Below are 52,082 nucleotides of genomic sequence, written 5' to 3'. Positions count from 1 at the left end.
CTGAACGGCGGCGGGAGTTATATCCGGATAGATGAAGACGGCATTGAGTCGGCCACGATGGGCGATTATGTCACTAAGGCCGGGTATTACGACAGGAAGAAAAAGGCGCGGCAGGTGGTTGAAACACCGGAATTGCCAACGCTGGAGCCAGACTCTAACTACAGGTTATCTTCTATTAAAAGCACCGATGAAACACGCAGCAATGAACTTATATTTAAACCCTTTTCTGGAGGGGATACACAATGAGCGGTAAGTTATTACCTCTGTTTGAGAAACCACACGACAGGCCCACCGAATATGATGGCCTATTGGGGTGGTCAGCTGAATGGAAATGTTATTTTGACCCTGAAGGTAAACCCGTTCCGCTTGATGAAATTTCCTCACTGGATGCTACAGAAACGCGTGTGGTTGTCCGTAAAGGCGATACCCTGAGCAAAATTGCAAATCATCATCACTGTACCGTCGATGATATTGTAAAAATAAATGGCATCGCTAATCCCTCGCTGATTTATCCCGGTCAGGTTTTACATCTCCCTGCCCCACGCTATGCCTATGACGCGCCTGAACAGGAGCCTGGCAATGGCGCTGAGCCGTGTCAGTTATCTTTTACCTTTTTTGACTTGATAGAGAAACCGCTGGCCGGCCTGAAAGTCAAAATTGTATCCGCGCTCGGTGACGTCTATGAGTCAGTCACGGATGAGATGGGAAAAATTAAAGATTACCTGCTTAACGCGGAGAGCCAGGTACAGGTATTTGTCTCCAGTGCGGCGGGTAAAGTCAAAGAGGTCGCCAGTTTCACCCCGATGCCCGGGAAAACGGACGTTATCCTCACCAGCCCCAAAGTTCGCATACAAGGCAAGAGCGTAGCGTTAGAGGGAGCGCCGGGTTACCTCGATAAGGATAAACATGAGGTCTATACCATCAGTGAAGGGCGGAATAATGAGGGGCAGCCTGTGGTGCAGGTAAATCATGTCTGCCCTAACCGCTACGATTTATCACTGGGCAAGAATTTTATTTACTGGAATGAAATTATTGCTGCTGCAGAGCGAAGCGGCTTTATCCCACAGAGCATTGCTGTCGTCATTAATGCAGAAGCAGCCAAACATAAAGGGGGTATCTGGAACCCGGATTCAGTTTGCCTGAGCTCAGCAAAAATCAAGAAGGAAAAACAAAGAAGAAAGGAGCTTGGGCTCCCCACCGATGACGTCGCCTTTTATAAAAGCTCCGCCGCAGGCATGACCCAGTTTCTAAATGGAACCTGGATGGATGAAACACTGCGTGAAGGTACGTTCCTGTATGAAAAAGCAAAACTCTCTGGTTTGGTTGCCCTTATACCGAAACGCGATAGTTCAGGAAAAGCAGTTGCTGGCCTTGATGGCAGGCCCGTGCTTGAAACAAAATTCCAGGTTTCATTAGACCTGTGGAAAAGCAGCAAAGAATTAAAGCGTGAAGGATATCTGGATGGCTGCACGCCCTACCCACCCAAAGCGACGTACTCGCTCAGTACATGGTTGGATAAACGCTTTGTGGCTGAATACGCCATTATGGCCGCGGTGGATTATGGCGTGCACAATCTGGACGCGCTGGAAAAAGCGGGCTACCGCATCGCGGCGTTAAATGATGCGGAAAAAGCCAAACTGATCTATCTGACGCACCATCTTGGGCTGACAGACACAATCCGGTTTATAAAAGGCACGATTACTGAGGCGGCAGCTAAAAGATTGTTGATTGCGCAGGTTGGAGCGGACGCGGCTGAAAAATACGCAAATAAAAATCAAGAATCTTATATCATAGGGCATAGAACATGGTTAAATTCATTCATTAATGATTACATTGATATTAATATATTCTACTGCGCAGAATCAAAAAAACAAAGAATTGACAATGTAAATCTAGATGAAGTCATAAATAAGACAAGAGGATTTTATGCGTAAGTATATCTTTATTTTTGCAGCTATATTAACAATAAGCTTTAATTGCACTGCCGAAACGAATTGCTCTATAAATAAAGGCGGTTGCAAAACAAGCAAGGGAATATTGGTATCAAAAAAATAGATGATGAAAAATATGGGCTCTATCTAAACGACAAAGTTATTTTAGAGCTAGAAACAAGTAATATTGATGAAGCATTTTCTTATTATGACCTCCCATATCATGAAAATGACAATAATGAAATAGATATCATTTTATTAAAATATAATGGTAATAATTGCGTTATAGACAATATTATTGTTAGGTGCAAAAAACTTTTCGTTATCGACCTTGTTAAAGATATTTTTATTTCCAATCAGTTTTACCCTCCTGTGTTAAATGACAAACTCCTATATATAAAATGGGGGAGTGAGAAATCAAGGTTTATTTTTGAAAACGGATCTGTATTTATTTATAAAAAAGGTAGTGTTGAAATGATTGATAGCGGCTATGTAGCAGAGTAGAAAAGGCTAAGAATATTAAAGTTAAAAATGACCTATGGCGGCTATGTTGAAGAGCAAAAGAAGATAGAAATGGAAAAGAAAAAAAACAAATAACTTCCTAATCTGAGGATAAGGGGACATCCTTTTAAGCTGTTCCCTTACTTAAACTCCCTTTTAAGTAGCTTAGGGGAAATAAAAATGATGCGAGCAATTGATTATGGCGTGCACAATCTGGACGCGTTGGAAAAAGCGGGCTACCGCATCGCGGCGTTAAATGATGCGGAAAAATCCAAACTGATCTATCTGACGCACCATCTTGGGCTGACAGACACGATCCGGTTTATAAAGGGCACAATTACTGAGGCGGCAGCTGAAAGATTGTTGATTGCGCAGGTTGGTGAAAAAAAAGCAAATTGGTATTATGAAAATAACAATAACTCATATTGCTCCGGCCATCGAAAATGGCTGTTTAAATTCATAGATGACTATATAAATATCAACTTATTCGTTTGCCAAGAAAAAATAAATTATATTTCACTTACTCAAAGTAGCATTGAACAAGTAATGATTAAAATAAAGGAGTCAAAATGAAATATATTTTCTTAGCTATGATAATCTTTCCTGTTTTATCATTTTCTAAAAATAATTGCCAAAGTGATGGTTATTCTTGTATAAAAACAAGCGCAGGAGAAATTCAATTTATATCCAGAACCGATTCCGGGGATGAGTACTCATACATTTATTTTAATGGGGATTTAATATATAAAGATAAAACTGATTATTTTATACCTGAACCTATTGGTTTTGAAAATGATAACTTAGATACTGAAATAATTAAATTTGTTGTAAGTTACTATTCTTTTAACAATTGCAAAAAAGGAGTCGATGACTACAATTGCAATGTAAATATATTGCTTGATTTATCTAGTAAAAAGCCAATCATTTCTAATAAATTCAGCCCTCCTAGTGAGGGCTCTCACATAAGTTGGGCTTCAGTCGGAAAGAAAAACTCAATCATTGCCTTTGATGACGACTCCCGTTTTAAATATGAAAATGGAAAAGTGGAAATGATTTATGGCGGTTATGTGGAAGAGCAAAAGAAGATAGAAATGGAAAAGAAAAAAAACAAATAACTTCCTAATCTGAGGATAAGGGGACATCCTTTTGAGCTGTTCCCTTACTTAAACTCCCTTTAAAGTAACCTAGGGGAAATAAAAATAATGCGAGCAATTGATTATGGCGTGCACAATCTGGACGCGCTGGAAAAAGCGGGCTACCGCATCGCGGCGTTAAATGATGCGGAAAAAGCCAAACTGATCTATCTGGCGCACCATCTTGGGCTGACAGACACGATCCGGTTTATAAAGGGCACAATTACTGAGGCGGCAGCTGAAAGATTGTTGATTGCGCAGGTTGGTGCTGATAAGGCTGGAAGCATAGCAGATGATCACCGCGGATCTTATATAGAAGGGCATCGAGGCTGGTTACTAGAGTTTATAGATACTTATATAGATATTGGTGTATTTTACTGTGATGAAAGAAAGAGGGTAAATTTTCAACTTAAAGAAAAAACCGAATCAATTCTGAGAAAAGTTAAAAAACAGGATTAAACATGTCCATCTTTAAATATATTTTTTTATGCTCTTTATAACTCCGTGCTTTGCAGATGAATTATGTGATCCAGATGATTACAGTTGCTACAATATCTCACTAGGGAAAGTGCGTAATTTATCAGCAAGTGAATCAAATGATGGTTATTCATACATTTATCTTAATGATAAAATAATTTATAAAGCAAAAGTTGATTTAATTACTCCTGACCCAGGAGCTTATTACTTGGATAAAAAAAACAAAAAAAGAGACAAAATAATTTTTTACTACTATGCAAGAGGAAATTGCACACAAGGTATCGATGATTATAAATGCCACGCAAATATAATGATAGATTTAACAAAAAGAAAACCTATCGTATCAAACATATTTAGTCCTCCTGTAGATGGATCGCATGTTAGCTGGGTATCCTGGGGTGAAAAAAACTCAATCATCGCTTTCGATGACGACTCCCGTTTTAAATATGAAAATGGAAAAGTTGAAATGACCTATGGCGGCTATGTGGAAGAGCAAGAAAAAATGAAGGCTGATTAAGTAAACTACTGACATGGTTTTGCCTCTAATAAATCGCACCCAATAAAAAAGCCGATGCCCTGGGGCATCGGCTTTTTTCTGCCAACCGGAAAATCAGGCGGTCGGCAATTGTTGCGCGGTGGTTTCCACCAGTGCCAGCAGCGTTTTGATGTCGTCCAGCGTGACCGTTGGGTTGAGCAACGTCATTTTCAGGCAGGTGACGCCGTCAAATTCCGTGACGCCCACGTTGGCACGCCCGGAGTCCAGCAGGGCATCACCGATGCGCTGGTTGAGCAGCGCGATGGCGGCATTGTCCGCACCGGCAAGCGACGCCGGACGGTAGCGGAACAGCACGCTGGCCAATTGCGGCTGCATCACCAGCTCCAGGGCCGGTTGCTCAGCCACATAGGCCGCAACCTGCTGCGCCAGCGTCACACCGTGATCGATGATCTCAGCGTATTGCTTCTGGCCCAGCGCTTCCAGGCCCATCCACAGTTTCAGTGCATCGAAACGGCGGGTGGTCTGCAACGACTTGGAGACCAGGTTCGGCACGCCCTGCGCTTCATCGAACTCAGAGTTCAGGTACGCCGCCTGATAGCGCATCAGCTCATAGTGGCGTGCTTCCTTCAGCAGGAAGGCGCCGCAGCTGATGGTCTGGAAGAACTGCTTGTGGAAGTCCAGGGTGATGGAGTCCACCAGCTCAATGCCGTCCAGGTAGTCGCGGTACTTCTCAGAGAGCAGCAGCGCGCCGCCCCAGGCCGCATCGACGTGCAGCCAGATGTCGTGCTCGGCCGCCACCGCCGCGATGTCACGCAGCGGGTCAATCGCACCGGCATCGGTGGTGCCGGCGGTCGCGACGATCGCCAGGATCTGCTCGCCGTTGGCCTGCGCCTGCGCCACTTTCTCTTTCAGATCATTGAGATCCATACGCGCAAAGCGGTCAGTTTTCACCAGCGTGACGGACTGGTAACCCAGGCCCAGCAGCGCCATGTTTTTCTGCACCGAGAAGTGGGCGTTTTCAGAACAGAAGACTTTGATCTTTCTGAGGTTGCCTACCAGCCCATCCTGCTGGATGGAGTGGCCCTGGCGGGCGAAGAAGGCGTCACGCGCCAGCATCAGGCCCATCAGGTTGCTCTGGGTGCCGCCGCTGGTGAACACCCCGGCATCGCCGGGCTGGTAACCGACCTGGGTACGCAGCCACTCGATCAGCTTCATCTCAATGATGGTGGCTGACGGGCTCTGGTCCCAGGAGTCCATGCTCTGGTTGGTGGCGTTGATCAGCACTTCCGCCGCCTGGCTGACAACCAGGCTCGGGCAGTGCAGGTGCGCCACGCACTGCGGGTGGTGTACCGACAGGCTGTCTTTCAGGAAATACTCAATCGCGCGTTCAATCGCGGCCTGGTTGCCCAGGCCCTGCGGGTTGAAATCCAGCGTGATGCGCTCACGCAGTTCCGCCACGCTTTTCCCCTGATACATCTCAGGCTGTTGCAGCCACTGCACGACGGCCGCGCTGCTCTGGGCGATGGCCTGCTGGTACGCCTCAGTGCTTTGCGCAGAGGCGGCCAGAATCGGGTTTTGCCGGGTCATTCTTTCTCTTCCACTCAAACCGGTTTAACACCGGCAGCCAACAGGGCGTGTTCAAATTTATCCAGGAAAATCTCCAACTCGTCGTTGGTGATAAGCAGGGAAGGCAGCAGACGCAGTACGCTGCCGTGACGCCCGCCACGCTCCAGGATCAGCCCCGCTTCGAAGCATTTTTTCTGCAACAGGGCAGACAGCTCGCCGTCAGCCGGGTAGCAACCCATGTGATCCTGCGCTTCGCCCGGCTTCACAATTTCGATGCCGATCATCAGGCCCAGGCCGCGTACGTGGCCAATCACCGGGTAACGTTTTTGCAGGTCAGCCAGTTTGCCTTTCAGCCACTCACCCTGGGCGGCGACTTTGTCAGCCACCTGGTTGTCTTTCAGGTACTTCAGGGTGGTCAGGCCGGTGGCCATCGCCAGCTGGTTGCCGCGGAAGGTGCCGGTGTGGTGGCCCGGTGCCCAGGCGTCGAACTGTTTCTTGATGCCCAGCACGGCCAGCGGCAGGCCGCCGCCGACCGCTTTGGACATCACGATGATGTCCGGCTCAATGCCTGCGTGCTCGAAGGCAAACAGTTTGCCGGTACGCGCAAAGCCAGCCTGCACTTCGTCGATGATCAGCAGGATGCCGTGCTCCTGGGTCACTTTACGGATGCGTTGCAGCCACTCGACCGGGGCCGGGTTCACGCCGCCTTCGCCCTGCACGGCTTCCAGGATCACGGCTGCCGGTTTGCGCACGCCGCTCTCGACATCGTTGATCAGGTTTTCGAAGTAGTAGGTCAGCGCTTTCACACCGGCTTCACCGCCGATACCCAACGGGCAGCGGTACTGGTGCGGGTAAGGCATGAACTGGACTTCCGGCATCATGCCGTTGACGGCCTCTTTCGGAGACAGGTTACCGGTCACCGCCAGGGCGCCGTGGGTCATGCCGTGGTAGCCGCCGGAGAAGCTGATCACGCCGCTGCGGCCGGTGTGTTTCTTGGCCAGTTTCAGGGCGGCTTCTACCGCGTCCGCGCCGGACGGGCCGCAGAATTGCAGGCAGTACTCGCTGCCCGCGCCCGGCAATAAGGAGAGCAGGTATTCGGAGAACTGATCTTTCAGCGGAGTAGTCAGATCCAGTGTATGTAACGGCAAGCCGCTGGTAATGACATTTTGGATGCTTTGCAGTACATCAGGGTGATTATGGCCGAGCGCCAGCGTGCCTGCGCCTGCGAGGCAATCAAGATATTGATTGTTTTCAACATCGGTGATCCAGACGCCCTGGGCTTTTGCGATCGCCAACGGCAATTTACGTGGATAACTCCTGACATTCGATTCGAATTCAGCCTGACGCGCCAAATAAGTTTCATTGTTACTGTTTAATGAATTAGCACCTAAAGTATCAATACGGACTTTATCCGTCATCATATCACTCCTACAACCAGGGTTATTGTTAACGCCCAGGTTGAATAATTGAATTAAAAAAGTCGTTACCGTGGGTAAAGCGCGGCCAATATAGGGTTTTTTACCCCGGTACTCAATACTTAATTTTGTTTAGATTTGTTTACATTTTTTAGCCTAATAATCAACAGGTTGGTGGATTAATCATCACCCCAGTTGTTATCATTATGTTACATGTTTTTTTATAACCAATAAAACGCCGCATTTTATTGCCTGCGGGGCATGAAAGGGCGCGGCAACCTGCCGGACGCATTGCCGGTAAAAACGCAATAAAATCCAATTTATTATTGCCTTTGAACAACGGCTTAATTAAACACCCCGGTTTCCGGCAAGGAAAAGCCCAGGTCTGTTGCCCCTGTTAGCGGCTGGCTGCGGGTACGTGGGAGGCGTGCAGGGGCCGCCTGTTTTTTGCGGCCCCCGGTGGGTTTAGCGGCTTGCGGCCTGCTGCCGGTTTACGGCAATCTGCTCCGCGTCGTGCAACAGCGCCTGCAAATCCTCTTCATCAATATCCAGAAATTGCCCCGCAAGCAGCGCTTCATGCAGATCCTCCCGGGTTATCGGCACCGCAAAAGAGATCGGGGCGGGTTTGCTTTCAGCAGCAGATAAAGGATGGGGATAACGCCGCCCGGCCAGATTGTTGAACACAATCGCCAGCACCGCGAGGCACAGCGAGTTAACCAGAATCGGGCTGAAAACGTAGTAAAAGCCCTCCTGGTGGATCCCTGCCCCGCCCACAATGGCCGTCAGCGCCACTGCCCCACCGGGCGGATGCAGGCAACGCAGCGCATACATCAGGGCAATCGCCAGCCCCACCGCCACCCCACAGGCGATGGCCGGCTGGGGAATGCACATGCCGACGGTAACCCCAATCAGCGCGGAAAAGACGTTGCCGCCGATAATCGACCAGGGTTGTGCCAGCGGGCTGTTGGGCACGCCAAACAGCAATACCGCCGAGGCCCCCATCGGTGCCACAAACCAGGGATTGACGTCGCCCAGTAACCAGCGGCTGAACAGGCTGGTCAGCACCAGGCCAATGGCCGCCCCCAGGCTCGCCAGGATAATCTGTTTTTTGGCAACCACTAACGGCTGGGGCCAGAGGCGGCGCAGCCCCCCTTTTACGCGGGCCGGCCACGTATGTTGACGATGTTCATCCATTTTGCAGGTCACTCATTATTAGTCAGTTCTTTTTAAGTGGCCGCGATTCTCCCTATTCAGTGCCCCGCTATCAACTTTTTATCCCGCCTGCCCAACACGCCACCCCACACCACCGGAACCGCACAAAAAAACGCGATTTAACGTCCTGTTAAATAAATAAAAACATCAGCAGACCCAACTGGTAACAGCTTGTAGTATAAATTGCCGCGCGCAACCGGAAGGCTTCTGGCAGGATACGCGCCACTCAGCGTGCATTGGTACGATCCTTCCATGAAGTGGCTTTCTAAAAACGCAGTTCTGTTCTCTGTAAAAACCTGTCTTGCCGCCTTTCTGGCCCTGTTTATTTCCCTTGAACTTAACCTTGAAAAACCGGCCTGGGCCTTGACCACGGTCTATGTTGCCTCACAGCTCTATTCCGCCTCGACCCTTTCCAAATCGGTGTTCCGCCTGTTGGGTACCCTCCTGGGTGGGCTGTTTATTTTCCTGATTTACCCCATCACGGTGCAAAGCCCGGTGCTGTTCAGCCTGTGCGTCTCGCTGTGGGTGGCGGCCTGCCTCTATCTTTCGCTGCATGACCGCACGCCGAAAAGTTATGTGTTTATGCTGGCGGGTTACAGCGCCGCCATTATGGGCTTTCCCAGTGTGGCGTCGGCCGGCTCCATCACGGACACGGTGATTTCCCGCATTGAAGAGATCACGGTGGCGATTGTCTGTAGCTCACTGGTGCACCGGCTGGTCTTCCCGGTGTCGATGCGCAGCCTGCTGGAACAGAGCGTCAGCGTCTGGTACCAGAACGGGCGCAAACTGTGCAGCGAGCTGATCACCGTGTTGCCGAAAGACAAATCCCTGGCGCGGGAGGACATCCTGATCCAGATGGCGAACTTCCCGCTGAATGTCGAAACGCTGATCACCCATTGCGTGTATGAAGGCGATGCGGCGCGCAAGCTGATCCGCCTCGTCAGCGTGCAGTACCAGCACCTCTCTTACCTGATCCCGACGCTGACCGCCATTGAGGTGCGGCTGAACCTGCTGGGCGAACAGCAGATCCGCTTTCCCGAGCCGGTGGCACAGACATTCCGGCAGTTTCTGCACTGGCTGAACGGGGGTGACATCCTGCATGAGATTGATGCCGTCAAAGAGGCGCTGCACACCTGTCAGGCCGGGCTGCAACAGGCCTGGCAGCGCCGGGCGCTGGGCACGGAAGAGAGCATTTTGCTGATTGGCCTGCTGGAGCGGCTGGCGGATTTTGTGCGCATTGCCGGGGCGTACCAGAGCGTCAGCGTGCTGGTCAGCGATCTCTCCGGGGATACGCGGCTGGCGAAAAAGGCCCGCGCGCACCGCCACATTGATAAAGGCATGTTGCTGCTCTCGGCATTGACGGCTTTTCTCGCCACGTTCGGCTCCTGCCTGTTCTGGATTGGCAGCGGCTGGGCGGACGGGGCCACCGCCCCGATGATGGCGGCGATCCTCAGCTCCTTCTTTGCCGGGGCCGACACCCCGCTGACGCCGATGAAACTGTTTATCAAAGGGGTGCTGTTCGCGCTGGTGGTCAGCGTGCTGTATATCGCGTTGCTGATCCCGCAGGCCGTGACCTTCGAGGCGCTGCTGATTTGCCTGACGCCGGGGCTGATGGCGCTGGGGCTGGTGATCGCCCGGCCTGCCACCAACATGATTGGGCTGAGCGTCGCCACGCAGTTGCCGGGGTTTATCGGCATGAGCCACCACTTTGCGCCCAATCTGCCGGGGGTAATCAACACCGCGATGTCTGCGATGGTGGGGATCCTGTTCGCGGCCACCATCACCGCGGTTATCCGTAACAAGCGCCCGGCCTGGACGGCCAAACGCGCACTGCGCAAAGGGCTGCGTGACCTGCTGCGGTTCATCAAAGAGATTGAGCGCAACGCCTCTTCGCTGCTGGCGCGCCAGCAGTTTATCGCCCGTACGCTGGACAGGGTGAACATTATCCTGCCGCGCAAACGGCTCGACCCGGAGGCGGATCTGGAATCCGGCGGGAACCTGATTGCAGAAGCGTGGATGGGGGCCTACTGCTTTGATTTCTATGCACGTGACCGTGAGGTGCTGGTGCAGTACCACATCGACAGCGGGCAGATGTTTCACGAGCTGGGGTTATACCTCAAGCGGCGTATGAAATCGCTGCACACCGCCCCGCACCCGGCGTTGCTGGAGGAGCTCGATTTACTGCTGTTCCGGCTGGAGATGCTGGCAAGCCGGGATGAGCGGGCGTTTAAGCCGCTGTTCTACTTGTTTAACATCCGGTTATTGCTGTTTCCACAATTGCGTTGGCCGGGCCATGAGCACAACGCCGGTGACCCGGTGTGAAGGTGCTCAGGAAAAGTCATAAATCAGCCTGAAGAAATTCTCTTCATTAAAGGGCGTGACGTGATGCGGTTTCTGATGGTCAATGATCGCCCAGTTTTCAAAGTTCGCCCGGCTGTCCTGCATCCGCAGTTCAAACAGTTTTCTGTCACTGCGGTCATTGCCCACGGAAACCAGGATACAGCCTTTCGCCCCGCCAAAATAATAGAGGCCCTGCGGCACAATAAAGAGGGTCTTTTTGCCGTTGGTCAGGCGCAGTTCCTGAACCTGGTAACGGGCGTAAGGCGCATTCCCGGCAGTCAGAAACGTTTCTGTCCTGTCACAGCGGACGCTGCTGTCCTGGAACCATAACTCGATGTTTTCGAACAGGAAGGCAATTTCCCGTTGAAACATGGAGATATCCTCTTTCACGGCCTCAATCGCGGTTCTCTCTTCTTCCACGTTTTCACGCATCTTTTTGAAAAAGTCATCTTTGGCTGTCATTGGGTGCTCCTTTATTTATCACAATGCCGCAGCAGGTATTTTTTGAGCGTATCACCCGGCTGCACAGGGTGCATTTTTCCTGCCATCATTTTATCTCACCGGCTTATTTCCCCGCGCTTCGCTTTCTCACTTTTCCTTATTGAACAAAGAGAGCACATTCTTATTTCCCGTGGTGCCCGGCCGGGGCATACGGCGGATAAACCGCCCGGTGTCATTTTTCATAAAAAAAATCAGTGATGGCCCTGCACCGCATGGCTGCCGCAGCTGCATGGCGGGCGGAACCCGGCGCGGAAAGGGGTTGCCGGGCCCTGCCGGCGGGGGGTGTGAAAAAAGCTTCACCGTTGCGTGGTGGTTTTCTGTTATTTAACAGGGGGTACGGAAAACAGCCTGAAACCGTTATTTCCGCCTCTCTCATAAATCATCATTTTTTAAAAAAATGGGTTGACATTATAGCAGCGAATACTACATTTAAGGTGACGATGAGATGACAAATGATCAAGGCATCAGGCGAAGGGTGCCGCTGTTTATATCTTGTTGTTGCCATGCAGTTATCTGTATGAAGAGATGTGCGATAAAGGCCACGAAGTGAATGTTGTATGGGAAGGTTACGCCCGGCGTTTATTCCTGGGGTGTATTTACGTAACCACGCTTTCAGGCCACGTAATAGCAGTTGCTCATCGCACGCAGGGGGAACTACCGCGATAATCAGGTTCTTTATTGCCGTGGGTTCTTTAGCGGCGCGGTTATATTACGCAACGGCAGTTATCAGGCCGTGAAATAAAGAATGCCTATCGCAGGGCGGTGTACTGAGCCGGCTGCGCATCCGGGCTGGCGGTATAGCGGAGTATTCCTACGCGTCAGTGTCATCAACGCGTTATACAGGAGGACATAGTTATCGGGTGTCATATATTCCTGTTATTACAGTGCACCTCATCAGATGTGCAAACCGAAGTATCATGTTGTTAAGTCAGTAAATGTTAATGTGTCAATCTGCAGTACCCTAAAGGCTCCCGCTACACAGTGGGAGCCTTTTTTGTTTTTCCTGCCTGCGTTGCTTTCCCTCCAATCCGGTTTTGCTTATCCCTTCAATATTGTGTGCCTTTTGGTTAAAAACTGCATCAGGATATGTGGTGACGGCTGCCGGGCCGGGTGAGGTTATGCCGCACTGCTATAGTGTGAAGGCAATATAGTGTGAAGGCTATAACGCCTGCCGCCGATGCCGGGGCAGCCTCACTGCATTCCTATTTTCAGGAGGAGAAGTCATGAAGACGTTGCATCATGCCATCAAGATCGCGGCCCCCTGCGCCGCGGTGTATCGCGCACTGACCACCCCGGAGGAGATGGCCGTCTGGCATAAAGGCCAGGTGGAAGGCGATATTGCCCCCGGCCGGATCCTGACCCTCACCCCAAAGCCCGGCCTGCGTTTTGGCTGGCGCACTGACCAGCTTGAGCCGGACCGGCTGATCGCCCAGACCTGTGTGGAAGGCCCCGGCAACTCCCGCGACAAAACGCTGACCCTGACCCTCTCGGAACCGGCCCCAGGCGTGACGCAGGTGACCCTGGCGGACGGTGAATGGCAGGAGGATGACCCCCACCTGCCGTTCTGCAACAGCTATTGGGGGGCGGTGCTCTACCGCCTGAAAATCCACGCAGAGAAAAAATAGGGAGTACCGCGCCATGCCTCAGAAACGCCCAGCACATTACCATGTGGTCAATCCCGGCGATGCCCACCCCCAGGGGTGGGACGTGCCACCGGTCAACGATTTACGCTCCGCCATCGCCTTGCTGAAAACCCTGCCGGGCCACTACCTGGAAACAGACCGCGAGACGGACCCCATCGGCGAACTGGCCGGGGTCTACCGCCATATTGGCGCCGGCGGCACCGTGATGCGCCCTACCCGCACCGGCCCGGCGATGCTGTTTAATAACATCAAAGGCTTCCCGGATGCGCGGGTGCTGGTGGGGATGCTGGCCAGCCGTGAACGGGTCAGCGCTTTGCTGGGTGCGCCGGTACGTGAGCTGGGTATCCAGATGGCGGAAGCGCGCAGGAACGTCACGCCGCCGGTGATGGTAAAGCAACAGGATGCGCCCTGTCAGGAAGTGGTGCACCGCGCTGATGAAGCGGGCTTTGACCTGCGCAACCTGTTGCCTGCGCCGACCAATACCGCCGAGGATGCCGGCCCCTATTTCTGCATGGGGCTGGTGCTCGGCAGTGACCCGGATGATCAGGACAACGCGGATGTCACCATCCACCGCCTGTGCGTGCAGGGTAAGGATGAGCTGTCGATTTTCTTTGCGCCGGGGCGGCATATCGATGTGTTCCGCCAGAAAGCAGAGGCAGCGGGCAAGCCGTTGCCGGTCTCCATCAATATGGGGCTGGACCCGGCCATCTATATCGGGGCGGAGTTCGAGGCACCCACCACCCCATTCGGGTTTAATGAACTGTGCGTGGCCGGTGGCCTGCGCGGCCAGCCGGTCGAGCTGGTGGAGTGTTTGACTGTGCGCCAGCGGGCGATTGCCAGGGCGGAAATCGTGATTGAAGGGGAAATCCTGCCGGGTGTCCGCGTGGAGGAAGATCAAAACACCCATACCGGTAAAGCGATGCCGGAATTCCCCGGTTATACCGGTGAGGCGAACCCCTCGTTGCCGGTGATCAAGGTCAAGGCCGTCACCACCCGCAAAAACCCGATTCTGCAAACGTTGGTCGGGCCGGGTGAAGAACACGTCAGCCTGGCCGGTATCCCGACCGAAGCCAGTATCCACATTGAGTGCCAGGATGCGCTGCCGGGGCTGGTGAAAAATGTCTATGCCCACAGTGCAGGCGGCGGCAAGTTCCTGGCCATTCTGCAGGTGCAGAAACGTCATGACGGCGACGACGGCATGACCCGCCAGGCAGCACTGATTGCGCTGGCCGTGTATCGTGAGCTGAAAAACGTCATTCTGGTGGATGAGGATGTCGACTTATTCGATACCGATGATGTGCTCTGGGCGATGCAGACCCGCTTCTCAGGTGACATGGACGCGATCTTTGTGCCGGGTGTCGCCGGGCATGTGCTCGACCCGTCACAAACACCGCAGTATGACCCGCGCGTCACCGCCAAAGGCACCACCACCAAAACAATTTTCGACTGTACGGTGCCGTTCCACTTGAAAGAACACTTTGTCCGCGCGCAGTTCCAGGAGGTTGACCCGAGCCTCTGGGCACCTTCCCTGTTTGGGAAAACCAAACCGTCAGACGCGTAATTCCCTCTGGCCCCTGTTTACTGCGGGGGCCTTGCCGTACGGCCCTACCCTGTTCTCAACTCCTTGAAATCGCAGGGTTATCCTCATCCCCTCCCCTGCTCCGCGATAAGCCTTGGGTGATCTTACTCACAGATTTATATCAAGTTTTTCCTGCCGGTGCCGATTTAGTGAGCCTCGGCGAGCGTAAAAAAAGCCCTGGTGCCTGTGCGCCGGGGCGCTGCCGGTAAGCCAGCGTACTTGGGCGTTATCCGGGCATACCCGGTATTAAGGGATGGCCGCGCTGCCGCATTCTATTTCAAAGGGGAAGAAGTGATGGTTTCTGTGAAAAATATGAGAGTGGGCCTCCGTCTGGGGGCGGCATTCGGGTTAGTCATCCTGCTTTTGATCATCGTCAGCACCACCGCCATCGTCAAAATCGGCAACATCAACTCCGCCGTGGATGGCATCGTCAATGACCGCTACATCAAAGTCCGGCTGGCGTTTGATGTCCGGGACGGCGTGAACGATCAGATCAAATTCCTGCGCGGCATCGTTATTGATACCGCGCGGCCGCAGTTCAATGAGAAACGGTTTAAGCAGCTCGCGGCCGCCACCACCCAGACCAACGAGGCGATTGAGAAAATCGCCCGCTTACAGACCACCGCCGTCGGCCAGAAAAAAATCAGTGGGGTGAAAGCCGCGGCAGAGGCGTTTGAAACCCAGAAACAGGCCCTGATCGCCCTGGTGCGCGCCGGTGATGAGCTTGCCGCCGCCGAATATGTGCTGCTGAAAATCACCCCGGCGCAGAACGCGTTTCTCGACAGCGCAGTGAAGTTCGCCGATTCCCAGTCCGGCCAGTTGCAATCTGAGGGTGCGCAAGCGCTCAAAGACGGCTCCACCGCCATCAATGTCACGCTGATTTTCTCCGCGCTGGCGATCCTGGCTGCGGTGCTGCTGGGCTATCTGCTGACCCGTTCAATCGTCAGCCCGCTGCGTGACGCCGTCAGCGTTGCCGAAAATGTGGCGGCGGGCGATCTGCGCACGGTGATCCGCGTCACCTCGACGGATGAAACCGGCCAGCTGATGCAGGCGCTGAAAAACATGAACGAAAACCTGCTGAAAATCGTCAATGAAGTGCGCAGCGGCACTGACCTGATCGCCAACGCCTCCGGTGAGATTTCCGCCGGGAATATGGACCTGTCAGTCCGCACCGAGCAGCAGGCCAGCTCACTGGAAGAGACCGCCTCCGCCATGGAGCAGATGACCTCTACCGTGCGGCAGAATGCCGACAACGCGCGCCAGGCCAACCAACTGGCGGCGCAGGCCTCCAGGGTGGCGACCGAAAGCGGCGACGCGGTGAAGCAGGTGGTCAGCACCATGAATATGATCAACACCTCGTCGAAGAAAATCGTCGACATCATCAGCGTGATTGACGGCATCGCCTTCCAGACCAACATCCTGGCGCTGAATGCCGCGGTGGAAGCCGCGCGTGCCGGTGAACAGGGGCGCGGGTTTGCCGTGGTGGCGTCTGAAGTGCGTAACCTGGCACAACGTTCCGCCTCCGCTGCCAAAGAGATTGCCCAGCTGATTGAAGACTCGGTATCGAAAGTGGATGAGGGTGAAAAGCAGGTCGCCAAAGCCGGTTCGACGATGGAAGAAGTGCTGGCCAGCGTGAAAAGCGTGACTGACATCATGGGTGAAATCACCCTGGCCAGCGCGGAACAACGCAGCGGTATTGAAGAGATCAACACCGCCATCACCCAGATGGACCAGGTCACCCAGCAGAATGCCGCGCTGGTGAACGAGTCCGCCGCCGCTGCCCAGTCGATGCAGGAACAGGCGCACCAGTTGGCGCGTGCCATCCGCGTGTTTAAGGTTGAGGCGTAAACCCCGGCCGCAGCGTCAGCGTTCACCCAAGCCGGTCAGTTGACCGGCTTTTTTATGCGTAAAAACACCCCGGATTATTTTTAATCTTCCTGGGTGGGGTAAGCCGTTGTTTAGCGGCGGCTCTTGTCACAATCCGCTTTTTTTTGAACCAAAAAGGTACTGTAACAGTGTTTTTTTTACATTTTTTTAGTACTAAAAGAGTGTCATTACGGCACATTGGTTATACGCTTATCAGCAGGCCTTTTCCCGCCGGGCCAGGCAAACAGCCTCTCCTTTCCCGCCTGCCCTGCCCGCCTTTACATGTACATAATTTGACCTACCCACTATCTTAGTAGATGTCACTAAGCATTCCTGCACCATCCATAAACAACAATAGTCACAACACGTTATTACCGTGCGGCGGCGCGTGACCGGACGATCCCCGGACTGCGCCCTATAGCCTCAGCTTTGATGTCGTTTGACGAACACAGCGCCTGGTTTTCCGAACAGGAAAGAAGAGTGGCCCCGGTCACTACGTTATGGGACAGCCTGCCGATTGCCACAGGCTGCATCTGTGAATCACCTAACACGCGAGAGTCGCTATGTTCTATCGACGTTTAGAAAGGTTGATTGATATTTTCCAGGCTGCACCCAGTGAGGCGCCCCCGAATAACGTCTCGTCCTATTACCTCTACTACCTGCGCCAGGTCTGGCCGAGCTTTACCGCATTGATGATTGTCGGCCTGATTGGCGCGCTGATTGAGGTGATCCTGTTCAATTACCTCAGCCGCATTATCAACATCGTCAGCAATACCGCGGCGGTGGACTTGTTTGATGAGTACGGCGGCGAGCTGCTGTGGATGGCGGTGGTGGCGCTGGTGTTGCGGCCGCTGTGCGTAGGGCTGCATGACATGCTGATCCACCAGACCATCAGCCCCGGCATGGGCAGCCTGATTTGCTGGCAGAACCACAACTATGTGATCAAACAGAGCGTGGACTTCTTCCAGAGTGATTTTTCCGGCCGCATCGCCCAGCGCATTATGCAGACCGGCAACGCCCTGCGGGACTCCGCCGTGCAGGCGGTGGACGCCGTCTGGCATGTGATTATCTTTATCGTCAGTTCGATGATTCTCTTCGCCTCTGCTGACTGGCGGCTGATGCTGCCGCTTACCACCTGGCTGCTCTGTTACACCCTGACCCTCTGCTACTTCATCCCGCGGCTGAAACAGCGCGGCGTGAAATCCTCCGCCGCCTATTCGCGGCTGGTGGGCCGCATTGTCGACAGTTACACCAACATCACCACCGTCAAACTCTTTGCGCACACCTCGCTGGAACAGCAATACATCCGCAAAGCCATCAGTGAGCAGACCCAGAAAGCGCAACAGGCCGGGCGGCTTATCACCGGCATTGACCTGCTGATCACCGTGCTGAACGGGCTGCTGATCGTGGCGACCACTGGGCTTGCGCTCTGGCTCTGGACACAGTCTTTAATCAGCGTTGGGGCGATTGCGCTGGCGATCGGGCTGATGCTGCGGATTGTCAGCATGTCCGGCTGGCTGATGTGGGTGGTGAATGGCGTGTTCGGCGGCATCGGCGTGGTGCAGGACGGCGTGAAAATGGTGTCGCAACCGATCAATGTGGTTGACCGCCCGCAGGCACCGCCACTGGCGATCCCACGCGGGGAGATCCGCTTTAACAACGTCAGCTTCCGCTATGACAATTACAATGCGGTGATCCAGAACTTCAACCTGACCATCCGCCCCGGTGAAAAGATTGGCCTGATTGGCCCATCCGGGGCCGGGAAATCCACGCTGGTGAACCTGCTGCTGCGCTTCTATGACGTCGCGGACGGCGCGGTGCTGATTGATGACCAGAACATCGCCGATGTCAGCCAGGAGAGCCTGCGCGCGCAGATCGGCATGATTTCTCAGGATACGTCCCTGCTGAACCGCTCACTGCGCGAGAACCTGATGTACGGTAACCCGTCGGCCACTGAGGAGGCGATCATGCAGGTGTTACGGCAGGTGCATGCCGATGAGTTCATCGAACGGCTGTGTGATGCCGAAGGGCGCACCGGGCTGGCGGCGCACGTCGGCGAACGCGGCACCAAACTTTCCGGCGGCCAGCGCCAGCGCATCGCCATCGCGCGCGTGCTGCTGAAAGACGCGCCAATCCTGATCATGGATGAGGCCACCTCCGCGCTCGATTCCGAAGTCGAGGCCGCGGTGCAGGAGAACCTGGAGCCGATGATGCAGGGGAAAACGGTGATCGCCATTGCGCACCGCCTCTCGACCATCGCCCGTATGGACCGGCTGATTGTGCTGAACCAGGGGCAGATTGTGGAGATGGGCACCCATCAGGAGTTGCTGGCGCAAAACGGCCTCTATACCCGGCTCTGGCAACACCAGATCGCCGGGTTTGTCGGCGGGCCATAGCCCCTTTTTCGGGGTATCATCATGATGCTCTTTTGATATCAAAAAAGTACTATTAAAGCACCTTATTGGTACCAATAAGGTGCTTTTTTTACACCTTTCAGCTCTCTCTTTCTGCCTGCGTCCGGGCTTTGAAAAAGTCGATAAACGCCCGCACTTTTTCCGGTATGTGGCGGGTATTCGGGTAGAGGGCGGAAATCGCTTGCGACGGGAAGCGATGATCGGGCAACAGAACGGTGAGCCGTTGCTCCCTGACCAGCGGCTGTACCAGCCAGTCCGGCAGCAGTGCGACCCCACTCCCCGCCAATACAAAGGTCAGCAGGGCCGCAGCGCTGTCCGCCAGCCAGGCTGCGCCGCCTGCGACGTCAAAGGCCACGGTGTGGCCTTCCGGCGTTTTCACCGGCCAGTTCAGCGGCGACGCCAGGCGTGAATGGGCTATCCAGTGCGCCTGCGCCAGGCCGGCCAGATCCTGCACCGGATGGCGCGCCAGATACGCCTTTGCGGCCACCGGCAAAATGCGGAAACGGCCAATCCGCGCCGCATGGTGGCTGGAGTCCCGCAGGCTGCCAAGACGGATTGCCACATCCACGCGCGCGGCGACAAGATCGGTATGCTGGGAGGAGGAGCTGTGGCGGATGCGTAATTCAGGGTGATGGCGGGCAAAGGCCGCCAGCGCCGGGACTACCGCGTGCGCACCGTACTCCGGCGTGCTGGCAACATGCAAGGTACCCTGATACCCCTGATGCTCTCCGCGCACCTCTTCCAGCGCCGCCTCAGCCGCGCGCAGCAACTGTTGGCTGTGGGCATAAAACCGCTCCCCGGCATCCGTCAGCGCCAGCTGCCGGGTCGTGCGGACCAGTAACGCCACGCCCAGTTCTTTCTCCAGCTGTTTCAGGTTAACGCTGACCACCGCCCTGGTCTGGCCCAATGACTGGGCGGCACCGGTAAAGCTGCCCGCTTCCACCACCGCGACAAACATCGCCAGACGTTGCAAATTCAACATAGAAGGCCATCCCTGCTCAAAAGAGCCGGCAGTATACGCAGTTGCCGGGCAGGGATCCTACCCCTGCCTTCTGCACGGCAGACGCCGGTGCGTGGATTGTCAAAATTCCATTAACACTCTGGTCGCCCGCTGCGGCGTTATCCTGCCCTCGCTCAGCCGCTACACTGGCCCCCTATTACAGGAGGCCCTATGCCCTACCGCATCCGCGTTGCCGTACTCTATCTGCTGGGATTTTTTGTCGATTTAATCAATATGTTCAGTACCGGTGTCGCTTTTCCGGCTATCGGGCGAGCGCTGCATGCTTCCCTGGCTGAGCTTGCCTGGGTCAGCAATGGCTATATCCTTGGCCTGACCGTGGTGCTCCCGCTCAGCGCCTGGCTGATGCAACGGGTAGATGCCCGGCGCATCATGCTGTTATCGCTGGCCCTGTTCCTGCTGGCGACTCTGGCCGCCGGTACTGCCGCCCGCATTGAGACGCTGATTGGCTGGCGGATTGTGCAGGGGCTGGGCGGCGGGCTGCTGATCCCAGTCGGGCAGACGCTGGCATACCGCCTCTATCCCCGCCATGAACGGGCCAGGCTGTCGGCTGCCATTATGCTGGTGGGGTTGCTGGCCCCGGCGCTCTCACCGGCGTTGGGCGGCCTGATTGCTGACCAGTTCAGCTGGCGCGGCATCTTTTTCGCCAGTTTGCCGCCGGCACTGTTGGCCCTGATCCTGGCCGCCTGCTGGTTACGTCCCTCCCCACCCCCGGCGGAACGCACCCCGCTGGACTGGCATGGCCTGCTTACGTTCAGCGCGGCCGTGGCGCTGTTGTTGCTCGGCCTGACCGGGCTGGCTGAACACAGCATGCGCTGGCAACCCTGGGTGCTGGTCGCCGCCGGTGCGCTGCTGCTGATGAACGGGATTCATCACAGCCGCCGCCACCCTCACCCGTTGCTGGCCCCGGTGCTGCTGCATGACCCGCTGTTGCGGATGGCTATGCTGATGTATCAGGCGATCCCTGGGTTGTTTATGGGGGTGAACCTGCTGGCAATGCTGTTTTTGCAGGCGCAGTTGTTGATGACTGCCGCACAGGCCGGCGCCATGATGGTGCCGTGGGCGCTGGCCTCTTTTGTCGCGATCCTCACTACCGGCAAACTGTTTAATACGTTGGGCCCACGCCCCTTGCTGGTTGCAGGCTGTCTGGCGCAGGGCGCAGGTATGCTGCTGCTGGCCCAGATCACCGGCACCGGGCAAGAGACGTGGCTGTTGGCCGCGTTTATGCTGATGGGACTTGGCGGCAGTTTGTGCAGCAGCACGGCCCAGAGCAGCGCCTTTCTGACCATACCTGACAGCCGGCTGGCGGCAGCCAGCGCACTCTGGAACATTAACCGCCAGCTCAGTTTCTGTCTGGGCGTCACGCTGGTCAGTATGCTGTTCGGTGTGTTGCAACAGCATATGGATCTCTTGCGCGCCAGCCACGGCTGTTTTTATCTGGTCGCGGCCAGCACGCTGTTACCGCTGGCGGGCGTATTACGTCTGGATAACCGCGGCATTGTGCGGCGGATTGCCTTGTCTAAGGAGAGCTAATGAACCCCTATTTTCAACACGTGATTGATCTGCACATCGCCATTGAGCAGTGGCTTGGCAAAGGGACGGGCGAACTGCCCGCGCTGCTGAGCTATTTTACGGACGATTTTTCGATGGTGACCCTGGGCGGCGGCACACTGGATAAACCGGCACTGGCCGCGTTTTTCACCGCCCACGGCAACGCGCGGCCGGGGCTGGCGATTGATATCGAAGAGATGGCGCTGATTGCGCAATGGCCGGAGGGTGCCGTGGTCAGTTATCAGGAGCGCCAGCGCCTGCCCGGCCAGCCTACGCATTTGCGCCGATCTACCGTGGTCTTCAGCCACACAGAGGCCGGGTTACAATGGCGGCATCTGCATGAAACGCCGGTCAGTGGGGCCTGACAGGCTGCGTTTCACCCACACTAAAATCACACCTATTTAGTACCAAAAAGGCACCTTGGCGGTGCCTTTTTAATTCCTCTTCAGTACCATATTAGTGTATAGGGCTGAACACAGCGAGCACCTGACAACGGCCATTTGGATCATTGAAATGGCTCTCTGAGCGCATTCTGCCAGGGATAGACAATGTATAAACAACAGGATATTATTTAACCATATCTACTGGGGAGGTAATGATGGGTACGGTCAGAAAATGGGGTAACAGCGATGGTGTCATACTTAACGCCTTCCTGATGCGCGAAGCCGGTATCAGCCGTGGTGATGTGGTTGAACAAAAAGCGGTTGAAGGCGGCATTATGATATTCAAAGCCGCAAAGAAAAAACTCACTCTGGAAGAACGGCTGGCAATGTGTGACCTGGAAGCCCCTGCATTTTCTGAAGAAGAAGCCTGGGGAACAACGCTTGAATTTGTAGGTAAGGAGAAGCTTTAATGGCAGCAGCCGGCAGGATCCCCGACCGCGGTGATATCTATTCTATTGATGTTTCACCAACACGGGGAAAAGAGTTACAGGGAGGCAGCAATGACCGGCGCTATGTCCTGGTACTTAGCCATCAGTCCGTGAATCAGTTGGGGACAACATTATGCGCGCTCATTACCCAGGGCAGTGTTCCCGCCCGTGAAAAAGGGTTTACTGTGACACTGATGGGAAGTGGTTCAGCGACACAGGGTGTCGTCACCCTTTGCCATGTCCACACGTTTGATTTTCAGGTACGGGGTGCCCGTTTTATTGAAGAAGTTGATGACGTGGTGGTTGAGGAATGTCTTGATGTATTGGACGTCATGACGCACTGACCAGTCCGCCCTTTCTCATTGCCCACACTAAAATCACACCTATTTAGTACCAAAAAGGCACCTTTACGGTGCCTTTTTTGCTCTAATTCAGCACCACATTAATGCGAAGTGGTGAACGAGGCGAGCACGAGACGGGTCGCGGTTGCCAGCACGTCGCGGCGGGCTTCGGCATCCGCTTTTGGCTGCGTAAAGTAGATGGCCAGCACCAGCGGTTTGCCGTGCGGCGGCCAGATAACCGCCAGATCGTTGGTGGTGCCGTAGTCGCCCGATCCGGTTTTATCCCCGACGTCCCAGCCTGCCGGCACCCCGGCGCGGATACTCTTCGCACCGGTCTGGCTGTTCTTCAGCCAGCCAATCAGTTGCTGTTGCTGGGCCTGGGGCAAGGCCTCGCCCAGTGCCAGGTGTTGCAGGTTACGCGCCATCGCCCGCGGTGTGGAGGTGTCGCGTTCATCACCGGGAATGGCGGTATTCAATTCCGGCTCCCAGCGGTCAAGGCGGGTTTTGTCATCCCCCAGGCTGCGCGCCAGTTTGGTAATGCTCTGCGGCCCGCCGATCTCGGTTAACAACAGGTTGGCGGCGGTGTTATCACTCCATTCAATCGCCGCTGCGCAGAGTTCTGCGACCGTCATCCCCTCTGCCAGATGTTTGCCGGTGACCGGCGCGTAACTCTGCAAGGCGGCGCGATCGTAACGGATGCGTTTTTCCAGCAACGCCGGTTGCGTGACGCTGCGTTGCAGTACCGCACCCGCCGCCAGCACTTTAAAGGTGCTCGCCATGGCGAAGCGCTCTTCACCGCGGTAGGTGATTTCCCGCTGGCTGCCGGTGTCGATCAGCGCGACCCCAAGCCGCCCATTGGCGTTGCGCTCCAGTTCCGCCAGTTGGGCCGTCAGCGTATCGGTGGCCGCAGCGGCCTGAAAAACAGCGCCGGAGAGCGCCAGCCCGGCAGCGAACAGAAGGGTACGGCGGCAACGTGACAACAGATTCATCTATTAAATTCCTTATTAATAAGTATAAAAACAGCATCAAAAAGGTGTTTTTTTGGTACCACTAAAGCACCTTTCCGATACCGTAACGCGCCTTTATACAGGTTATCTTTCTGGTGCGCCTCTCCCGTTTGGCATTTCAGGATTATCCTTATGAGAGGGTGGTATCACATCATCCCCCCGATTTTTTTTAACGAGTTATCGCTATGAGTAAGAAACCGTCCGATCAGATCCAACTGCTGACCTCACCCGGCGGCGCGCCGGTAAAAATGTGGACGCAGGGTGTGCCCGTCGAGCCGGAAGCCAGGGCGCAATTACAGAACACCGCCAAAATGCCGTTTATCTTTAAACACCTGGCCGTGATGCCGGATGTGCACCTGGGCAAAGGCTCCACCATCGGCAGCGTGATCCCCACCCGCGGGGCAATTATCCCGGCGGCGGTCGGTGTGGACATCGGCTGTGGGATGATTGCTGTGCGCACCTCGCTGACGGCAACGGATTTGCCGGACAACCTCGCCGGGCTGCGCAGCGCCATTGAGCAGGCGGTGCCGCACGGGCGCACCACGGCGCGTTCCAAACGCGATAAAGGCGCGTGGGATCGTACGCCGCAAGAGGTGGACAACCACTGGTCAACGCTCGCCCCGCGCTTTAAACGCCTGACCGACAAATACCCGCAGTTGCTGAAAACCAATAACCACCAGCACCTCGGCACGCTGGGCACCGGCAACCACTTTATTGAGATCTGCCTGGATGAGCAGCAACGGGTATGGGTGATGCTGCACAGCGGCTCGCGCGGGGTTGGGAATGCCATCGGCACGCTGTTTATTGCACTGGCGCAGAAAGATATGCAGCGCCATATCGCCAATTTGCCGGATCGCGATCTCGCCTATTTTGAAGAGGGCAGCCGCCATTTTGAGGACTATATGGCGGCGGTCGGCTGGGCGCAGGATTTCGCCCGCCACAACCGCGAGGTGATGATGTCGCGGGTGCTGGCGGCGCTCTCCCGGGTGGTGCCGAAACCCTTTATGACCCAGCAGGAGGCCGTGAACTGCCACCACAATTATGTGCAGCGGGAGAGACATTTTGGCGAAGAGGTGCTGGTCACGCGTAAGGGCGCGGTGTCAGCCCAGAAGGGCGAGATGGGCATTATTCCCGGTTCAATGGGGGCGAAAAGTTTTATCGTCCGGGGGCTGGGTAATGCAGAAAGTTTCTGTTCGTGCAGCCACGGTGCCGGGCGGACCATGAGCCGCACCGCCGCCAAAAAGCGTTTCAGCGTGGCTGACCAGATCCGTGCGACAGCCCATGTCGAATGCCGCAAAGACAGCGAAGTGATCGATGAAATCCCGATGGCGTATAAAGATATTGATGCGGTGATGGCGGCGCAATCCTCGCTGGTGGAGATTGTGCATACCCTCCGGCAGGTGGTGTGTGTGAAAGGATAAAAAACACCAAAAAGGCACCTTAAGAGTGCCTTTTTGGTACTAATGAGGCGCCTTTTTTACACCAAAAAAACAGCCAGCCTGCACAGGCACATTATAGTGGTGTGATTTCCCCGCTTTGCAGATTAACCCGGAAATTTCGGCTGGGTTGGCCGTGCAGGTACTTATCCAGCACCCGGAAAAGGGTGCCGAACCGCAGGCGAAACACCTCGTCGAATCGGCTTTTGTCGTTAATTTTTTGCGTGGCCGGCGGCAGGGTGGCGGCAAGGCTGCCGGTTAACAGGTGGTACTGCCTCAACCGCGCCGCAGAGATATCCCGTAGCGCCAGTTCATCCGCATTACGCAGGCGATAAAAATCCACGGCCAGGTCAAATCCGTTCCAGCGAGCAAAGTCCTCCAGCGTCAATCCCGCCTGCTGGGCCAGCGCCTGCGCTTTTTGCCGGGCGTTTTCCCAGGCCACCGGGTTTTCCTGTGAATAGCGCCGGGTGATCTCCCCCTTGCGCGGCGTGCTGCCGGATGCGCACTGCGCAGGCGCGACGCCCGGCGGCCCGCCCAGGATATCGCGGTAGGTTATCTGCCCCGCTGACTGGCTCAGGATAAGCATCTCTTTGCCGTTCAGGCTGAACAGCATTTGGCGGATGTCACACGGCCACTCTTCGGGCAGAAAACGCAGGCGTGTCAGCTCGGTGATATGCCAGTCAGTGAAGGCGTAATAGTCCGGCGCAGTGAGAATGGCTTTATTCCAGAGATGCGGCGAATGGCTGGCGTTCAGGTAATCCCACTCTTGTTGATAGTGTTCAAAAAGCTCGTTGAAACGCGGCACACTCCCGAGGATCACCGTCTGAACCTCCATCTCTGTGCGGTTTTTAATACTGAGGATCTTATAGGCCGGGACATAAGCCGCCAGCGACGGTGCCTGAATATTGACCAACACACTGCCGTCCGGGTAGCGACGGACGCCGGTATCATTGAAGTGCATATGCCCGCCGACATGGACGCCAATGCCGGTTTTCGCCAGCGCATAGCTGGTTTCCTGACGGGGCGCCCGCGTAAGTTGCAAGGTGCCTTCACCAAACAGCGCTTCCATATCCTGCATTGCGCCGTTATCAAACTCCACCATCGGGAAATGGCTGAACGTCACCAGCGTTTTATGTTCTGCTTTTGCGCGCTGCGCAACAGAGGCCATCCAGGCCACGGTCTGCTGTTTATGCGTCAGCATTTTGTTGTAGCCTGCCTCACCGGAGCCGGCAAAATTACCCGCCGCCCCAGGTTTTCCGGCATCCGCTTTTTCGTCCGGCACATACACATTCGCATCAACAGCCAGTAACCAGAGGCCGGGAACAGGCTCGACCAGATAGCTGCTGTCCGCCACCATAAAGCACGGGCCATAGCCCGGCTGCTTATAACGCCCACCGGTACCCTGGGTACAAATTTCATACTGCCGGCGACCAAAATCACTGGCCTGCAATGCAGCCTGATAACGGTAAGGTTGCTGGTGGTAATCAGAGTAGGGGGTTTCCCAGTAACGGTCGGCAGGCGAAGGGGTAAGGCCAAACGGCCCCATCGCCTTCATCACATACTCATACCCCCGGCTGGCCATTTCCTCGCTGCACAGGGTAGGTAACCCGGCCCCGGTGTTGATGAGGGCGGTACGGCCCGCATACCCGCTGCACTCTTTTGCGCCCCGGCTGAAAATACGTTGTGTTTGCCCGCCCTGGCCGAGGAAATCCTCTTCGCCGCCTGGGCTGTCAAACGGGCGGTTGGGATCATGGTTGCCCGGCGTGGCAAAGAAACGCATCCCATAACGTTGCCCATACTCCTGCAACAGCGAGACCAGCCCGCGAAGGTGCAGCGACTGCCCGTCATCGCTGAAATCCCCCGGCAGGGCGACCAGTTTAATGCCTTTACGGCCGGCGTCATCCAGGGCGGCCCGCAGCGCGAAGTAATTTTCATTAAACAAACGCGTGGAGGTCAACTGCGCATACATAGTCCGGATCACCGCCGGGCGGCCACTTTTGCTGTTTTTCAGGCCGGCAAAGGCCCCGTCGGCAAATTGCCCGTACACATCATGAAAGTGGATATCCGGCATAAAGGCGATGCGATAGGGAGAGGTGTCGGCGGCAGCCACACTGCCGGTCACGACAGCGAGCAGCGCCAGATAACGCTGAATGATTTTCTTCATTTTATGTTGCTCCATGCAACAACCTGTTCTGTTGCGAAGAGGGCATTTGCCCGGTCAATTACGCCTGCGCTGCCCCGTCCCCATAGCCCAACTCCGTTTCCAGAAAGGCCACCAGCGCCGCTGACGTGGGCACATTCATCAGTTGTTCACGAAAATCGCTGTGCATCAGCTTGCGTGCCAGCGTGGAAAAGATGCGCATATGCTCAGTCTGTGCCTGCGCCTTCAACGCCAGCATGATAACCAGCCGGACATCCACCCCGTCGCCCCAGGGCAGCGGGGTTTTCAGGCGCAACACCGCGAGCGTGTTATGGAGGATGGCGGGGGACTGGCAGTGCGGGATCGCCACGGAAAAGCCCAGCGCGGTGGAGAACACCGCCTCACGCTGCCAGATGGCGCGCTCCGCCTCCACGCCGGACGCGGCACGCTGGTCACTTTCCAGCCTGTCGGTCAGCTGCTTTATCACCTCATATTTATCGGGAAGGGTGTCATCAAGCTGTACCAGCGCAGGTGTGATCAGCGGCCGCGGCGCGGCCGTTTCCTCACGCCACTGAGGCCGCGGTTTATCACGCTCCAGCGTGAACCATCGCCCGGCCACTGCATCCGGGTCAGCAACCAGCACCCCATTGCGCGCGTCCAGCAGCACGCGGGTTGCCTGCTGCATCTGCGGGTGCGCCCCCGGCGGCACGCAAAGCAAAGGTATGGAAAACGCCCGCGCAAGAATGGCGGTATGGGAGGTTTCCGCGCCCGTTTCCATCACAATGCCGTGCAGGTGGGGGCCGCGCAGGGCCAGCAATTGCCCCGGCGTCATCCTGCCCCGGCAGAGCACAATCGCCGCCTGTGTCAGCGCCGGTACTGCCAGTTGCGGATCGCGCGAAAGGCACGCGGCCAACCGGTACCCCAAATCCTGCATATCCAGCTCGCGCTGGCGCAAATAGTCGCTGTCGCTCTGCCGGAACGGCAAACGCAGCGCATCGAGGGCGCAGGCGAGGGCGGCCAGCGCATTGGCCGCGCCCTGTTGGCTGAACAGCGCCTCTTCCACCGCCTCATCCCCCAGCAACTGGCTATGCGCGTCCAGGATCTGTGCGGCCTCGCCCTGGGCAGCGGCGGCGTCGCGTTCAAGTTGCGCACGGGCGCGGTGCCACGCCGCCAGCAGGTGCTGATGCTGCGTGGCGTGGTCGGTGGCAGGCTCACGTTGCGCCAGCCGGTGAAGATCGGCAGGTGTGAAACTCACCGGCACCCCCAGCGCTATCCCCGGGCTGACGCCGTTCCCGCGCAGCACCGGGGAGGCCGTGCGTGCGAGGAAAACCGGCAGTGCACAGTCTGTGCCCGGCGCGTGCGCGGCCGGTGGGGTATCGCACCCGGCCAGCTCATGCAGGATAAAATGGCTCAACGCCTGATGGGCCGCCTGCGCGTCCGGCCCGTCAATCTGTAACCGGCACGCATTTCCCAGGGCGACATCCGCCCCCACCAGCGCCAGCGCACTTTTGGCATTGGCCTGGCGCGCGTTATTGCCGTTCACCAGCGTCACAGACGAGGTAAACCGTGCGGCGCAGCGCGCCAGTGCACCGGCAGGGCGGGCATGGAGGCCATGCGGTAACGGGTAATGGAATGAAAGGGTCAGCATCATATTCTCCTCCTGTGGCATCAGTCGATTAACCAGGAAACCGGCGTACCGGCGGTCACCACGTCATCCGTTACCGCGCTGGGCGTCTCGGCCAGGGTGACCCGGCGGCATGCCCCCTCAGCCACCGGTTGCCCGCAGTGAAGCGGCGTGAGGCCGGGGTTCCAGCCACGCAGCAGCAGCGCATTGCTGTGCTGCGCTTTTTTGAGGGTGCTGAAATGCAGCGCGCAGTCCCATGACAGCAGGCTGTAACGCGCCGGAAAGTGCAGCCCATGTGGGTTGGTGCGAAAGCGTGACCAGCCGCTCTCAAGATAGCCGGCGGCCGGGGTACGCCACTGCTCAACCGCCCGCCAGAAGGCCGCATCTTGCCCCTGCGCCATCGGCAGTACCGCGAAATGGGCGCGATACAGGCCGGGAAGCTGCGAATCGGGCGTCGGCAGGGCCATGCCGGACGCACGGCCCGGCCGCCACAACAGGTCAGGTTTTCCCAGCCAGCCGACACTGCGGAACAGGGTGATCGCCAGCGTCTGTGGCTGTTGGGCCGGGATTTCATACTCCCGCAACCCCTCGGTAACGACGCACACACCGCGCGTCCCGTTATGCAGCATCACCAGGCTTTGCATCGGCCAGAGTGACGCCGGGGCCTCGGCCCAGTTTTCCGCCTGCCAGCGCTGCAACGCGGCAGGCTGGTTTTCCCGTTCAATCAGCCCAAACGGCTGATCGGCGAAGTGAACGGCCTGACTGACCCCGACCGGGATTTCCACCTGCAACCGGTGGTCGCGCAGCGTATTGTTGACCTCAATCTCCACATCCAGCCACGGCCGGTCATGCGGGAGCGACAGGACCAGGGTGACCTCCAGCGCGGCATTACACTGCCTGGCCTCGCGGGCGGCGGCGTCCAGCGGGGCAGGGATGCGCCAGGTGAGCGTCAGGGTATCGTTCAAAGGCCCGCGCACCCCGTGCAGGCCGGTCAGGCAGCCGTCGCTGCTGATTTTCCAGTCTTCCGGCGGGGGCGAATAGTTGTAGTTATCCCCGGCGTCGCCGCCGTCCACCAGCCGCAATACACCGGGATAGCGCTGCCCGCTGCGTTTATCCTCCAGCGTAAGCTGCCCGTGCTCGACCACCAGCCGTAACCAGCGGTTCTCCAGCCCCTCCACCGCGGCCGGGGTGGTGTCAAACCCGGCTGCCCGGCCCTCCTGCAACATCAGGGTCTGGTAACCGCAGGGCGGCAAGGCCTTCACCTCCAGCAGGATGTCGCATTTGCGATACCAGGTGGCCGTGGTGCTGTTTGACAGCTCCTGCACGATGAGCGACATATCCTGCGGGGCTTCATGCAGCAGTTGCCAGCGGCAGGGCGCCCCGGCCTGATCCACAATGCAGAAATCCTGTTCGGGCGTGTAGAGGGTCAGGCGGACATGCGCATCGCGTTCGTGGGGCAGCGGGTTGAACACGATGATTTTCTTGCCCTCGCCGTTCAGCGTGATGCCTGCCGCCAGCATGGCCATGTTCAGTTCATAAAGCTGCCGGGCGCTTTCCAGCCCATCGCACAGGCGCGCGTTGACCATGCTGTTTACGCGGTCGGCATTGCAACCGCCGATGCTGTCATGCGCCTGCGATTTCATCGCCCCACGCCAGATCTGTTCCAGCACCGGTTGCGGGTAGGGCAGCCCCAGCCGGGCATTCATCGCCAAAAGCGGCTCCAGCGTCTGGCTGACAAACTGCTCCAGCCGGGCGTTCCGCTGTTTTATGTCCATGCGGGTGGAATAAATCCCGCGATGGACACGCATATATTTTGCGCTGAGCAACTCGCCGCGCCATACCGGCAGCGCGCAGCCGGTGGCCTGCAACGCGCTGAAAAAGGCAGTAAAACTGCTGCGCTTAAAACGGTAAGCCTGCTGGCGCAGGTTCAGCGTATCCAGCATCGCAGGCACTGCATATTCGAAGGGGGACTGGTCGTTGCCGTTAGGCAGCAACAGGTGATCGGTCAGGGAAAAACGCGCCTGTTTGTCGAGGATGGCAGGCAGGCGTTGCGCCGCCTGCGTTGCCTCCCCCGGCAACCCTTTGGCACAGCCGTAGCCCCAGGGCAGCACCGCGGTGGTCACGCGGCTGCCGTTCTGGGCGCACCAGGTAAATTCGCTGGCAGGGACATCATGCTCGCACCAGCCGCGCCAGATCACCGCGCAGCCGATGCCGAACTCGCGCAGAAACAGCGGAAGCTGGGCGCTCTGCCCAAAAGAGTCCGGGACATAGCCGACCGGCATGTAACCGCCCCACGCCTCGCAGTCCGCTTTTCCCAACAGCAGGTTGCGGGTGATCGACTCCGCCCCCACCACCAAAAAATCGGTCTGGGTATACCAGGGGCCAATCAGGATCCGCCCCTGGCGGATCAGCGTTTGCAGGCGTTCACGGTGTTCCGGGGCGACCTGCACATCATCCTCCAGCATCACCGTTTGCCCATCCAGCACAAAAGGCCCGAGGCCAGGATCCTGTTCCAGGCGACAGAGCAGATCCTGCATAAAATAATAGAGCAGCGTTTTTGACTCATTCTCAGTGAAATACCACTCGCGATCCCAATGCGTATGCTGAATGACATGCACGGTTTTCATGATTATCCCTTTTCCTGTGTCAGGGGTTATTCAGGGCGGGCGGCATCCCAGAAAATGGGCTTTCTGCTGACGCCTCTCGTCTGAAATAAATAAACCGGGTCGTGATTACCGGCCCACTTTGAATTTCGGTGCCGCGGGCGCTTTTTTCGCCTCCTGCATGGCTTCTCCCCGGAAGATCAGCAAAGAGCCGGCGGTAATCATCGCCGCCCCCGTCGCAATGGCGAGGACATACACCAGCCAGTTTTCCACCGCCAGCCAGCCATAAAAGCCGGAAATCGGCGCACGGTTCACCGCACCCAGCCCTACCGCCATCGCGGCACCCACGGCGGAGCCGATGACGTTGATCACAATGATTTTGGGGTTGGCCAGCGCAAACGGGATCGCCCCTTCTGACACCCCGATAAGCCCCATCAGCGTGGCGGCTTTCCCCGCTTCCCGCAGGGAGGCCGGAAAACGGTTGGCCCACAGCAACGTCGCCAGGCCCAGCCCGATCGGCGGCACAATGATGGCGACCTGGGCCGCCGTATTCGGGGCATAAATCCCTGACGCCAACAGCGCCATCGCCGTGGTGACGGCCGCTTTGTTGACCGGGCCGCCCAGATCGAACCCGACCATGCCGCCGACCACCGCCGCCAGGATCACCGTGTTGGTGCCTGACATCGCCAGCAGCCACTGTTCCATGCCGTGGTTCAGCGCGGCCAGCGGCGTGCCGATGACAAACGCCATCACGCTGCAGGTCAGCAGCGTGCCGCCCACCGGCAGGATAAAAATAGGCCCGGCCGAGGCCAGTGCCTTCGGCAGCGTGACCATCGTCGCCAGTGCCCGCACGATATACCCGGCGACAAACCCCGCCGCCAGCGCGCCGAGAAAGCCGGTGCCCAGGCTGTTTGCCAACAGGCCGCCGACCATGCCCGGTGCCAGCCCAGGCTTGTTGGCCAGCGCAAAGCTGATATAACCGGCGACCACAGGCAACATCAGCGACAGCGCCATGCCCCCGAAGCCATCAAATTTATGCAGCAGCTGCACCACCAGGCTCGCGGCCTGTTCATGCCCGGCATCCCAGATGTTATCGATGCCGTACAGCGAGGCTCCAATGCGTGAAATGCCCATAATGACCGCCCCGGCAATCACAAAAGGCAGCATCCATGATACCCCGGTCATGATGGCGGTTTTGATCTCCTGGCCCGCCGCCGGTGCGGTGCTTCCCCCGTTTCCCTTAGCCATGCGTCACCTCCTGCTCCAGCGCCTCAAATATCGCATCGCCAAACTTAATCGGGTCGGCGACGCAGCACTCCAGTTTGATCAGGCCGTTAAACCGCTCTTTATTGAGGATGGCGACATCCGCCGCCAGGATAACGGCATCGGCGCGTGCCAGGTCGGCGTCCGTGATGGCGTTCTCCACCCCCATGCTGCCCTGGGTTTCGACTTTTATTTCATGGCCGCGCTGCTTGCCGGTTATTTCAAGGGCTTCCGCCGCCATATAGGTATGGGCCACCCCGGTCGGGCAGGCTGCAACACAAATAATGAACATAACAACTCCTTACAGGGGTCAGTTTCAGGCAATAAAAAAAGCACAATGGCGAAAGGCGCATTGTGCTTTGCAGGAAGAGAGCGAAGGGGAAGGCGGCATCGTCGGCCTCGCCACTGGCGTGGCGGCACAGGATTAACTGATGCAGAGAGCGGGTGCGGAACAGGAAAGCCAGCTCGTGGCGTTTATGGCTGCGCAGCCGGACGGGTGACGCGGCAGGACGCCGGTTTTTTGCAACGTGGGCCGCTACAGAGGCACCGGGGCGGCATAATTTCCCGGCGCTGCACCATAACTGTGCCCAGCCCGCGGCAATCTCTTCCCCAGCGTCCTGAGACACTGAAGGTTCTTCTTCTGCCAGGTCAGCGAGAGACGTAAAACAGCACATCGCGTTCAGCCACGTCTTGCTCTTGCTGTCCACTGACAGCCACCATGCAGTGATGATGGAAAAAACCCGGATGAGATAAGCAGGCATGGTTTCCCCTCAAAAAACTCAGGCTGAGTATAGGACAGGGGTAAAATAACGAATGTGACTTTCCACACGTTTATTAACCGGAATCAACGTTCCATTTAGCGATGTAAAAAAGGCACCTTAACGGTGCCTTTTTGGTACTATTTATACACTCTTTTTACACCAGAAATAGGGATTACCCGTAAAACTTACCCGTTATCTGTCAGGCAGGCGGCATTGATGATGCAGTCCCGCCCGGCGCGTTTGGCGGCATAAAGCGCGGCATCGGCGGCCTGTTTCAGGGTGGTGGCGTCATCCCCGGCGGTGGATGTGCTGATCCCGGCGCTGAGCGTGATGATTTTATCCGGCAGCAGGGAGGTATGGTGCGGCAACGCTGCGTTGTGTATCGCATACCGGATGCGTTTTGCCACCTTTTCCGCCTCATTGGCCGGGGTGCCCGGCAGGATGACCGCAAACTCCTCCCCGCCGTAACGCGCCACCACATCGGTGCTGCGGCGCGGCAGGTATTTCAACACATCAGCCACCCGCCGCAGGCACTAATCCCCCGCGACGTGGCCGAAGGTGTCGTTGTAGCTTTTGAAAAAATCGATGTCGCACATAATCAGTGACACCGGTGCGCCGGTGAGGGACGCGCGCGCCAGGCACTGTTCCAGGTAAATATCAAACTGGCGGCGGTTGCCCAGCCCGGTCAGGCTGTCAATCAACGCCAGATCCTGAAGCGTCAGGTTGACGCGGGTCAGCTCATCCTGTGTCTGCATCAGCTCCCGCCGGTGCCTCACGGTTTTACGGAACTGTTTCAGCACCAGCATCCCGAACAGGGAAATGGTCATCAACAGCAGCACATTGAGGCAGATAATCGCCAGGTTGTTTTTAATCCACTGGGTTTTCAGCAGATCGCGGTCAATGCCGACCGCCACCACCAGCGGGTAGCTCTGAAGCTGGGCATAGCCGAAAATACGCGTGACGCCGTCAATCGGCGAGTGCCAGGTACCGGCGCCCTGGGGCGAGGCTTTCAGCAGGCTGCGGTAGAGCGGGGTGTCTGCCATGCTCTTGTTGATGATGCGGTCTGAAAACGGACGCACGTACATCACCGTGGCATCCAGATGGGTCAAACCGAGAATGTCTTTGGGCGACATCTCATAGTAGCCGTAAAACTGGCGGAAAAAATCGACCCGCACCGTGCCCAGCACCACCCCGCGGAACCGGCCCTGATCGTCATTCAGCCGCAAAGAGACCGGGATAATCAGGTCACCGGTCGAGCGGCTGTGGATCACATGGCCGACATGCACCCGCGCATCGTTATGCGTCCGGTGCCAGATAAAATATTCACGGTCGGCATTGTTGGCCTGCGGGTACATCCGGCGGCCGGAAGTCGCCAGCCAGTTCCCTTGCGCATCATAAACAAAAAGCCCATGCAGTTGCGGCAACCGGCTTTTTTGCACCCCCAACAACCCCTGCGGGCCGAGGTAGCTCGCCGGGTTCGCGAAGATATCATCACCGTGGCGGACAATGTCTTCCAGCGTGATCTGCACTTGCAGGAAGGTATCCTCGGCCTGGCGGGACAAGGAGATCGACTGGTTTCTGGCCTGCTTTTCGGTGTCCTGCAACGTGTGTTGCCAGGATTGCCACATTGACCAGCCCACCACGAAGATCACGGCAACCGCAATAATAAGCAGGAAAACCGCCATGACGCGATCAGGCGATTTAAAGCGGGATAAAGCCAAGCACTCCTCCGGTCAGGTTAACGGTGTTGCGGCATCAGTTTACGTGATTCCCCCCGGTGCAAAGGGCAGATAAACCGCCCTGCAGGGCGTTAATCTCCCGCGCCCCGGCGGGGGACACTTCAGGTTTACTGATGCATAAGATGATTTGCGTTTAATCACTTTATCAGAGATAGCACCGCAGACTGGTAGGTTGAGCAGAGCTTCTCCCGAAGTTATCCACCGTTTCTGTGGATAACCTTGAGTTTGCGCCCAGCCCATCAGCCAGGAAAAGGATAATTTCAGGGGGTTAAAACGGGATAAAAACGGCACCTTTGCAGCACAATAATAGTACCAAAAAGGTATTTTTTTAACACTATCCCGACACCTTTTTGACACGTCCTGTCGTCAGCCTGGCCGCAGCGCTTCGTTAAACGAACGAAAACTGTTTTTACCGCGGTGTTTTCGCTTCAGCCGGGGTAATGTGGGAAAGAGAGACCGCGTAAAAAAGAACAGAAAGGTGAGAGGGAAGAAACAGGCTGTTTGTACCGGCGGAATAAAAAGCAGCATGTCACATAACTTTTTTGCAGGCGCATTTATAGCGCTGCCAATCAATAAGGCACCTTAACGGTGCCTTTTTAGTACCATAAAGGTGTCAAAACAGGATCACTGTAATTCGTTCTGCCCATGTTCGGCATAAAAGGCCAGCGCATAGCGGATCATATTCAGTTTGGAGCGCTGTGTTTTTTCACATAACGCTTCAAGCTGCGCGAACTCATATTCATTGAACGGGACGCGGATAGCTTTGTAATCACGCTTGGCGTCTTTATCGTGCGTGGGTTCGGCTGCCACACTATGGTCAGCCTGGGCTGCAAAGGCTTCTATTTTTTTATCGACCGGGATAGCCGGCGCTTCTCGGCGTTTTACCATGAGATCAACTCCTGTACCAGACACTGAATTTCCGCTTTCGCTTTGCCGTTATCCATTTCCACCACGCCTTTACCCTCAGACATACAATCGCGGTAAATTTTGCGGTCACGGATCACGGTATTCAGCAGGTTAAGGATTGGGAAATCAGCCAGGTAGTCTTTGGCTTCCTGCGTTTCATTGATCACCGGATTGGTCGGGGCCATCGTCAATACGGCACAAGGGCGCAGCGCCTCGTTGATGTCCAGCGCCTGGGTGATGATGTCATTAAGCTTCGGCAGGGTGTCCAGATCCGGCTGTGACGGGCGGAACGGCACCAGCAGCACATTGGCGGCCGTCATGCCGGTACGCAACTCGCGGCTGTCACGCCCGGCGGAATCGACCACCACATACTCATAGCGCTTGGCCAGGTCGAGCAGCGTTTCGCGGATATTGTCAAATTTCTGGATGCTGTGAACCACCGGCAGATCCTCCTGCCCGTTCCGGTCTGTGACCCAATTTGACGCGGTACCCTGGCGGTCTGCATCCACCAGAATGACATCTTTGCCCTGACGCGCCAGCTCTGCACAGATATTGGCCGCCGTGGTTGACTTGCCGCATCCGCCTTTCTGGCTGCCGATGAGTATAATCATGATACCTTCCTGGAGTTAATTAAGTGCTGAATTGGTACCAATTGAATATCAAAACGGAACACAATTCAACCCTGTTTTCAGTGGGTAAGCAAAGCCGGCCATGCCCGCCCGCCGCCTCAGGGAGCCGGGTGATCCAGCGCCTGGCAGAACCAGCTCACCACCCGGTCAATTACCGCCGGCTGGAACCAGTGCAGGTCTGCATGTTCCGCGCCGTCAATGATCACATACTCAGCCTGATTGCCGCGCGCTTTCAGCGCCTCGTACAGCTGTTGGCTTTGCACCGGCGAAACCAGCGTGTCTGCGCTGCCGTGCATAATAAGGAAAGGTGGCTTTGGCCCCTCAAGGTGACCCATCGGGCTGGCCGCCAGCGCCCTGGCCGGATCAGCCGTGATTGGCGCGCCCCCATGTTCTTTGAATGCCACGCCGTTGATTAACAGTGCCTGGGTGATGGCCGGCGAACGCTGGATGGCCTGCGCTTCGGGAGAAAACCCTTCAGTAATATTAAGCAGGTTGGAAATGCCGTACAGCGTGGCGGCGGCCTGGACATCTGACGCGTGCTGTAAGTAACGTCCTTTATCAAAGGTGCGCTGCCCGTTGGTCATGGCCATCATTTGTGCCATATAGCCCCCGGCGGAATCTCCCACCACGCCGATGCGGGCGCTATCAATGCCGTACTCTTCAGCATGTTCCCGCAGAAACCGCACGGCTGCTTTGCCGTCTTCTATTAAGGAAGGGTAGGGGTTCGGTATCACCCGGTATTCCACGGCCGCCACCACAAACCCGGCTTTCGCCAGTGCATACCGCATACCGATATATTTTTCATGGTGGGCGGACATAAAGCCCCCACCCGGAAAATAGAGGATGGCCGGTTTTTTCTGCTCACTGCGCGGGATAAGCAGTGACATTCTCAGCTGCCGGATTTCTGCCACGCTTTTGACCTGTGAGTAGATAACATGGCTGATGGCATCAATCTGTGTTTCCCGGCTCTCAACCCGGATCACCTCTGCGCCGTCTGTATAGCCGGGCAGTTCGTTGAATGCGGACATGATTCTTGCTTTCCTTCTTTTATATGTCGTGAAGATAGGTATAGCGAAGATTTCCCGGTCGCAGCGCAGAATCAGAACGTCATCCAGGGAAACGTGATAAAAATTGCGGTGCTTTTTTGGTACTAAAAGGGAATGTTTTAAGTGTATTAAACACACTGTTTAGGCATCAAAACAGCACCAGAATTACGGCGTTGAGGCGGTATAAACGTGATAAGATTTGCGGTGCGGAACGTGTGTCTTAACAGGTTGAGAATCCGGCATTTTATAAAATGCTGGGGAGATGAGGCAGATCAAGGAAGCGTGATATTGAGTGGGCTGCACTTGAAAATTGCCATAGAGATAAAGTGCAGGAATGGGTGGCGTTCCGGTGCTGCCAGACCGGCCGTAATTCCGGCAAACCGCACTTTTTTCTGCCCTTGTGGCGATGTTTCCTTACCCCTTTTCATCCGGCCCGGCATCGTGTTGTCGCCGTTTTTCTCAGTCAGTATCAAAAAGGCATCAAAATCACGCCTTTTGCGGGTGTTTTTAGTACTAAAAGAGTATCCATTTGGCACTGCTTTTTATCTTAAGGTGATAAGATTTGCGGTGGGATTTCTCACTCATTTCACGCCAGACTGCGATCGGGCTTCCAAACGTGATATGTTTTCGGGAGCGTTTACCTTTTGAGTTAAAATACTTAATTATCAGTATCTTATCTTAATACCCCAGCCAGGTGAAACGTGATAACTTTTGCGGTTCATCAGGGCGCTTTCAGGCAAAGGAAAATCCATACGTGATACGTTTTGCGGTTCATGAGAAAGGGAAACCTATTTCGCTGGGTGATGAGTCGCGATCCTGCAACGGCGATCCGGTTGTGCAGGAGGATCCCGTGGGCTGATCGCCAAACGTGATAAGATTTGCGGTCTTAGTTTCCATATTATTTATTACAAAACAATAAAATAGCGTATTACTTCTTGTTGAATAGCCCTGTTTTGCAATTATGCTGAAGTTGATTGATTTCACATTATTCAGATCTTAAAAAACAAAGCGAAGCTGCGTTAGTTTGTTTTTTTCTTTGTTTCTATGTTTCTATGTTTCTTGTTTCTAGGGGTGTTTTTCTCTATCTTCTTCAACGGGTTACAAAGTCATACGTGATAAGATTTGCGGCTTAACGTGATAGGATTTGCGGTCTGACGTGATAAGATTTGCGGTCTGACGTGATAAGATTTGCGGCTAAACGTGATCTCAGGATCTGTTGATAACTCGGTTTTTAAGGTGATATATTTTGCTAAAATATCACCTGTCGGAAAGCACATGGCTAAGCTGGACGTTAAAAAACTGTATGTTACGCAGGATAACAAGTTACTTGAAGGTGCCTACAGCGCCACGCTCGATGAGATGCGTCTGCTCTACTTAGCCCTGGTCCAGATTGACAGCAAAAAAGTACAGCCGGATGGTCTCTACACTCTCTATCCTGCTGATTTTGAAAAGATGTTTGGTGTCCACCCTTCGCATACGCATCAGCAGCTCAAGAAGGCGGCTGATTCACTGGGCAGCAAACCGATCATCACCTACGAGTGGGATGAGAAGAAAAAGCGCCTGGACAAGGTCAAACGCTTTTGGTTTTCTTCGATTCGTTACGATGCCTCAGACAATACCGCGGACGTCACCATCCGTTTCTCCCCGGACGTTGTTCCCTATCTTTATGATCTGAAAAAAGAATTTACTCAGGTCGATTTTGAGCATGTGTCCCGCCTGGATACGCCTTTCGCTTTCCGGCTCTACAGCTGGCTGGTGAAGTTCCGCAACCTGGCGCGCAATTCCCGGCAGAATGGGATCATCGAAACCGATCCTTTCGAGATCGACTGGATGAAAGAGCGCACAGGGCTGGTGGGTAAGTACGAGGAATACCGCTTCTTCAAGCGTGACGTGCTGGTTCCCGCCATCGAACGGATCAATGCCAATACCGATATTTCCGTGAGCTGGCAGCCGGTCAAAGTGGGACGATCCGTCACTGCGATCAAATTTTTCTACGTGATCGAATCAGGCCAGCGCGCGGCAAAACCTCTGCGTCCGCGTTTGCCCCGCCGGCCCCACGCGGTGGCCGGATCGGATCTGGAAGGAAAATGGGCACGCCGGTGCATCAGCCTGATGAAAGAGTACCGCCAGAAACTGGAAGCGTTTGATGCTTCTGAGAAAATTACCCTGGCTGACCTGCGGAAATGGCTGGACTGGTACACGATCATCGGTGATGCGGCCAACATCAAATTGTTACAGGCAGAGATTAAAAAGCGCAGTACCCGCAAAAAAGCCGCCTAAAACGCGCTGGAACGCACGCAGAGCGGCGAGACGATCCTTTTCGATCCATCCTTGGATCGTCTCACAGAACGCCGTAAAACACGTTCTGCGGCGTTTTAGCCACTAATAACATGCTGATAACATCCGGCTTTCCCCGATCTGTTTTCCATGCTGGATCCTGCTGATAAGCCAGACAGGATCGCACCAGAGGATCTTCCGGGCTTGTTTTTGCAGGCTGCTAGAAACCGGATCGCTGATGAATACCGGGAAACCGTTGGGCAGATGGCGTTCTGCACGGGCAATCACCGCATCGGTTTGCGCGGCCAGCTTTATCCGCCAGAGAGGATAAAACAACACTTATCCCCTAAAGGGGATAATTAGGGTTTTTAGGTGAAATTAACGCAATCATGTTGATAACTGTTTGAAATAAACAGTATCTTTTCAGGTGTCAGGGCTGACGTTAACCGGCCGTCAACCGGCGTAATAATCCGGCCACCAGCGGCAATTCACTAAAGCCGTCCCGGTCAAGAAAATGCCCGCTTTCCGGTAAGCCATAGAACGGGGCATTGAGCTGCTGGCTGAGGCGCAACGTCAGCGCCGGCGGCACAATCTCATCGTTCAATGAGGCCACCACTATCCGCTGGGGAATATGCCGGATGAGCTGTGCGGCGTCGAGAGGCGCGCGGGTAAACGCCTCCAGTTCCGGCAGGGCAGGCACCGCGTCACTGAACCCAGACACCATAATCACACCCCCGGCAGGGCGTCCGGGCGGTTGTTGGTCCAGGTAGCGCAGGATGGTGATGCAACCGAGGCTGTGCCCCACGAACCAGGTGTCGCCATCCGGCTCCCCCACTGCGGCCTGCAAGGCAGAAAGCCATGCGGTTTCATCCGGTGCCATCGGGTCAGGCATCGCCGGGATGTGAGCCGTCATCCCCAGTAATTCAGCCTCTTTTTTGAGCCAGCCAAACCAGTGATGATCGGGGCCTGCCATAAAACCGTGCACAATAAACAGCCGTTTTGACGCCATGCTTTCCGCTCCTTGTGAAATATTCTCCCTGAAACGTAATGTAATTCGCAGGCCGTTTCATCTGAATACTGAGCATCAGCACCAGGCCCGAAGCGCTTTTAAAAGCGGTCAAACCGGTACAGCGACGGATCGATAAGTGGCGGATGGCCGGACACCAAATCCGCCGCCAGTTGCCCGGCAGCAGGGGATGTGCCGAAGCCGTGCCCCGAGAAGCCGGTCGCGAGCGTCAGGCCGGGCAGGGCGGCCACCGGCCCGATCACCGGGTTCGAATCCGGTGTGACATCGATTACCCCGGCCCAGGTTTCTTCAATTTTCGCCTGCTCAAATGCCGGCCAGGCCGCCCGGAGGTTGGTCATCGCTTCCGTGTTCAATACCGGGTTGGCCTGCGGATCCAGGGTACGGACACGTTCAAACGGTGAGGTTTTTTTCGTGCCCCAACGGCGCGGCAGGGCCAGATCTTTCAGGAACGCTTTCCCCAGTGAGATACGCAGAAAATCCCGCTGGGTACGGAGCTGCGGCAGGTAACGCGGCCCCAGCAGCAGATGATCCAGCGTCAGGGAGGCATCAAGCGCGCCCCGCTGGGTAATGATAAAGCCGCCATCTTTGTGTTTGCGGAACGAAAAATCCGGCGCACCCACGGCAATCTCAGTCGGCCCCGTCATGGGCGCGGTACGCAGCACGGAGCAGATCAACGGCAGCGTCGGCAGGGAAATGCCGAGGTTGCCGAGAAAACGCCGCGACCACAGCCCGCCCGCCAGCAACACCTGCTCACAGCGGAGCTCCCCCTGTTCCGTGACCACGCCGCTGACTTTCCCGCCTGAGGTGACGAGGCTGCGTACAGCGCAGTTCTCCACAATCACCGCCCCTTTGGCGATGGCCGCCGCCGCAATCGCGCTGGCCGCCAGCGACGGCTCCGCGCGCCCGTCACTGGCGGTGTAGATCCCACCGGCCCATTGCCCGCGCCCACCAGGCACATGGGCGGCGATCTCCGCCCGGCTCAGCAGGCGTGAGTCGAGCGAAAGAGGGCTGACCGATTCCAGCCAGTGCTCATGCATCGCCATCTGCGCCCCGGTGCGGGCCACAAACATGATCCCGGCCTGCCGGTAACCCACATCGCGGCCCACGCGTGCCGGCAGGGCGGCCCAGAGCCGGTCAGCGGCCAACGCCAGGGGAATGTCCCCGGCGTGGCGGCTGGTTTTACGCACCCAGCCAAGGTTGCGTGATGACTGCTCCCCCGCCAGGCGGCCTTTTTCCAGCACCACCACCGGAATGTTGCGTTCAGCCAGCGTCAGCGCGGCGGTCAGGCCCACGATGCCGCCGCCAATCACGACAACATGGGTGGCAGAGGGAAAGCCGGTGGCGGTGCGAACCGGCGTGATTGCGGGTGCCATAACATACCTCACTCAGGAACGGGTTAAGGGCTACAGGGTGACGGTGACCGCCTCGACGGCGGCGCGTGAGGCACCGCGGTAAGCCGTGACTTCAATCTCCACTTTGTAGACCGTTGACCCCAGCGGCGGGCAGGTCACGGTGGAGGCAGGGTTAATGCCGTGGAACTTGTCGCCGATGATCGCCATCACCACCGGGACGTCGGCCGGGTCCTGGATAAAGACCCGCGAAGCGATGACATCGGCCAGCGTGGCATCCACCGCCGCCAGTGCTGCCTCGATATTGGCAAACACCTGGTGGGTCTGGTCGGTAACGGCCTCCGGAATAATCTGGGTGAGGGGGTTGCGCCCGGCGGTGTTGGAAACATAAATCCAGTTATCGACGGCCACCAGGCGTGAATAGCTGGCCTTTTGCTCGAAAACAGAGCCGGTCGTGACTTTAACAATCTTGGTCATGGTGTTTTCCATCAGGTAAAAAGGGCAGCGCCGCGCACTGCCGGAGGTGATATCAGCAGGGTTGCCCTTTCAGCTCAGCGCCGGGGATTCCCACAAATTAAGGGTGACGCCGATGCCCTGTTTCCGGGCGTTGCGGTAGACCACCGTGCCCCAGGCCACATCCTCCACCGGCATACCGCCCACCGACATCAGGATGATTTCGTCATCGTTCAGGCGGCCCGGCGCATCACCGGCGACGATTTTGCCGATATCCTCCAGCTGGTCGCGGGTGATTTTCCCTTCGGCCAGCATGTCCATAAACCGCACGCCGATGACCGGAATGGTGTGGTGTGCCGGCTTCGGCACTTCGTCATACCAGGCCTGGTACAAGCCGGTGTTGTCCAGCACCTTGCGTACGTCGGGCTGCTCCATGCCTTCATCGATGTTGCACAGGGCCGGCATGGCAAGAAAGGCACCCGGTTTCACCCACTCGCGTTTTACCAGCGGGTAGGTGGCCGGATCACCGACTTCACCTGAGCTGCAATAGGTGACGATGTCCGCCCCGCGCACCACCTCTTCCAGCGTATCCACCACCCGTACCTGGGTGATCTGCGGGTAGGTCTGGCTGACCCAGGAGAGGAAATCATCCAGGCTTTTGCGGCTGCGCCCTTTCACCTGGAGGGTATGGATCTGCGGGCAGACCGCCATAAACGCCGCGACGGCGGTTTTCCCCATCACACCCGGCCCCAGCAGGCCGATGACGCCGGCATCGCGGCGCGCCAGGTGGCGTGCGCCCACCCCCGGCACCGCGCCGGTGCGGTAGGCGGAAAGCAGGTTGGCGGACATAAACGCCAGCGGTGCGCCGGTGTCAGCGTCACTGAGGGTGAACATCAGGATGGAGCGCGGCAGCCCTTTCTGCCGGTTCGCAATATTCGAGCCGTACCATTTCACCCCGGCAGTACAGAAATTGCCGCCGAGGTAGGCGGGCATCGCCATCAGCCGGCGGTCGGCAGTGGGTTTCGGCATGGCGGGAAACGGCGAGTGCTCAGGAAACGTCACCATTGCCCCGTGTGAGTCGTTATTCGGCCCGGCCATGCGGTAATCCCCGTGGTAGAGCAGGCCGAACATCTCTTCCATGGTATCCACGCAGGCTGCCATATCCGTGACCCCGGCGCGGATCATGTCCGGTTCAGAAAGGTAGATAAAATCAATGTGCGTCGAATCTGTCATCCCGTTACCCCTGTTTCAGTGGAATGCGCCCGGTCAGCGCGGTGAACGGGGTTATGAATAACGCGGGCGGCGGGCGGCTGTATTGAAGATTTGCGACAACGCAGGGCGCGGCGGCTGGCATCCGGCTTGCATGGCATATGGCTATCTTCCCGCTACCCGAGAACCAGACGATGCCAGATGCCCTGCCACTCCGCCGCGATACCGCTATCCACCCTGAGCAGCCCTGGTTTGTGCTCAGTGCTGCCGGACACTATGCCGTCATGGGGTCTGAGAACCCGGCGATCTCCCATTTCTACCGGTTTGACCGGGCCTCAGCGGCCGGCATGACGCTGGCTGTCCCGGACGGCTGTGTGGACATCCTGTTTGACTGTGACGACACCCGGCCGATGGCCAGGGTGTGCGGCACCACGCTTGAGGCGCGCAGCGCCGAGCTGAAAGCGGGGCATCACTATTTTGGCGTGCGCTTTGCGCCCGGCGTGATGCCCGATTTCCTGGACATGATGGCGGAAGAGCTGACCGACCGGGAATTTGGCTTCCTGGAGGTGACCCCCGGCGCGCGCCCGGCTTTTGAACGCATTGTGGAAAACCCGCTGTTTTCACAGCAGGTTGCGCTGTTTAACCACTATTTCACCCGGCGGCTGACCCGCCGCGCCTCCGCCGTGACCTCGCAGAGCCTGCGCGCCATCCGCGGGCAGCGGGGTAACATCCGGGTTGAGCAACTGGCGGCGCTGACCGGGTACACCTGCCGTACCCTCCAGCGCCAGTTCCGGCAGGACACCGGCCTGTCACCCAAAGCGTTCAGCCGCATTATCCGCTGCCAGTCCGCGCTGAGTTGCCTCCACCAGCCGGCGGCACCGGCCTGCTCCGATCTGGCGCTGGATCTGGGCTTCAGTGACCAGTCGCACTTCCTGCGGGAGTTCAAAAAGCTCGTCAGCACCACGCCGCTGGACTACCAGCGCCGCATCCTGCTTGAGGCATACCGGGAGCGCCTCTGCTACCACTGATGCCCTGAAAGGGTGCGGCGGCTGCACCCCGGCGCTGTCCGATTTTTTCTATCCCGGCCGTCAACGCTGATGAATGATTCCGGTGAGTCACCTGCCTCAGGAACCCAATGCCTGAGTAACTTCTCACTGACAGGAAAGGCACCGGCGATGAGCAATTCACTTGATGTAGCGAAAACAGCGGAGCCGGGCATCACCGGCGACGCGCAGGCCAGCGGCGGTTTACGCAAAAACACGCTCGGCCTCTTCTCTCTGGTCTTCTTTGTGGTGGCCGCAGCCTCGCCCCTGACCGGGGTGGTCGGCGGCCTGCCGGTGGCAATATTTACCGGCAACGGCGCGGGCATCCCGGTGGTGTATATCGCGGCCTGCCTGATCCTGATGCTGTTCTCGGTGGGCTACATCGCCATGAGCCGCCATGTAAAAAGCGCCGGGGCGTTTTACACCTATATCGCCACCGGCCTGGGCGAGCACTGGGGCGGCCCGGCATCGGTGCTGGCGCTGCTGGCATACTGCGCCATCCAGACGGCGGTGGTGGCGATGCTGGGCTTCTTCAGCGCGCTGTTTCTGGCCGAACACCTGGGCGTGCAGGTGCCCTGGTGGGCGCTGAGTATGCTGTGTGTGGTGATCGCCTGGGTGCTGGGGATCAAGCGCGTGGAGGTCGGCGGGAAGCTGTTGGGCGTGCTGATGCTGGCGGAAGTGGCGATTGTGCTGCTGACTGACGTCATGCTGCTGGTCAACAAGAGCGGGCCGCTGACGTTCGCCTCCTTTGAGCCGTCGGTGTTCCTGCAGGGCAATATCGGGATCGCCTTTATCTTTGCCATTGCCGCCTTTATCGGGTTTGAGTCCACGGCGATCTATGCCGAAGAGTGCCGCGAACCGCAGAAAACGGTGCCGCGCGCCACGGTCTGTGCGCTGTTACTGATCACGGCGTTTTTCTGCTTTACCAGTTGGGCACTGGTGCAGGCGTACGGTTTTGACGAACTGGTGGCGATCGCCCGCCGCGACCCCGGCAATTTAGTGTTCGACATTACCCGCCGGTATGTCGGCCAGTGGGCGGTGGACACCATGTCGGTGCTGCTGATCACCAGCCTGTTCGCTGCGGCGCTGGCTTTCCATAACAATATTTCCCGCTATATCTTCAGCATCAGCCGCGACGGCCTGATCTGGAAAGAGCTGTGCCGCACCCACCCGGCCAACGGCACACCGCATAACGCCAGTCACCTGCACAGCGTGCTGCTGCTGTTGCTGCTGGCAGGCATGGGCAGCGCCAATCTGGACCCGATGGTGCACATTTTCGCCTTTGGCTCGGCGATCGCCACCTTGTGCATCATGGTGCTTCAGGTCGGCGTCTCGGCTGCGGTGATGGTGTTCTTCCGGCGTACCCACGCGCCGGGCGGCGGTGCATGGCGCACCTTCTGGGCGCCGCTGCTCGCGCTGCTCGGGATGTCCGCCACCCTCATTATGATGGTCATTAACCTGCCACTGCTCAGCGGCAGTGACGCCCCGCAAATAGAGCTGATCCCCTGGGGAATTGCCGCCTGCGCCGTCGCCGGGTATGTGCTCTCCCGCCGCCGCCGGGTCAGTGCCCGGCCCTGATTTTCTCCCTCCTGTCTACCGGGCGCTGCCTCTGCATGGGGCACGCCCGGTGCATGTTGATAAATCAAAGATTTGCGAAAAAGAGTCTGGTATTCTCCCTAAGATTATTCCTAATATGCCGCGCCTGCGGCCGCTGTCATCTTCCTTAGCCTGGAGCTGTACCCATGTCCTCTGTGCCCGAGTCCGCTGTCCCTAACCTGCTGAACCCGCAGGATATCCGCATCCAACGCCTGTTCGTGACGCCGCTGGCGCTGGTCGAGCACCCGGCGGCGGAGGCGCTTAATGAGGCACTGAAAGCGGAGATTGCCCAGCGGCAGGCTGAGGACAACCTTGGCGTGCGGCACAGCAATGTCGGGGGCTGGCAATCGGCTGCTGATTTCACCGAGTGGCCGGGCATGGGCGCCAGGGCGTTGACGGCGTTTGCCCGCGCGCTGGCGTATGAGCTGACGGCAGTGCAGCACCCGGAACAGGGGCTGGTGCTGCCGGAGTTTGACTGGAAGATCAACGCCTGGGCCAACGTAAACCGGGCCGGTAACGCCAATGCGCTGCACGCCCATCCCGGCGCGTTCTGGTCTGGCGTTTACTGGGTGGATGACGGCCACAGCGGAGAGGAAGAGACAGCGACCGGCGGCGAACTGGAGTTCCACGACCCGCGCGGCGTGCTGCCCTCCATGTATAACCCGGAGCTGCGGATGCGCATCGCCGATTGCCTGAGTGCCGGGTTAACCACCGCCATCACCCCCAAAAGCGGCACGCTGGTGATGTTCCCCTCCTGGCTGCAACATGCCGTGACGCGGGTGACCGCTACCCGCCCGCGCATCTCCATCGCGTTTAATTTCAGTGTGTAGAGGGGCGCAGGCCGGGCTTTTTACCCGGTATTGCGTTGACGGATTGCCGCCCGGCATTAACACTCCCTGCAACCGCCTCGTTGACGTGGCGTGAAAATCGGTTTCGCCTGAAAGGGGCTGAACAACAGGGAGAAAAGAGTGCTGATGGACATCAATTTACCGGGCTTTATCCCCGCTCTCCTGCCGGTGGTGCTCTCACCGGGCGCCAGTTTCACCCTCGCCATGAACAGCGCGCTCTCCGGCGGCCGCCGGGGGCTGGCCTCTACCCTGACCGGCACGGCGCTCGGGATCTACACCCATGCGCTGCTTATCGGGCTGGGCATTACCTCGCTGCTGGTCGCCTCGCCCTGGTTGTTTGGCCTTCTGAAAGTCGCCGGCACGCTCTACCTGCTCTGGCTGGGCGGGCAACTGATCTGGAGCGGTATTAACGCGGAAACGCTCACCTTTGGGCGCAGCGGCCCGGTGGTCTCGGTGAAAGCGGCTTATCTGGCCAATGTGCTGAACTCCAAAGCCATCCTGTTCTACCTGACGGTGGTGTCGCAGTTCGCCGGGAAACAGGGCGAGTTCAGCCACTACCTGATCCTCGCGTCCGTGCATATCGTGATCATGGTGCTCTGGCTGACGCTGGCCAGCCGGGTACTGCTGCGCTCTGCCGTAAACAGGGACACCCGCCTCCTGAAAAAAATCATTGATGTCGGCGGTGGGCTGGCATTGGTACTGTTTGCGCTGTTCAGCGCCTTTTCCTGACGCGGCGCTAAAGTTTCCCTAATACGCGGAACCAGGCGTAATCCAGCGGCAGCAACACCAGAAAAGTGACCACCGCCAGCGCGAGGCACAGCAGCATACCGGCGCGCACCGGCACCTTGCCCAGCGCCATCGCCACCACGATCGGCGAGGCCTGATAGGGCAGCAGCGGCGTGGAGTAGCCCAATACCTGGATCATGATCACCGACAGCAGCGGGAAGCCGGTGGCATCCGCGAACTGTTGCGCCAGTGTGGTGTAAAGCGCCGGCACGCCGTTGGCGGTCATGATGAAGTTCAGGGCAGAGGTGATGCCGGTCAGCGCCACAAAACTGGTGAACGGGCGCGCCGGGTCCAGCGGCAGGGCGTGCAGCAGCGCCTGCCCGACGGCAGTGCCGATGCCGGTATGTGTCACGGTAACCGCCAGCCCCAGAATGCCCGCCACATAAATGCAGGTTCGCAGGTTCACGCCGGAGGCGAACTCCTCGCCGGTTATAAACCCCACCCGCGGCAGCAGCGTCACACAGGCGGCGGCCAGTCCCGTCCAGGCCGGGCCGATGCCGTGCCAGCCCTCGGTGACCCACATCCCCAGCACCGCCGCCAGCAGCCAGGCCAGCCGCTTCTCTGCCCCACTCATCGGCGCAGGCGCGGCGGTATGGCGCGGGGGATGCGGCTGCCCCGGAAAGAGGCGGTGAATAAGCAGGATCAGCACCAGCCCTTTCAGGATGCCGAGCACCGGCGTGTGCAGCAGCAGGTAAGAGAGGTAACCAAAATGCAGGCCGAATGCCCCCTCTGCCGCGCCGCTCATCACCAGATTAGGGACGTTGGCGGGCAGAATGGTGGCGGAAAGCTGGAAGGTGCCGAACCCCACCGCCAGCGCCAGCCCATACCAGGCGCGGGTGCCCTCCTGAATACCGGCGCGTGCACCCATCGCGGCCACCACCGGCATCAGCAGCGCGATGCGCCCCATATTGGACGGCATCACAAAGGCCAGCGCATAGCTCAGCAACACCACCGTCGCCACCATCCGCAGCCAGGAACCCGTCAGCCCCGCTGACAGTGCGCCCGCCACCCGGTCGGCCAGCCCGGTTTTACGGATCGCCACGCCCAGCACAAAGCCGCTGAACACCAGCCAGAACGCCGAGGAGGCGAAGCCACCGAAAATGACCTCCGGCGGCGCGATGTGTGCCGCCATCGCCACGGTGAAAAACAGCAGCGCGGTGAGGAATTCCGGCAGCAGCGAGGTCGCCCACAGCAGCAGGGTGACGCCCACCACCGCCGAGGGGAGAAACAGAGGGTGTGATAACCAGAGTGACATTTCCGTCCCTTGTCTTTTTTCCGTGGGGTAAGCGGGGGTCAGCAGCCGAAACAGTGTTGCAGGGCCAGGTGGGGGCTGGTCAGGGGGCGGCGCGGCGGCGGGAAATTGCGCACTGCCGGGGTCATTGACACCTGCGCCAGCGCCACATGCTCCGCGCCTTGCCGGTAAGCCTGTTGCGCCGCCTCCGCAATCTGGGACAGATAACGCGCGTGGTGGCCCGCTTTGAACGCTTCCCAGGCACCGGCGATCAAGTGCACCTCCGGCTGCTGTTCCGGCGCGAGGCCGGGCGGGCAGAACAGGGCGGTGGTGGACGCCAGCGTTGAAGGGGCGGCGCACAGCACCACGGATTTTCCCGGCAGGGCGTGCAGGGTATCTGCCAGCAGTTTATCGGTTCTGAGCACCGGGCAGGGGCCGGCGGGGATATCCTCCACCACCGGCCCCAGGGTGGAGCAGGTTATCAGGATGGCATCGAAAAAGGGTGTCAGGTTTTGCAGGAAGCCGGCCAGCCTGGCCCGTTGTTCTGCCGTCAGGCCGCCGCTTTTTTCCGCCTCCTCCAGCCAGTGCGGCACCACAATATGGCTGAGGCGGGTAGCGGGAATGGCAAGCGAATTCGCCGCCTCATCAAACACAGCGATATTGCCGGCAGCGGTATGTAAACAGGCGACGGTCATGGGCTCTCCCTAAAATACGGCATGTTTTATCGGTTAACGACACTATCTATTAGCAGAAAACATCACCGCCCGCCGGTTTGTTTTACCGTTATGTCCGGCAGGTCTCTTTGGCGATCCACTTGCCGCGCAGGGCGTCCCACACCCAGTTCCACGCCAGGGTATAGGGCAGGAAGAACAGGAAAAAGGCGACTTCAATCAGGAAAGCCTGCCATAACGAAATCGACAGCATATACGCCGCAATCGGCAGGCCGATCAGGATAAACCCGCCCTCGAACCCCATCGCGTGGCAGGCGCGCAGCAGCAACCGGCGTTTGTTGGCCGGTGGGAAGAAACGGTCAAACAGCGTGTTGTAAACCATATTCCACAGCATCGCGACCGTGGAGAGCGCCACCGCCAGCGCCCCCATATCAAACAGGGGTTTATCCATCACCCAGGCGGCCAGCGGCGACACCGTAAGAATCGCCGTCACCTCAAATCCCACCGCGTGTAAAATCCGCTCTTTCAGTGAACGTGACTGCATAGCCTCTCCTTACACTCATCAGGGGGGCTATATTCATCGTTTTTTATGCAAGAATAAAATGAGTTCCCATCGAAAAAAGCGATAGATGATATGCGGTATTCACCGGAAGCGTTAAGCGCATTTGTACAAGCTGCTGAAAGCGGCTCATTTTCCGCAGCGGCGCGGGCGTTGGGGAAAAGCCAGTCCACCATCAGCACCGCGATTGCCAATCTGGAGATCGATCTTGGCGTGCTGCTGTTTGACCGCTCAGGCCGGAAACCGCAGCTCACCGAGTCGGGGCAGCGCGTGCTGGCGCAGGCGCAGGAGATCCTTCAGGCGGCGCAGCGGCTGGATGAGCTGGCGCTGCGGCTCGGCGGCCAGGTGGAGCCGAGGCTGAGCATGGCGATCTCGGATTTCTGGCAGGCCGATCACCATGAGCTGCTGCTGCGCCGTTTTTCCGAACGTTACCCGGACATCGAGTTTGAATGCATGATTGCCGAAGATGAAGATGTGCTGGCGCTGCTGCAACAGGGCAGGGCGCACCTCGGGGTGATCCGCAGCCAGGCGCAGCTTCCCGGTGATATCGCGACGGCCAGGTTGCAGATAAAGCCGGAAATCGCTGTCTGGCTGCATCAGTCGCACCCGCTGGCACACCAGCCGCAGGTGGAGATGGAACAGCTGAAAACGGTACGCCAGTTGCGCCTGAACACCTGGCTGCATAACTGCCGCCAGGAAACCACCGGGCGCGTCTGGTCTGCGCCCTCCTACCTGTTATTGCTGGAGATGGCTGAACAGGGGTTTGGCTGGGCGGTTTTACCGCGCTGGCTGGTGGAGCAGTTTGGCCATAACGTCTTAAAGGCATTGCCGATGCCCGGCTGGCCGCAACAGATCACGGTGGATGCCGTCTGGAGCCGCGTGACCCCACCCGGCCCGGCAGGCCAGTGGATGCGTGATCAGCTCTGCGCGCAGCGCGCAGAAGAGGCCGGGCAGGGCAACTGAGGCGGGTGCTTCAATCACTCAGGCGATTGCCATGCCATCACGCGGATGCCGCCGCCGTGGC

The 52,082-nt window shown here is 57.3% G+C and carries 44 protein-coding genes and 2 pseudogenes; 23 read left to right on the top strand and 23 right to left on the bottom strand.

What is annotated here, in order from left to right:
- The 7 genes and pseudogenes from JK232_RS11690 to JK232_RS11660 all read left to right on the top strand — a co-directional run.
- A pseudogene (locus JK232_RS11690) lies at positions 1-246 on the top strand (hypothetical protein); the annotation flags it as partial.
- The gene (locus JK232_RS11685; RefSeq protein ID WP_212589230.1) at positions 243-1,934 is read left to right on the top strand and encodes a LysM peptidoglycan-binding domain-containing protein; all 1,692 of its coding nucleotides are present in this window, start codon (positions 243-245) and stop codon (positions 1,932-1,934) included. The pseudogene JK232_RS11690 and the gene JK232_RS11685, both read left to right, overlap by 4 nt.
- An 81-nt stretch (positions 1,935-2,015) precedes the next feature.
- Complete coding sequence (locus tag JK232_RS11680; protein ID WP_212589229.1) at positions 2,016-2,435, top strand: hypothetical protein; 420 nt, start codon at positions 2,016-2,018, stop codon at positions 2,433-2,435.
- Positions 2,436-2,612: 177 nt separating this feature from the next.
- Positions 2,613-3,005, top strand: coding sequence for a hypothetical protein (locus JK232_RS11675; protein WP_246538486.1), 393 nt, complete (start codon positions 2,613-2,615; stop codon positions 3,003-3,005).
- Positions 3,002-3,547 carry a hypothetical protein gene (locus JK232_RS11670; RefSeq protein WP_212589228.1) on the top strand — a complete coding sequence of 182 codons (546 nt, stop codon included), beginning with the start codon at positions 3,002-3,004 and terminating at the stop codon, positions 3,545-3,547. The genes JK232_RS11675 and JK232_RS11670 overlap by 4 nt, the downstream gene beginning before the upstream one ends.
- Positions 3,548-3,634: 87 nt before the next feature.
- Positions 3,635-4,024 carry a hypothetical protein gene (locus JK232_RS11665; protein WP_212589227.1) on the top strand — a complete coding sequence of 130 codons (390 nt, stop codon included), beginning with the start codon at positions 3,635-3,637 and terminating at the stop codon, positions 4,022-4,024.
- Positions 4,025-4,052: 28 nt separating this feature from the next.
- On the top strand, positions 4,053-4,559 hold the full coding sequence (locus JK232_RS11660) for a hypothetical protein (protein WP_212589238.1): 507 nt from the start codon (positions 4,053-4,055) through the stop codon (positions 4,557-4,559).
- Between the two features lie 93 nt (positions 4,560-4,652).
- Here the strand turns inward: JK232_RS11660 and JK232_RS11655 are convergent, their stop codons facing one another.
- From JK232_RS11655 to JK232_RS11645, 3 genes are all read right to left on the bottom strand, one after another.
- Complete coding sequence (locus tag JK232_RS11655; RefSeq protein WP_072929542.1) at positions 4,653-6,125, bottom strand: pyridoxal phosphate-dependent decarboxylase family protein; 1,473 nt, start codon at positions 6,123-6,125, stop codon at positions 4,653-4,655.
- Positions 6,126-6,139: 14 nt separating this feature from the next.
- Complete coding sequence (locus JK232_RS11650) at positions 6,140-7,522, bottom strand: diaminobutyrate--2-oxoglutarate transaminase (RefSeq protein ID WP_072929540.1); 1,383 nt, start codon at positions 7,520-7,522, stop codon at positions 6,140-6,142.
- Between the two features lie 462 nt (positions 7,523-7,984).
- Positions 7,985-8,713, bottom strand: coding sequence for an HPP family protein (locus JK232_RS11645; protein ID WP_072929538.1), 729 nt, complete (start codon positions 8,711-8,713; stop codon positions 7,985-7,987).
- Positions 8,714-8,983: 270 nt separating this feature from the next.
- Here JK232_RS11645 and JK232_RS11640 point away from each other — a divergent pair, with 270 nt between their 5' ends.
- Positions 8,984-11,053, top strand: coding sequence for an FUSC family protein (locus tag JK232_RS11640; RefSeq protein ID WP_212589226.1), 2,070 nt, complete (start codon positions 8,984-8,986; stop codon positions 11,051-11,053).
- Positions 11,054-11,059: 6 nt separating this feature from the next.
- Here JK232_RS11640 and JK232_RS11635 read toward each other — a convergent pair whose 3' ends face one another.
- Positions 11,060-11,533, bottom strand: a complete 474-nt coding sequence (locus JK232_RS11635; RefSeq protein WP_072929533.1) for a hypothetical protein — start codon at positions 11,531-11,533, stop codon at positions 11,060-11,062.
- A 1,262-nt stretch (positions 11,534-12,795) separates the two neighbouring features.
- Here JK232_RS11635 and JK232_RS11630 point away from each other — a divergent pair.
- The 4 genes from JK232_RS11630 (at position 12,796) to JK232_RS11615 (ending at position 19,056) form a co-directional block, all read left to right on the top strand.
- Positions 12,796-13,197, top strand: coding sequence for an SRPBCC family protein (locus JK232_RS11630; protein ID WP_072929531.1), 402 nt, complete (start codon positions 12,796-12,798; stop codon positions 13,195-13,197).
- Between the two features lie 13 nt (positions 13,198-13,210).
- Positions 13,211-14,776, top strand: a complete 1,566-nt coding sequence (locus tag JK232_RS11625; protein WP_079205260.1) for a UbiD family decarboxylase — start codon at positions 13,211-13,213, stop codon at positions 14,774-14,776.
- 312 nt (positions 14,777-15,088) lie between these two features.
- Positions 15,089-16,642 carry a methyl-accepting chemotaxis protein gene (locus JK232_RS11620; protein ID WP_072929526.1) on the top strand — a complete coding sequence of 518 codons (1,554 nt, stop codon included), beginning with the start codon at positions 15,089-15,091 and terminating at the stop codon, positions 16,640-16,642.
- Positions 16,643-17,223: 581 nt separating this feature from the next.
- Positions 17,224-19,056, top strand: a complete 1,833-nt coding sequence (locus JK232_RS11615) for an ABC transporter ATP-binding protein (protein ID WP_072929524.1) — start codon at positions 17,224-17,226, stop codon at positions 19,054-19,056.
- Between the two features lie 97 nt (positions 19,057-19,153).
- Here JK232_RS11615 and JK232_RS11610 read toward each other — a convergent pair whose 3' ends face one another.
- Entirely contained in the window at positions 19,154-20,056 is a 903-nt protein-coding gene (locus tag JK232_RS11610; RefSeq protein ID WP_072929522.1) for a LysR family transcriptional regulator, read from the bottom strand.
- Between the two features lie 189 nt (positions 20,057-20,245).
- On the opposite strand from JK232_RS11610, the gene JK232_RS11605 reads away from it, so the two are divergent.
- The 4 genes from JK232_RS11605 (at position 20,246) to JK232_RS11590 (ending at position 22,858) form a co-directional block, all read left to right on the top strand.
- Positions 20,246-21,625 carry an MFS transporter gene (locus JK232_RS11605; RefSeq protein WP_212589225.1) on the top strand — a complete coding sequence of 460 codons (1,380 nt, stop codon included), beginning with the start codon at positions 20,246-20,248 and terminating at the stop codon, positions 21,623-21,625.
- Positions 21,625-22,008, top strand: a complete 384-nt coding sequence (locus JK232_RS11600; protein ID WP_212589224.1) for a DUF4440 domain-containing protein — start codon at positions 21,625-21,627, stop codon at positions 22,006-22,008. Before JK232_RS11605 ends, JK232_RS11600 begins: the two co-directional genes overlap by 1 nt.
- Before the next feature lie 230 nt (positions 22,009-22,238).
- Entirely contained in the window at positions 22,239-22,496 is a 258-nt protein-coding gene (locus tag JK232_RS11595; RefSeq protein WP_072929516.1) for an AbrB/MazE/SpoVT family DNA-binding domain-containing protein, read from the top strand.
- Positions 22,496-22,858, top strand: coding sequence for a type II toxin-antitoxin system PemK/MazF family toxin (locus JK232_RS11590; RefSeq protein WP_072929514.1), 363 nt, complete (start codon positions 22,496-22,498; stop codon positions 22,856-22,858). The genes JK232_RS11595 and JK232_RS11590 overlap by 1 nt, the downstream gene beginning before the upstream one ends.
- Positions 22,859-22,956: 98 nt before the next feature.
- On the opposite strand, the gene bla is transcribed toward JK232_RS11590, so the two are convergent.
- Entirely contained in the window at positions 22,957-23,844 is an 888-nt protein-coding gene (gene bla / locus JK232_RS11585; protein ID WP_072929512.1) for a class A beta-lactamase, read from the bottom strand.
- A 203-nt stretch (positions 23,845-24,047) separates the two neighbouring features.
- Here bla and JK232_RS11580 point away from each other — a divergent pair, with 203 nt between their 5' ends.
- Positions 24,048-25,283, top strand: a complete 1,236-nt coding sequence (locus JK232_RS11580) for an RtcB family protein (protein ID WP_072929510.1) — start codon at positions 24,048-24,050, stop codon at positions 25,281-25,283.
- A 91-nt stretch (positions 25,284-25,374) separates the two neighbouring features.
- Here JK232_RS11580 and JK232_RS11575 read toward each other — a convergent pair whose 3' ends face one another.
- The 10 genes and pseudogenes from JK232_RS11575 to JK232_RS11530 form a co-directional block, all read right to left on the bottom strand.
- A complete protein-coding gene (locus tag JK232_RS11575) occupies positions 25,375-27,462 on the bottom strand; it encodes a metallophosphoesterase family protein (protein ID WP_212589223.1) in 2,088 nt (695 codons plus the stop codon).
- A 58-nt stretch (positions 27,463-27,520) separates the two neighbouring features.
- Positions 27,521-29,089: an HPr family phosphocarrier protein gene (locus JK232_RS11570; protein WP_246538484.1), complete on the bottom strand. Its 1,569-nt coding sequence runs from the start codon at positions 29,087-29,089 to the stop codon at positions 27,521-27,523.
- 17 nt (positions 29,090-29,106) lie between these two features.
- Complete coding sequence (locus JK232_RS11565) at positions 29,107-31,689, bottom strand: glycoside hydrolase family 38 N-terminal domain-containing protein (RefSeq protein WP_212589222.1); 2,583 nt, start codon at positions 31,687-31,689, stop codon at positions 29,107-29,109.
- A gap of 105 nt (positions 31,690-31,794) precedes the next feature.
- Positions 31,795-32,913 carry a PTS fructose transporter subunit IIC gene (locus JK232_RS11560; RefSeq protein ID WP_101854582.1) on the bottom strand — a complete coding sequence of 373 codons (1,119 nt, stop codon included), beginning with the start codon at positions 32,911-32,913 and terminating at the stop codon, positions 31,795-31,797.
- On the bottom strand, positions 32,906-33,220 hold the full coding sequence (locus JK232_RS11555; RefSeq protein WP_072929504.1) for a PTS fructose transporter subunit IIB: 315 nt from the start codon (positions 33,218-33,220) through the stop codon (positions 32,906-32,908). Before JK232_RS11555 ends, JK232_RS11560 begins: the two co-directional genes overlap by 8 nt.
- Before the next feature lie 654 nt (positions 33,221-33,874).
- A pseudogene (locus JK232_RS23010) lies at positions 33,875-35,044 on the bottom strand (sensor domain-containing diguanylate cyclase).
- A gap of 1,008 nt (positions 35,045-36,052) precedes the next feature.
- Positions 36,053-36,316: a hypothetical protein gene (locus JK232_RS11545; protein ID WP_101828106.1), complete on the bottom strand. Its 264-nt coding sequence runs from the start codon at positions 36,314-36,316 to the stop codon at positions 36,053-36,055.
- On the bottom strand, positions 36,310-36,945 hold the full coding sequence (locus JK232_RS11540) for an AAA family ATPase (RefSeq protein WP_072929496.1): 636 nt from the start codon (positions 36,943-36,945) through the stop codon (positions 36,310-36,312). Before JK232_RS11540 ends, JK232_RS11545 begins: the two co-directional genes overlap by 7 nt.
- A 116-nt stretch (positions 36,946-37,061) precedes the next feature.
- The gene (locus JK232_RS11535) at positions 37,062-37,991 is read right to left on the bottom strand and encodes an alpha/beta hydrolase (protein WP_212589221.1); all 930 of its coding nucleotides are present in this window, start codon (positions 37,989-37,991) and stop codon (positions 37,062-37,064) included.
- Positions 37,992-38,281: 290 nt separating this feature from the next.
- The gene (locus JK232_RS11530; RefSeq protein WP_139300301.1) at positions 38,282-38,545 is read right to left on the bottom strand and encodes a hypothetical protein; all 264 of its coding nucleotides are present in this window, start codon (positions 38,543-38,545) and stop codon (positions 38,282-38,284) included.
- A 739-nt stretch (positions 38,546-39,284) separates the two neighbouring features.
- Between JK232_RS11530 and JK232_RS11525 the strand changes: the two genes are divergently transcribed.
- Positions 39,285-40,289: a replication initiation protein gene (locus JK232_RS11525; protein ID WP_079205259.1), complete on the top strand. Its 1,005-nt coding sequence runs from the start codon at positions 39,285-39,287 to the stop codon at positions 40,287-40,289.
- A 439-nt stretch (positions 40,290-40,728) separates the two neighbouring features.
- On the opposite strand, the gene JK232_RS11520 is transcribed toward JK232_RS11525, so the two are convergent.
- The 4 genes from JK232_RS11520 to JK232_RS11505 form a co-directional block, all read right to left on the bottom strand.
- Positions 40,729-41,295: an RBBP9/YdeN family alpha/beta hydrolase gene (locus tag JK232_RS11520; RefSeq protein ID WP_212589220.1), complete on the bottom strand. Its 567-nt coding sequence runs from the start codon at positions 41,293-41,295 to the stop codon at positions 40,729-40,731.
- Between the two features lie 98 nt (positions 41,296-41,393).
- Positions 41,394-42,686: an NAD(P)/FAD-dependent oxidoreductase gene (locus JK232_RS11515; RefSeq protein ID WP_212589219.1), complete on the bottom strand. Its 1,293-nt coding sequence runs from the start codon at positions 42,684-42,686 to the stop codon at positions 41,394-41,396.
- Between the two features lie 30 nt (positions 42,687-42,716).
- A complete protein-coding gene (locus JK232_RS11510) occupies positions 42,717-43,139 on the bottom strand; it encodes a Rid family hydrolase (RefSeq protein WP_212589218.1) in 423 nt (140 codons plus the stop codon).
- 69 nt (positions 43,140-43,208) lie between these two features.
- Positions 43,209-44,348 (bottom strand): ornithine cyclodeaminase family protein, encoded by a 1,140-nt coding sequence (locus JK232_RS11505; protein ID WP_101828109.1) that lies wholly within the window; start codon positions 44,346-44,348, stop codon positions 43,209-43,211.
- Between the two features lie 170 nt (positions 44,349-44,518).
- Here JK232_RS11505 and JK232_RS11500 point away from each other — a divergent pair, with 170 nt between their 5' ends.
- The 4 genes from JK232_RS11500 to JK232_RS11485 all read left to right on the top strand — a co-directional run bounded on the left by JK232_RS11500 (position 44,519) and on the right by JK232_RS11485 (position 48,540).
- Positions 44,519-45,352 (top strand): helix-turn-helix domain-containing protein, encoded by an 834-nt coding sequence (locus JK232_RS11500; protein ID WP_212589217.1) that lies wholly within the window; start codon positions 44,519-44,521, stop codon positions 45,350-45,352.
- Positions 45,353-45,499: 147 nt separating this feature from the next.
- Positions 45,500-46,945, top strand: coding sequence for an APC family permease (locus JK232_RS11495; protein WP_212589216.1), 1,446 nt, complete (start codon positions 45,500-45,502; stop codon positions 46,943-46,945).
- A gap of 164 nt (positions 46,946-47,109) precedes the next feature.
- On the top strand, positions 47,110-47,793 hold the full coding sequence (locus JK232_RS11490) for a TIGR02466 family protein (protein WP_072929481.1): 684 nt from the start codon (positions 47,110-47,112) through the stop codon (positions 47,791-47,793).
- 144 nt (positions 47,794-47,937) lie between these two features.
- A complete protein-coding gene (locus JK232_RS11485; protein ID WP_212589215.1) occupies positions 47,938-48,540 on the top strand; it encodes a LysE family translocator in 603 nt (200 codons plus the stop codon).
- Between the two features lie 7 nt (positions 48,541-48,547).
- Here the strand turns inward: JK232_RS11485 and JK232_RS11480 are convergent, their stop codons facing one another.
- From JK232_RS11480 to JK232_RS11470, 3 genes are all read right to left on the bottom strand, one after another.
- A complete protein-coding gene (locus JK232_RS11480) occupies positions 48,548-49,852 on the bottom strand; it encodes an SLC13 family permease (RefSeq protein WP_101828112.1) in 1,305 nt (434 codons plus the stop codon).
- 38 nt (positions 49,853-49,890) lie between these two features.
- The gene (locus tag JK232_RS11475) at positions 49,891-50,523 is read right to left on the bottom strand and encodes an aspartate/glutamate racemase family protein (RefSeq protein ID WP_212589214.1); all 633 of its coding nucleotides are present in this window, start codon (positions 50,521-50,523) and stop codon (positions 49,891-49,893) included.
- An 88-nt stretch (positions 50,524-50,611) separates the two neighbouring features.
- Positions 50,612-51,043: a multidrug/biocide efflux PACE transporter gene (locus tag JK232_RS11470; RefSeq protein ID WP_212589213.1), complete on the bottom strand. Its 432-nt coding sequence runs from the start codon at positions 51,041-51,043 to the stop codon at positions 50,612-50,614.
- A gap of 90 nt (positions 51,044-51,133) precedes the next feature.
- Between JK232_RS11470 and JK232_RS11465 the strand changes: the two genes are divergently transcribed.
- Positions 51,134-52,021, top strand: a complete 888-nt coding sequence (locus JK232_RS11465) for a LysR family transcriptional regulator (protein WP_072929473.1) — start codon at positions 51,134-51,136, stop codon at positions 52,019-52,021.
- Positions 52,022-52,082 lie beyond the last annotated feature (61 nt).

The sequence above is a fragment of the Nissabacter archeti genome, from assembly GCF_018257325.1.
Lineage (GTDB): Bacteria > Pseudomonadota > Gammaproteobacteria > Enterobacterales > Enterobacteriaceae > Chimaeribacter > Chimaeribacter arupi.
The sequence above is the reverse complement of the archived record's forward strand: the minus strand, read 5'-3'. Positions and strand labels throughout refer to the sequence as shown.

What these genes read in the sequence shown, in the direction of transcription:
- JK232_RS11685 (WP_212589230.1), top strand. Translation starts at nt 243, where the DNA reads ATGAGCGGTAAGTTATTACCTCTGTTTGAGAAACCACACGACAGGCCC.
- JK232_RS11675 (WP_246538486.1), top strand. Translation starts at nt 2,613, where the DNA reads ATGATGCGAGCAATTGATTATGGCGTGCACAATCTGGACGCGTTGGAA.
- JK232_RS11670 (WP_212589228.1), top strand. Translation starts at nt 3,002, where the DNA reads ATGAAATATATTTTCTTAGCTATGATAATCTTTCCTGTTTTATCATTT.
- JK232_RS11665 (WP_212589227.1), top strand. Translation starts at nt 3,635, where the DNA reads ATGCGAGCAATTGATTATGGCGTGCACAATCTGGACGCGCTGGAAAAA.
- JK232_RS11660 (WP_212589238.1), top strand. Translation starts at nt 4,053, where the DNA reads ATGCTCTTTATAACTCCGTGCTTTGCAGATGAATTATGTGATCCAGAT.
- JK232_RS11655 (WP_072929542.1), bottom strand. Translation starts at nt 6,125, where the DNA reads ATGACCCGGCAAAACCCGATTCTGGCCGCCTCTGCGCAAAGCACTGAG.
- JK232_RS11650 (WP_072929540.1), bottom strand. Translation starts at nt 7,522, where the DNA reads ATGACGGATAAAGTCCGTATTGATACTTTAGGTGCTAATTCATTAAAC.
- JK232_RS11645 (WP_072929538.1), bottom strand. Translation starts at nt 8,713, where the DNA reads ATGGATGAACATCGTCAACATACGTGGCCGGCCCGCGTAAAAGGGGGG.
- JK232_RS11640 (WP_212589226.1), top strand. Translation starts at nt 8,984, where the DNA reads ATGAAGTGGCTTTCTAAAAACGCAGTTCTGTTCTCTGTAAAAACCTGT.
- JK232_RS11635 (WP_072929533.1), bottom strand. Translation starts at nt 11,533, where the DNA reads ATGACAGCCAAAGATGACTTTTTCAAAAAGATGCGTGAAAACGTGGAA.
- JK232_RS11630 (WP_072929531.1), top strand. Translation starts at nt 12,796, where the DNA reads ATGAAGACGTTGCATCATGCCATCAAGATCGCGGCCCCCTGCGCCGCG.
- JK232_RS11625 (WP_079205260.1), top strand. Translation starts at nt 13,211, where the DNA reads ATGCCTCAGAAACGCCCAGCACATTACCATGTGGTCAATCCCGGCGAT.
- JK232_RS11620 (WP_072929526.1), top strand. Translation starts at nt 15,089, where the DNA reads ATGGTTTCTGTGAAAAATATGAGAGTGGGCCTCCGTCTGGGGGCGGCA.
- JK232_RS11615 (WP_072929524.1), top strand. Translation starts at nt 17,224, where the DNA reads ATGTTCTATCGACGTTTAGAAAGGTTGATTGATATTTTCCAGGCTGCA.
- JK232_RS11610 (WP_072929522.1), bottom strand. Translation starts at nt 20,056, where the DNA reads ATGTTGAATTTGCAACGTCTGGCGATGTTTGTCGCGGTGGTGGAAGCG.
- JK232_RS11605 (WP_212589225.1), top strand. Translation starts at nt 20,246, where the DNA reads ATGCCCTACCGCATCCGCGTTGCCGTACTCTATCTGCTGGGATTTTTT.
- JK232_RS11600 (WP_212589224.1), top strand. Translation starts at nt 21,625, where the DNA reads ATGAACCCCTATTTTCAACACGTGATTGATCTGCACATCGCCATTGAG.
- JK232_RS11595 (WP_072929516.1), top strand. Translation starts at nt 22,239, where the DNA reads ATGATGGGTACGGTCAGAAAATGGGGTAACAGCGATGGTGTCATACTT.
- JK232_RS11590 (WP_072929514.1), top strand. Translation starts at nt 22,496, where the DNA reads ATGGCAGCAGCCGGCAGGATCCCCGACCGCGGTGATATCTATTCTATT.
- bla (WP_072929512.1), bottom strand. Translation starts at nt 23,844, where the DNA reads ATGAATCTGTTGTCACGTTGCCGCCGTACCCTTCTGTTCGCTGCCGGG.
- JK232_RS11580 (WP_072929510.1), top strand. Translation starts at nt 24,048, where the DNA reads ATGAGTAAGAAACCGTCCGATCAGATCCAACTGCTGACCTCACCCGGC.
- JK232_RS11575 (WP_212589223.1), bottom strand. Translation starts at nt 27,462, where the DNA reads ATGAAGAAAATCATTCAGCGTTATCTGGCGCTGCTCGCTGTCGTGACC.
- JK232_RS11570 (WP_246538484.1), bottom strand. Translation starts at nt 29,089, where the DNA reads ATGATGCTGACCCTTTCATTCCATTACCCGTTACCGCATGGCCTCCAT.
- JK232_RS11565 (WP_212589222.1), bottom strand. Translation starts at nt 31,689, where the DNA reads ATGAAAACCGTGCATGTCATTCAGCATACGCATTGGGATCGCGAGTGG.
- JK232_RS11560 (WP_101854582.1), bottom strand. Translation starts at nt 32,913, where the DNA reads ATGGCTAAGGGAAACGGGGGAAGCACCGCACCGGCGGCGGGCCAGGAG.
- JK232_RS11555 (WP_072929504.1), bottom strand. Translation starts at nt 33,220, where the DNA reads ATGTTCATTATTTGTGTTGCAGCCTGCCCGACCGGGGTGGCCCATACC.
- JK232_RS11545 (WP_101828106.1), bottom strand. Translation starts at nt 36,316, where the DNA reads ATGGTAAAACGCCGAGAAGCGCCGGCTATCCCGGTCGATAAAAAAATA.
- JK232_RS11540 (WP_072929496.1), bottom strand. Translation starts at nt 36,945, where the DNA reads ATGATTATACTCATCGGCAGCCAGAAAGGCGGATGCGGCAAGTCAACC.
- JK232_RS11535 (WP_212589221.1), bottom strand. Translation starts at nt 37,991, where the DNA reads ATGTCCGCATTCAACGAACTGCCCGGCTATACAGACGGCGCAGAGGTG.
- JK232_RS11525 (WP_079205259.1), top strand. Translation starts at nt 39,285, where the DNA reads ATGGCTAAGCTGGACGTTAAAAAACTGTATGTTACGCAGGATAACAAG.
- JK232_RS11520 (WP_212589220.1), bottom strand. Translation starts at nt 41,295, where the DNA reads ATGGCGTCAAAACGGCTGTTTATTGTGCACGGTTTTATGGCAGGCCCC.
- JK232_RS11515 (WP_212589219.1), bottom strand. Translation starts at nt 42,686, where the DNA reads ATGGCACCCGCAATCACGCCGGTTCGCACCGCCACCGGCTTTCCCTCT.
- JK232_RS11510 (WP_212589218.1), bottom strand. Translation starts at nt 43,139, where the DNA reads ATGACCAAGATTGTTAAAGTCACGACCGGCTCTGTTTTCGAGCAAAAG.
- JK232_RS11505 (WP_101828109.1), bottom strand. Translation starts at nt 44,348, where the DNA reads ATGACAGATTCGACGCACATTGATTTTATCTACCTTTCTGAACCGGAC.
- JK232_RS11500 (WP_212589217.1), top strand. Translation starts at nt 44,519, where the DNA reads ATGCCAGATGCCCTGCCACTCCGCCGCGATACCGCTATCCACCCTGAG.
- JK232_RS11495 (WP_212589216.1), top strand. Translation starts at nt 45,500, where the DNA reads ATGAGCAATTCACTTGATGTAGCGAAAACAGCGGAGCCGGGCATCACC.
- JK232_RS11490 (WP_072929481.1), top strand. Translation starts at nt 47,110, where the DNA reads ATGTCCTCTGTGCCCGAGTCCGCTGTCCCTAACCTGCTGAACCCGCAG.
- JK232_RS11485 (WP_212589215.1), top strand. Translation starts at nt 47,938, where the DNA reads ATGGACATCAATTTACCGGGCTTTATCCCCGCTCTCCTGCCGGTGGTG.
- JK232_RS11480 (WP_101828112.1), bottom strand. Translation starts at nt 49,852, where the DNA reads ATGTCACTCTGGTTATCACACCCTCTGTTTCTCCCCTCGGCGGTGGTG.
- JK232_RS11475 (WP_212589214.1), bottom strand. Translation starts at nt 50,523, where the DNA reads ATGACCGTCGCCTGTTTACATACCGCTGCCGGCAATATCGCTGTGTTT.
- JK232_RS11470 (WP_212589213.1), bottom strand. Translation starts at nt 51,043, where the DNA reads ATGCAGTCACGTTCACTGAAAGAGCGGATTTTACACGCGGTGGGATTT.
- JK232_RS11465 (WP_072929473.1), top strand. Translation starts at nt 51,134, where the DNA reads ATGCGGTATTCACCGGAAGCGTTAAGCGCATTTGTACAAGCTGCTGAA.